Source organism: uncultured Dokdonia sp. (assembly GCF_947496725.1).
Classification (GTDB): Bacteria; Bacteroidota; Bacteroidia; order Flavobacteriales; family Flavobacteriaceae; genus Dokdonia.
Genome location: NZ_CANMDS010000004.1, coordinates 57,672 through 115,342, shown reverse-complemented (window position 1 = coordinate 115,342; position 57,671 = coordinate 57,672). Strand labels below are relative to the sequence as shown.

Below are 57,671 nucleotides of genomic sequence, written 5' to 3'. Positions count from 1 at the left end.
AAAAGGATTACACAACTCACTTTTAAGCGAACTTAACACGCTCATCAAAAAGCACGGTATACAAACATCCTTTGTGCCTATTGAAAAGCTTAACAAGCTTACCCAACTCAATCACCAAGGGGCAGTCGCTACGATATCTCCTGTAAAATATCACGATTTTGAAGAGCTTGTAAACAAAATAGTAGAGAGCGGCGAGACGCCACTTTTTATCTTACTAGACCAATTATCTGATGTACGTAACTTTGGAGCTATAATTCGTACCGCAGAGTGTACAGGAGCGCACGGTGTTATTATACCTAAAAAAGGTGGAGCACCACTTAATGGTGTTGCGGTAAAAACATCTGCCGGAGCTGCTTTTAGTATGCCTATTGCAAAAGTTGATCACATAAAAGATGCCATCTACTATTTACAAGGTTCCGGAATACAAGTTGTAGCTGCTACAGAAAAGACAGACAATACATTATATGATGTAGATTTTAATCAACCTACCGCTATTGTGATGGGACGTGAAGATAGTGGGGTATCTCCTGGAGTTCTCAAAATTGTAGATCAACAAGCAAAACTCCCTCTTAAAGGCTCTATCGCATCTTTAAATGTTTCTGTAGCCTGTGGAGCTTTTCTTTATGAAGTAGTAAGACAGCGCTTATAATTCGTCTTTATAAGCATTATCACCCTTAATCTTCTCGTCATCTTGTGTTATATAATGATAAACGATGGTGTAAGTATCAGCCTCCGTATTTACGGTAGGCTCTGGGGGTAGTTCAAAAAAGTTACCGTCTTCATCAAACTGACGCATAAATAGATCATCTTCTTCTTTGTAATCTGGCTGTTCCCAAGCATATTTTATAGGGTTAGGTACGCTTTCGCGAAAGCGTAAAGCAATAAATGCCCCAGCTATAAAACCTGAAAGATGTCCCTCCCACGATATATTCTCACTGGTAGGCATTGTCCCCCAAATTAGACTGCCATAAAGAAATACAACTACAAGCGACAAAGCAACAAGCCTATAATGCTTCGCTATTATTCCTTTGAAAAATAAAAATGATACGAGCGCATAAATCACACCACTCATCCCGATGTGATACGACGTCCTGCCTATAAGCCAGGTACCCAAACCGCTCAAAATGGTAATCCATAATAAAACCTTCCACGAGATATTTCTATAAAAATAAAACAGTGCAGTACTAAGTACCAGCAATGGGGTGGTATTATGCCATAAGTGTTTTATCCCGCTATGTATAAAGGGTGAGAAAAGCACACCTCGTAAACCCATCCCTGTTCTAGGTCGTACTCCCCAGCGCGTAAAATCTAAACCAAACTTGATCTCTATCCAAAACACAAACCAGATAATGAGCACAAACAGCAAGGGGTACCCCACTACTCCATTATAAAACTTAAAATAAGACGACTCACTCTCCATAAGTGTATGATTTTCTTTATTAAAGCAAATCTTTAACCATTACTATGTGAAATGAAAGATTGTCATATAAGAAACTTCAAAATAGCTATTTTTGTATGATGAATACACCTCTTGCAGAACGTTTACGCCCTAAAAAACTTGAAGATTACCTCAGCCAGCATCACCTAGTAGGTGAGAATGGCTCACTGCAACAAGCACTCAAGGCAGGGATTATACCATCTCTCATACTTTGGGGTCCTCCAGGCATAGGTAAGACCACACTAGCAACAATTATTGCCGAAGAGTCTAAGAGACCATTCTACACACTGAGTGCCATAAACAGCGGTGTAAAAGATATACGTGAGGTAATAGACAAGGCAAAGCAAAGTGGAGGGTTATTTACCCAAAAGAATCCTATTTTATTTATAGATGAGATACACAGATTTTCAAAGTCTCAACAAGACTCTTTACTAGGGGCTGTAGAGCGTGGCTGGGTTACCCTTGTGGGTGCAACGACAGAAAATCCTAGTTTTGAAGTTATACCTGCATTACTGTCGAGATGCCAAGTGTATATTTTAAAACCGTTTGAAAAAAAAGATCTTGTTTTACTCCTTAATCGAGCCATTGAGAAAGATGAAATCTTAAAGAAGAAAGACATCACACTTTCTGAAACTGAAGCATTACTACGGCTAAGTGGTGGAGATGCAAGGAAACTACTCAACATATTTGAGCTCATTGTTACAACAGAAAAAGAAAAGGAGGTAGATGTTACAAATGATATGGTGCTCTCTAAAGTGCAACAAAATATTGTGCGCTATGATAAAACTGGGGAGCAACACTATGACATCATATCTGCTTTTATAAAATCCATACGTGGTAGCGACCCTAACGCAGCCGTTTACTGGCTCGCTAGAATGATAGAAGGTGGAGAAGATGTGAAATTTATCGCCAGAAGACTCATTATTGCTGCTTCTGAGGATATAGGCAATGCAAACCCTACTGCTCTTGTCATAGCAAATAACTGCTTTCAAGCGGTTACGACTATAGGTTACCCAGAGTCGCGCATTATACTTAGCCAGTGCGTTACTTATCTTGCTAGCTCGCCAAAAAGTAATGCTGCATATCTTGCAATAGGGAAGGCTCAACAGCTTGTTAAGCAAACTGGAGACTTATCTGTACCATTACCCTTGCGCAATGCACCTACAAAGCTTATGAAAGAAATAGGCTACGGTGATGATTACAAGTATTCTCACGACTACCCTGGAAACTTTATACCACAAGAGTTTTTACCAAAAGAAATAAGCGGAACCACTTTTTACGAGCCTACAGATAACACAAGAGAAAAAGCCATCAAGGAAAACCTAAAAGCAAAGTGGGGTACTAAGTATAATTACTAATCTAGATTTACAACTTGAGCTTGCCCATTATTTACTGCAGATATAAGTAGTTTTTTTGACAATCCTTTGTGAGTAATAGATGCCACATCTTTTACATTTCCATCTAAGAAAAGTAAGGTCTCTACGGTTGAAAGTCCTTCATAACCATCTTTCTTATTAGACATAAGTACAACACCTACTCCCGCATCATATCTAGGAGTCTCTACTTCTGTTTCATAAATGGCACCTGCTAGTATTAAATCTTGATAACCATCATCATTTACATCTACTGTTTCTATAGATAAACCTGGACCACTTTGTGCAATTGCAGGTAACATAGAGGTGGTAAACCCTCCATCTTTATGGCCTATAAGTAGTATGGAAGAAAATGTATTTACTTCTTTTGTGTAGGCTTCTTTTAATGCATCTCCATATATATCATCTAGTGTTGCATTTGCAAAATCTGAGTAGGTAGCAAACTTATCTAAAATAAAAGGCATTTGCTGTGAGCTACACTCTCTACCTCTTGCGGGCACATAACTACCGTTATATTCATTACTGAGTACAAGATCAAAGGTGCCATTATTATCAAAATCATTTGCAAAGACCTTAAATGGTTTTTTCTTTGAGGCCTTATACTTAGTGTTCTCTCCTATATTTCCTATCACATAATCTTTTATTCCATCATTATTTACATCTGTCTCCACAGCAGTAAACCATAAACCTAGATTTTCGTCAAGTTCCGGAAGACTTTGACGTACAAAATGCCCTCCTATATTTTTAAGTAATCCTATAGGTGACCACTCTCCTACTATAAGTAAATCTTCTTTTCCATCATTATCATAATCTGTAGTAAGCACATCGTTTATTATACCAAAATCTAATAAATCTGGCGCCACATCTACAGTTACATCTGTAAACACACCTCTATCGTTACGATAAAGCACAGAAGAGGCACTAACAGGAAACTGCCCCTGCTCAATACGATTACCTATTACAATATCTTGATCACCATCTTGGTCAAAATCTATTGCAGCAATACTTTTACTATAAACAAAACGGTTATTCCCGGTCTGATCAAAAGCTGCCTTATCATAATTACCAGCACCATCATTTAGATACAGCCTATTTTCTAATAGCGCATCTTGTTTGGCAAATTCATTACCTCCACTTACTACGATAAGATCTTGGTCTCCATCACCATCTACATCTACAAATAATGATTCCATATCTTCATAAGCCTTGTCTTTATCTAATGCAGGCTGTGATATCTTATTAAATCCAGTTGTTGATTGTATGTATAACGCTCCCGCTTGTCCTGAAGCACCTCCTATAAACAAGTCTTCAAGACCATCATTATTTGCATCTCCTTTTGATATAAAAGGGCCTAGTTGTGATTGCTTATAAGGCAATAATACTTCCTTTGTAAAATCGTTAAAGGTATTTTCCTTGTGACTAAAATCTATGCCTAAGTCATTTTTTGCTTTCGCGAAAGCGTACATAGGCTCTTTTGTATCGATAACAGGAAGCCCAGTAAGTGTTGCTTCGTTTTCTTTTACAACAAGTGTCTGGTTTGCTTTTATATCTGTAAACTCACTACGTTTTCCAGAGAGCCACTGTACAATCACTTTATCTACATTCTCTACAGTGCCTAAACCAAAGTGAGCACCCTCCTCTACTGCCGAAAGGTATCCTCTTGTCCTTTTATTCTCGGCTACTTGTGTACCATTTTTTGTAATAACAGTCACCTTTGCAAAGTCTTCTGAAAGCGTTCCTTTTGTTTTAATTTTTATGAAATTACCTAGCTTATTTTCTACAGAGGTATTCTTAAAGAGAAAAGCGGTATCATCTATATTATTAGTTATAAGTTCAAGGTCACCATCATTATCAAGATCTGCATAAGCACCACCGTTAGAATAAGAAGCCACAGCTAGACCCCACTGGTAGGAGTTATTTTTAAAGTCTAAATCTCCATTGTTTACAAAGGCAATATTACTAAGCTTTTCTGTAGGCATTGCATCATATAACTTTTGCTTTACATCAAGAGGCACAGTACCATTAAAAGCGCGCTGCGTGTCTCTTACCTGATTTTGTAAATCATTATCAAGGGCATATCTTCTATATCCATTTGTAACATAAACATCACGATCTGCATCGTTATCAAGATCTGCTATAAGTCCCGCCCAGCTCCAGTCTGTCTTAGCCATATGTGCTTGATGCACTACGTTATCAAACCTACCATTACCACGGTTAAGCTGTAGTGAGTTAAACATATACTGATGCTGGAAACCCATATCTTCTGTAAGCATATTAAAACGCTGCTCATTCATACTTGCCATAAGCGTTTTAGAGCGCACGTGATCACTGGCCGCCATATCTAGTACAAATATATCTTGCAGCATATCATTGTTAATATCTGCAATGTCTACCCCCATTCCATAAAATGAGACTTGTGCGGTCTGTTCTTTTATTTTATCTGTAAAAGTGCCGTCTTGGTTATTTATGTACATCGCATCTGGCACATAATAATCATTTGCAATATAGAGGTCTAGCCAGCCATCGTTATTTATATCACTTACTACGAGGCCTAGTCCAAATGCCGGTTTGAGCAATCCAGCACTTTCTGTTACATTCTTAAACGTGTTGCCCGTATTTTCGTAAAGTTGTACACTGCTTTTTTCAAGATTTTTACGAATCTTCATACTTGCAAAAAATCGTTGCGGGTCTAGTCCATAAAGTTCGTTTTCATTTGACACAACAAGATCAAGATCTCCATCCTTATCAAAGTCAAAAAACGAAGATTGCGTGCTTATGCCCGTATCTGAAATGTTGTATTGTTTTGCGCTTTCGCGAAAGCGGTTTTCACCCTCATTTATATATAACAAGTTACCACGCTCTTGTGCTTGCTTAGGTCCTCCCTGTGATACGTAAATATCTATGAGGCCGTCATTATTTACATCTGCAAATGTGACACCGTTTGCCCATTGTTTACCTACATTAATACCTGCGGCATCTGAAATATCTTCAAACTGTAAATTACCTTTGTTGAGATACAATTTGTTAGGCACCTGGTTACCTGTAAAAAATAAATCTTGAAGTCCGTCATTATTAACATCTGCTACTCCTACGCCTGCTCCATTATAGAAATAGTCAAAATCAAATAGGTTTGCTAGAGAACCTACATCTTCTTTAAGAGTGTTTGAAAAAGTGATACCACTGGAGTCACTAGAGATTTGTTCAAAAATCTTTACATCCTTAGTCTTTATGACTTTTGAAGGACTAGTTTCTTTTAATATAGTTTGTTCTGTCTTATCCCCACAAGACAGTATAAGTATACTTATAAGTAGTGTGTATAATTGCTTCATTATTCTTTTGTAAATATCATTTCAACCACGCCTGCTATACCTTTTATTTTTCGCTGTACCACAAGCCTACCTTCTAAGAAAAAAGCTGTTCCGCTAAAGTCTGTTGTAGTAACATCAAATGCTTCTCCATTACCCATCTCTGCAAGGCCTATCTTTTTTGAGTCATCATAAAATGTGATTGTAGTTCCTGTTTGCTTTGCTTTATAAAAACCATCTTCGCTGGCAAAAATAATAGCAGCTGGCATACTAGAAGTTTTAGATACTATCTGCTTTTTTTCGTCTAGATCTGGTGATTTATCTTTTGCTATACTAGACTCTGGTATTTTCGTAGTTTTACGCTCAACTGCTGTTGCAGAGGGGTTATAACTATATTGTAAGGCCTCTATATCTAGAAAAGCTTCTCGCAATGCACCGTGGTATGCCTTTTTATAATCTTTATTCTTACTCCTCCCCTCTGAGGTTTTAAAGATCACTTGATCATTGCAGTCTTTTAAAATAACGGTGAGTTTTGCTTGTATAAAAGTAGACTCACTGGTTACTTGTGCATAAAGTGCTTCACAAGGGTCAATAGGGTTTTTAAGTATTTCCTTATCTTTTTCTTTATATGCCTCAAAACCATATTTATTAAATAAGAATTTTGTGAGACTGTTTACTTGATATTGATCTGGTGACTTTAAAAAATCATACTTCTCTGGGACAATTACATACTTATAATCATTAACAGATTGTGCATATAAATTACTACTTAAGCTGGCAATCATAAGTAGTGTAAAAAGATATTTCATAAGGTTCTTATTTATTTTCAAATACGAGCTGCATCCCGAGCCGTAGGCTCGCACCTCTAGCTTTTGCAATGTTTGTAGACTGCACAAGATTATCGGCAGCAAGATAAAGATTAAATTTATTAATTTTTGTACTAACTAAGAACCCAAGATTAGTAGCAGAACGCTTGTCATAGGTATATGTAACTCTGGTAAGCAACCCACTATTCCATTTTCTATCATAATAAGCTGTTATGGCTGTTTGCAACCCTCTAGGTCTCTTAATACTGTTTATATGAAGTCCTACATTATTTATATACTTTCTACCACCTCCAGACTTACAATTACACTCGCCACTGCGATCTTCACCAAACGCATACTGTAAAGAAGTATTAAACTTTACCGGTCGCCAAGAGGTGTAATCATTAGATAAACTATCACTTAAATTAATTGAGTCCTCAAACTCATCTTCTATATTTTGCCAGTAGTCTGTAAACTCATCTCCCTCAATAAGCGCAGGAAATGTAAGCTCAATACCATTAGTCTCATAATTACCTGCTGCAGTAAAATTTCGCACATCTTCCCTATGATTTATAAAACCTAGATCAATAATACTGGCTGATAAAGACCACTGCTCATTTATAAAATGAGTTAAGCCTATGTCTAATCCAAAACCATAGTTTTTACTCAAAAAGGCATTACTCACTAGCTCTGTAACGCCTGTATCTATCTCGTCATCATAAAAAGACTCCACACCAGAAGTATTTGCCACGAGACTAACGTTGCGCAGGGTGTGAGTATAAAAATTAGGCCCATTAGGTGTTGTTCTAGTGGTAAAATCTCCTCTATTATTTATACTATTTACGTTTGCAACGCTCATATACACTTTTGCTCTTGCACCTAGTTGCCAGGAGTTGTTTACCTTCTTATTAATCCCAAAATGGTAAACCGAAAGGGACTCTGCAGTAAAAGCCAACTCAGAAAACTCAAAAGGCACATCTATATAATCTGCATTACCGTTGTATGCAAGTGTTGCTAAATCTTTAGGGAAATATGAGAAAGCATCTATCTCGTGGTATACTCCTCCAGAATAATATATATCTGAACTTGAGGAACGCCAGCCAAAAGACAATAACTCTAGTTGCACATTCATATTAAAGTAATCTGTACTACTCAAATCCAAAAGCGCCTCATTTATTGCAGCATTTATAGGAATATCATCCCTGAAAATATCATAAACACTTACTCCTGACGAGCCTACTTGAAATGAAAAACCAGAAAGGAGCGGGACTCCTATATGTTTATCAAAACTTATGGCTGCGCCTGGATTACTCAATAACGTTTGTGGTAGCTCATCTTGATTATACAATTGTGGCTTGTTTTGTGCCGAAGCATAAAACAGACTAAAAAAACAGGTAGCAAATAAGATATATCGCATCTTATAAATCTGTAAATTCTAGTGAATAAATAGCTTTGCTTTGCAAATTCAAGTCTCCAGATTGCGGTAAAGTCCCAGCAGAAATAATAACCTCATTTGCTAGTTGTATAGAATTACGAATGTTTTCTAAATCTTGTGTCTCAACAACCTCAGTAAATTCTGTGACAACAGGTGTTCCATCACTAGAACGAGATACTGGAAAGGTAATCTCATACTGAACATCTCCATTTTGATTTAAAAATGCAGCTTTGTTTGTAATAGAATGGTTAAATGTATTCGTAGCTCTATAACTAATTGCAATCTCAACAAGATTTTCTTGTGTAACCTCGTCGTCTAAAAAATTGAGCTGTGTGGTATCTCTTAAAATTATCTGACTATTTACAATCTCCTCGTTGCTAAGACTTGTATAGTTAACTGAAAAAAACAGCAGGCCTATATCAAAACGTGGCGCAAGTATTACCTGATCTAAGCGGTCAAAATCTACATCATCTACACAAGAGGTGAAACAAAGTGGTAACAGTAGTACATATCTCAAGCATAGTCTTACAGATAATTGTTTCATAATTGGGGCTCTTTATGGTTTATAAACGTTTTTTACCCATATGTTATTGCTGTTATAAAAAGCTCTTAAGATGTTTAATATCATCCACCACCTTAATTTCTTGAGGTAGCACGAGCTTATGATAGTTAAAACATATAGCATCCATACCTACCTTTAAAGCCCCTACTATATCTGCCTCGTAAGTATCGCCTATCATTATACTTTGAGATGGATTTGCACCCGCTTTATCCATAGCAAAATGAAATATCTTCTCATTAGGCTTTTTTACTCCTACAGACTCGCTGGTAGTCATTGTTTCAAAATATGGTGCGAGCCCTGATTTGTTCATTTTTGTAGTCTGTACTTCTTGAAACCCATTTGTGATAATATGCATCTTGTAGCGTGGTGACAAGTAATCTAGCAGCTCTATGGTGCCCTCAAAGAGATGATTGTTTTCTGGTAGACAATCTATATAATCTTCAGAGAGTTTGTCTATAATATCATCTGTAACAGAGATACCCATCTTGTCAAATGTTTTTTTAAACCTACCGTAACGTAGCTGAGCTTTTGTGATGCGCTCTTCTCTATACCATTTCCATTGTTTAAAATTAATGGGACTGTATACTTCTAGAAACTCATCATAATTGACACTGAGATTATTTTTTTCAAAAATCTTTATAAACGCAAGACCGCTGTTGCGATCAAAATCCCATAGTGTATGGTCTAAGTCAAAAAAAACATCTGTAATGTTACTCATCTGTTATAAGGTGTCTAAAAAGTTTTTTACTATAAATATCGTCAAAGGAATGATTTGAAAATGAAATTCTAAACACACCGTTTACGGTTTTAATTCGGTCACTTAGTTCTTTGAGGTTTACAAAATCTATAGTGTGATTTTTGTAATTAATCACATTATCAGATTGCATACATACAGGATGTATGAGTAATGGCGTTTGTATCTCGTAGTCCAGATCATAAAACAAGAATGACAGAGAGGTTCCCGCTCTAAAACCAGTGGTATTTGCATAGCCCATTGTATAGTCACTTTGTATCTCTTGGTCTAGTGCATCTCTATACACATACGGTAAATTGAGTTTAAAATCTGAGACGTGCATACTTCTCATAGGTCTATGTATGATTTCTTGAAGACGTTTACGCTCTACTGCAAGTACTTGCCTATCTGTTGCAGCTTGTGGCGATAGTAAGAGCCCCACACTGCAATAGTCACCTATCATCTTTATGGTGCTTTGAAAACTACGCTTTGAGTGTTTGATATTTTTTGCTGTCTGACCGTAATCACCTATTTGAAAAAAAATTTGAAACGGAATAGCACTTTGTTTTTGCACGTTTGCAAGCCAGCCAAAGCTGTCGTAAGGATCTTTTCTCGTCCCGAGAAGGACTTGAGTGCGTTTTAAAATTTCGCGAAAGCGTAATTTCCCAAAATCCTTAAAGTACCCACCCACAGCACGCAATACTCCAAGCTTTTTATATTTAAATGCCTGCGGAACTGTCACAAGCATATGTGCTTTATAGGTAGTAGATTGTATAGCTAGGTTAGGAAATTGCATAGCGAGCACCTCTGCAAATCTTTGTATCCAGATATCTACAACTGGCTGTTCTAGAAAATCGTGTACACCAGCAATACTCTCGCTTGCTGGAAAGCGACCTAGACTATCTTTTACGTGTGGCAAATACTCTTCATACCTACTAAGCAAATAAAAAGTTGCAGCAAAAATATCATAAGGCACTTGTGCTGTGGCATCTTTAATTTGAAAAAAGCAAGGCACACCATCCCAGTCTTGTACGGCAATATCCATAGCTAGTATACCTTGCTCAAAAAGCAAGTCTACACTACGTATATGTAATTCATTACCTAGCTTTTTTGAGGTGTAAGACAGTTTTGCTCCCTCGTGTGCAATAAACTCTTCTAGTTTGCTAGTAAACTTTACAGGAATCCCAAGGACACGGGTACAAATATGCTTGAAAACATAAGAGACTCGCGGGGTAATTTTATGGGTGTAAACGAGTAACATATGGGGTGCTGCTGTTATAGAATACCATCATCGGCAAAGCTAAAATACTGCTTTTCGGTCACAATAATATGGTCTAATACTTGTATATCTAAGCTTTGAGCAGCGGTTTTTAACTTTGTAGTGAGCATCTTATCTGCCTGAGAGGGCTTAAGCGTTCCAGATGGGTGATTATGCCCTAGTATCATCCCTACAGCACTGAGCTCTATGGCGGTTTTCATTACCATACGCACATCTACTAGCGTGCCTGTAAGACCTCCTTTACTTACTTGCTCCTTGCGTAAAACTTTATTAGAATTATTAAGAAACAACACCCAGAATTCTTCGTGAGGCAACTCACCTATAATGGGTTGTAAGATGGTATATGCATCTTTTGAGGAAGTAATACGCTTTCGCGAAAGCGTCTCTCCACCGCTACGTCTTCTACCCAGCTCTAGTGCCGCTGCGATAGTGACTGCCTTTGCCTCGCCTATTCCTTTAAACTTCATTAAATCCTTAACCGAAAGCTTACCTAGTTCAGACAAGTTATTTTCGGCTTGTGCAAGAATGCGTTTACTAAGGGATACGGCACTCTCTTCTCGGGAGCCAGAGCCTATAAGTATCGCTATAAGCTCTGCATCTGAAAGGACAGAGCGACCTTTAATCATTAATTTCTCTCGAGGTCGGTCATCTTCAGACCAATTTTTTATTGATATATATGAAGATATATCTGCGGCACTTTTTTCTTGCATAAGGCTTAAATATAGCACTTTACAGCCTTACATTTTATTTCATTTCTAAAGAATATTATACTTATAATCACTGTAACCATATTTTTTTTGAGAATTGTAATTGTTGTACATTAATAGTCTAATATTGACGTAAGAAATACTAATCACAAAGAATAGGCTATGAAATCACTTTTTGACCCAACTACATACAAAGAGACCAAAACTAGAATACAAGCACTACAACCAGATAGTGCAGCTAGCTGGGGTAAGATGAATGTAGGGCAAATGGTAACGCACTGTCAATTTCCTTTAAAGGTTGCGCTTAGTGATAAACCAAGAAAGGCAAAGTGGAATCCTATTATGCGGTTATTTAAAAAATCGTTATATAATGATAAGCCCTGGCGTAAAAACCTGCCTACGGCTCCAGAGGCAAAAATAACAGATAACCGTGATCTAGATTTTGAACGTGAGAAACTTCTATCTATGGTTGATGCTTTTTATAACAAACGTGAGCAACAAGAGTGGCAACCGCACCCTATGTTTGGCCACTTTACTCACGAGCAATGGGGGCAACTTGAGTATAAGCACCTTGATTATCACTTAGGCCAGTTTGGCGTATAATTTACACCTATGACAGAAATACTAACATCTATATTTTTCATATTTGCCGTTATTGATCCCATAGGGACCATACCTGTTTACCTTGAGGCGACTAAAGAGTTTGACTTAAGGTATAAAAAGAAAATTGCCATAAGAGCCTCTGTTATGGCCTTTATGATTTTACTCTTTTTTATTGTTATAGGCCAGCTTATACTAGAGGGAATGTCTGTCTCGCTAGACGCATTTCAGATTTCTGGAGGTGTGATTTTATTTCTCTTTGCCCTTACTATGATTTTTGGTGATGGTAAGCCAGATCAAGAAAAAAATGGCATTACAGATTATAAACACGTTACTATATTTCCTATTGCGATACCCTCTATAGCTTCTCCGGGGGCTATAATGGCAGTTGTTTTACTCACAGATAATCATTTATATTCCATACAAGAACAACTTATAACCACCGTGCTCGTACTTGTAGTTATAGGTCTCACTTGCTTGATCTTACTAGGCGCAAATAATTTACAAAAACGCATAGGCAATTATGGAATAACTGTCATAAGTAAGATTATGGGACTCATACTGGCAGCTTATGCGGTACAGAGTATCCTATCTGGGATAAGCCACTATTTTAGCAAGATTTAAACTAGTTGCAATACGTATCAAATAAATATTACCCTATATGAAAGCACATTTTATATACTTTCTCATTATCATAAACGCAATCACTCTAGCTGCGCAAGACAGTAAGCCAACACATCAAAAAGAACCACTATCCATAGGAGAAAAAGTTACTTTGCGCTCAAATATTCTCAAAGAGAATAGAGTTCTCAACATCTACCTTCCTCACGGTTATAATGCTAGTGGTAATACATCTTATCCAGTCATTTATCTTCTAGACGGGTCTATAGATGAAGATTTTATACACATCTCTGGTCTTGTTCAATTTGGATCCTTTTCTTGGATTAACATACTTCCCCAATCTATAGTTGTAGGAATCTCTAATGTAGATCGAAAAAAAGATTTTACCTGGCCCTCAAAAAGCAAATTAGATCAAGATGAGTTTCCTACATCTGGGCACTCTGCATCATTTATAAACTTTATTGATAAGGAAGTGCAACCTTATATAGATAATAACTACAATACAAATAAAACAAAAACATTAATAGGTCAATCTCTTGGAGGACTTCTTGCTTCTGAGATTTTATTTAAAAACCCAGATATGTTTGACAACTACGTGATTATAAGCCCTAGTTTATGGTGGGATGATCAATCGCTATATAACGACACACCAAAATTATACACCAACCAAAAGTCTATTTATATAGGCGTAGGTAATGAGGGTGCACGAGCCAAAGACGCTATGCAGAGGTTTTATGATAAACTAGTAGCCCTTAATACTGGAAACACTAAACTATATTTTAAGTTTTTTGAAAAACAAGACCACGGCGATGTGTTACATCTAGCTACTTACGATGCATTTGAAAAAATTTTCAAAAAAGAAGACCAAAAAAAATAATGTCTCAACAGTGTATTATTACGCTTTCGCGAAAGCATAATCACCGCATACCACATCACTTAGTAACTCCCGATAATAGTTGACTTTACTTGTATAGTCATTTTAAAAGTTGATTTGTAAATTGTAATTATTAATCAAAAATCAAACTATTATGAAATTAAAAGCAATTTACATTCTTATACTACTCGCGGCATTTACAAGCTGTGATGACGACAACAATAATTTAAGTAACATCACAGAAGAGGCTTCAAGTGGAGCTGTAATAGAACTAGTAAGCACAACAAACAACACCATTTCTCAAGAAGATGCTCAGGGCTCACTTGAAGCGAGACTTGAATACAGGGATGATGAAAATGGCACATTGCTAGAAGAAATGAGAGTGTATGTAACTTACTACGATCTATCTGAGATGAGTGGTGACAGCACAGAAGCGCTTGTAGAACAAGAAATTCTTTTTGAGACAATCGCGGCTAGTAGCTTCATTGCTGGCGAAAACAGCTTCCCTGTTTATGACCTAGCAATTACAGCAGATCAATTTTTAAGTAACACAAATAATACATCTACCAGTATTGCTGCTGGTGATATCTTTACTACAAGATTTGAATTACTTCTTACAGATGGTCGTATTTTTTCTTCTACAAACACGGCTGTTAATGGAGGTCTTAACATAGACTTTATAATTAACACAGAGGTTAACTAGTAGTACTCTTCTTGTAAAAACCAAGTTCTATTTTAATTAACTACTTATCAAAGTAACTGTATACATAGTAGTATAAGCACCGTTTCCGATAAAAAGTTACATTGTGACGCAACCTTTCTACATCTTCAAGTCTATAATATGAAGAACAGAAAAAGATTGTTATGAATTTGAGAAACTCCTATTAGTATATTGATAGTTTAAGGTCTAAATATTGCCCCAAATGACCTTAAACTTTTAATATACACACACGTCAAACATCAAATCTCTTGGAACTAGAGAAGCTTTTAAAAAAATGTAAAAAGGGTGACCGTAAGGCACAACAATCTTTGTATAATTTATACAAAGACAGACTTTTTGCGCTTAGTATGAAGTACTGCAAAAACAGAGATGAGGCACAAGATAATCTTCAAGATTCATTTGTAACCATATTTACAAAAATAGACTCATTTAAGAACGCAGGTTCTTTTGAAGGCTGGATGAAACGCATTGTAATAAATAAAGCAATAGATAGGTACAAAAGGAAACCATATTTAGAGTCTATAGATGACCACCAGATTAAAGAAGATGATATTACCATAGATGAAGATAATATAACCGTACCATTACAAACCTTACTCACATTTGTACAAGAATTACCAGATCGCTATAGACTCGTATTTAACTTATACCAACTAGATAACTACACCCATAAGGAAATAGCAGCATCATTAAATATAAGCCAGGGCACGTCTAAATCTAATTTACACAGGGCCAAAATGATATTAAAAGAAAGAATAATAGCCTTAATGGCTGCTCAAAAAAATTCCATAGTTAATGGGAACTAGAAAAGACATAGGCAAACTCTTTAAGGAGCGTCTAGGTGGTATAGAGCAATCACCAGATGCTGGACTATGGGACAACATTGCCGCAGAACTTGACCAGACTAAAGGCCGTCGTATTGCCCCGTTCTGGTACTTTTTTGGAGGTGCTCTGGTCATAGGAGCTCTAAGCTTGCTCTGGTTTGCTCAACCAGAAGTAACTATTCAAAAGAAAAAGCCAGTACTGGTAAACAATACTATTATAAAACTTGACTCAGTAAGCAGTGCCTCTATTATAGACTCAAATACAGTAATAGCAAAAAGTGACAAAACAATTACTTCTAGTGATGCAATAAAGCCTTACAATTCACAACGAGCACAATCTAAAGAACAACTACAAAATTATTTACACGGCACAAACACAAAGCCGAAAGCTAATAAACAAATAGTGACATCTAGCATTTCTAAGGAAAACACAAACTACTCCCTAAAAGAGATTGAAGCGCTTAAAGTTAATAACAACAATCCTCAAACAAGTAATATAGCTTTAAACAAAACTAACAGCTCTTCACCATCTTTATCAAGCAAAGAAAACAAAGAGGCGCTTCTTAAATATCAAGAAAGAAGTAAGCAAGCTACAGCCCTAGAAATTGCAGAACAAAGGAGACAAGCTGCGGCAGATATAGCAGCTTTGATAAAGAAAAAGGAAGATAGTCTTGACAATGCAGCAAAAATAATGCTAGCAAAAAACACTACAGAAACGAAAAAATTAAACCTTCCTAAAACACAAGAAGAACGCACTCAAGATCGCAAACGTGCTACAGAGTATGAGATAGCAATATCTCCTTACACCAGTGTTTTAAACTATGGATCTGTGACCAAAGGATCCTCCATAGATGATAGACTGGTAAATAATCCACGTGACGCAATATCTACCGTAGGGTATGGCGTGCGCGTAGACTATACTTTAAACGAAAGAACTAGCCTTAGGCTAGGTGTGGGTTATGCACCTCTAAAATACCAAACAGAAAACTTTCAAGTATCTGTAACCGATGGAAACATTAATATATATGAACTTTCGGCTATTAATCTAGCGACGCTCAACGGAGGCAGTACTACAGAAACTTCACCAGAAGCTCAAAGTTTCTTTAATACAAATGATGTAGTATCTATAGAGCAAAATATCTCTTATATAGAAGTCCCTTTAGATTTTCAGTATAGGTTACTAAACAAGCGCTTAGCCTTAAGCGTAAGTCCTGGTGTAAGTCTCTTCGTTCTAAGCAACAATGAGATTTATGCAACTGCGACATCTGGAGAATCTGTCTTTGTAGGAAGAGAGACTAATCTTAATGGCTTAAGCCTTGCCTTTAACTTTGGTCTAGGAGGTCACTACAATATAAACGAGAAATGGCGCCTTAATGTTGAGCCCGTATTTAGATACCAACTCAACCCTTATTCTAATAACTTAAGCAATTTTAGACCTTACTACATAGGTGCTCAATTTGGGATGTCTTACAAGTTTTAAGACTCACATCATTACCGCAATGCTCTAGAAAAAAGGGTGACAAAAGGTCTTTTTTACGCTTTCGCGAAAGCGTAAACCCGCACATCTATATTCTTAACCGTTACTTAAGAAAGGTTCTATCTATTACAATTGCATACAAGAGGTATATACTTCATAGAACTCAAGAAGGCTTATACAAGCTTACAAAAGTGTTATGAATACAAGATGTTAATAAAGAAAGCCGCCTCTCGATTGAGAGGCGGCTTTATTAATGTATTACAAAAGTGTAACTAGTACTAGTTACCTTTTGCATTGTTTTTAAACTTATCAAACTTACCTAGTTTCTTTGCTTTAGGCCAGCTGTTATTATCTGTATCGATATCTGCTGTTTCAAGATCTGGATCTACCGTTACTTTTACGATTTCCTTATCTGAAGCAATAGCTTTACTTACCTCTGCATCATTCTTTCTCCACACTTGTGCAGGATATGTTACCTTCTTTTTTGATCCATCTGCATACTCGTATTCTACGATAATAGGCATTGGGATTCCTCCTGGTTTTTCAAAAACCACTTTGTATAAATACTTAGGCGTTTTGATCTTTGCGCGCTGCTCTGGCGTAAAGTTATCCATAAGGTATTCTTTAAGGGTAGGTGATGCTTCTAGCATATCTTTACCTCTCATATCTTCTGTAAACTCTGGGCTATCTTCATCTACCACATAGATAGCTTCTATCTGGCTTGGGTCTGTAACGCCATAACGTGCTAGTAATGCTCTACCAGACTCTGTTACATTATCTGTAATGTAATATTGCTTTACTTCTTTAAGACCTATATCTACTGCTTCTGTACTGTAAAACCATCCTCTCCAGAACCAATCAAGATCTACTGCAGATGCATCTTCCATAGTACGGAAGAAATCTTCTGGTGAAGGGTGTTTAAACATCCAGCGTTGTGCATATGTCTTAAATGCGTGATCAAATAACTCGTGACCCATTACTGTCTCACGTAAGATGTTAAGTGCAGTTGCAGGCTTACCATATGCGTTTGCCCCTAAGTTAAAAGCATTTTCTGGGTTAGACATAATAGGAGCGATATACTCTTGGTTTCCTTTCATATATCCTACTATTTTAGAAGGTGCTCCTCTTCTTGATGGGTATGCATCATTTCCTTTTATAGCCTCTGGGAAGTTCTGACCAAACTCTTGCTCTGTAAGATATTGCATAAAGGTATCTAGACCTTCATCCATCCATCCCCACTGGCGCTCGTCACTGTTTACAATCATAGGGAAGTAGTTGTGACCTACCTCGTGTATAATTACTGAGATCATTCCAAACTTTGTTCTGTCACTGTACGTTCCATCTTCATTAGGACGACCGTAGTTCCAGCATATCATAGGGTACTCCATACCTTGACCTTTTGCGTGTACAGATATCGCTTTAGGGTAAGGGTAGTTAAAAGTATACTTTGAGTAGGTGTCTAATGTTTGTACAATTGCTTTTGTAGAGTACTCCTCCCATAATGGGTTACCTTCTGGTGGGTAAATAGAGATTGCCATTACATCACGCTCTGGAAACTTTACTGCCTGTGCATCCATTATGTAACGACGTGATGATGTAAATGCAAAGTCACGTACATTTTTTGCTCTAAGCTTCCACGTTTGTGTTGCTTTCATTTTTCCAGCGGCCATTTTTTCTGCCTCTGCTTGAGTACGGATGATTACTGGCTTATCGTAAGATTTTTTTGCCTTTTCCCATCTCTTCATTTCTTCTTTGCTGTAAACGTCTTTTAGGTTTACAATCTCACCCGTACCATCAAGTAAGTGATCTTTAGGAACTGTGATATCTACTTCATAGTCTCCAAATGGTAGTGCAAACTCTCCGTTACCCCAGAACTGGTAGTTCTGCCATCCTTCTACATCATTATAAACTGCCATTCTTGGGAAGAACTGTGCGATGATATATCCTTTATTACCATCTTTATAAGTCTCATATCCAGATCTTGAACGATCTACGGTGTGCTCTGGTATAAGGTAACTCCACTTTATAGAAAATGTATAAGACTCGCCAGCTTTAAGAGACTGTGGCATATCTATGCGCATCATCGTCCAGTTAATCGTGTGGTTAAGGTTACGACCGTTAGCTTTTACTTCTTGTATTTTAAAACCTCCGTCAAAAGGCTCACTCTTCATATATGACCCTACAAAAGAACCTGGCTGTGATACAGCACCTACTCCTCCACCATTTTTCTCTTTGGCTGGTGAGTCTTTCTCTCTTACGTTTTGATCAAGTTGTACCCATAGGTACTCAAGATCATCTGGTGAGTTGTTTTTATAAGTTATTGTTTCAAACCCATTGATGATGTGTGTATCATCGTTAAGTTCAATGGTCATTTTGTAATCTGCATTATTCTGGTAGTATGCGTGACCTGGCGCTCCAGAGGCTGTTCTGTACTGGTTAGGCGTAGACATTTCATTATAAAGTTGTCTAAACCTGTTTGTGTTTTCGTGCCCCATTGCACGCTCTTCTGTTTGTTCTTCTTGAGCAAAGGCGCTTGTGCCAAGAAGTAAAAATGCTGCGAGCAGCATATACGAGTAACGAATCATAAGTGTGTTGAATTAGTTTTAGCTCTAAAAATAGCCATCCTTAAGAGGCTTTAGGAATTATTTTTAAAATTTTAACAACCCTTTAGCATTTCCCATCGTGAGCAGGAAACTTTTCTTGTTATTTCCTATAGTAGTATGTACCATATTTTTTTGGTCTGGAAACAAATCCATAAGTAGTTGATTATCTATCAAAAATGCGTCAACACTCTCAACATCTGTTATTTCCATATAACAAACCACATAATCATCTTCATACTCTTTACCTAAAAACTGAAACTTTCTCTCTTCTCCATTTATGGTAATTACCAGTTTCTTTTGCAGGTATTTATTTAAGTATACATCTAGCTTTTCTTGATCTGCCGTTGCGTCTACTAGAATAGTTTCATCATAGCGTTCTTGGAGCACTGCTTCAAGATCATCATAAAAAAGTCTGGTAATCATTTGTACAGACTTCTCATCTTGGTCATATGCAAGATCTGTTACGCTTAAATAGTATTTATGTAAGGAAGCTGCCATAAGTAATGGAGCGATTATAAATAATAAAAGGACTTTTTTCATAATGATTATAAATGGTGGGTTTACGCTTTCGCGAAAGCGTAATAAAAATTTTCAATAAACGTGCCAGTAGTTAATCTTGTGGGTTGAGTTTTTTATAATCTGCAGACTTTTTCATCATAAACTCAAGCAGTCCCAAGACGTTATCTGTATCTACGAGCTCTTTTGCTTTTGGATCTTCAAAGGTAAAATACACAAAATCTTCTATAGATTCTTTATTTATAGCTAGCTCATTCATATAAACACTGTCTGAGAAGCTGTGCCTACTTTCTTGTACAAGTTTTTCGAATCTAGATATTTCAATATGTTTTTTGAGCATTTTTAATCTTCCTGTTATAGAGTTTATGAGTCCATCTAGCGGGATGCCTCCCCCACTGGTTATAGCAGTATAATAACGACGCTCTTCTACCGTACGTGGCGGGGCTGTATTTTCTGGTATACCGAGATCTGTAGGTGTAATTTTTATCTCATACTCTGTAGTACCCACATCTTTTGATATATCACCAGTAAGGTCTATATTACTTATGGTTACTTGATCCAGCTCTGTTATTTTAGGAATTAAATATAATGTAATTCTCTCTCTATTAAATATGGTGCTATTTACCACAAACTGCCTAGGCTCATACTGTACAGCACTCACATTTATGGTGTCATTGAGACGTGCTTTAATTGTAAATTTTCCATTTTTGGATGTGATCGTTCCCGTTCTTAATGTCATATTTACTACGGTAAGGTTTGCCTTATCTATAGTATCATTAAGCACTTGTCCCTCTAGCATAATGGCATCTTGAGAATACAATACTACGGATATAAAAAAAAGCAAACAGAAGCTTATATACTTACTCATCATTAGGAGGTTTATTTAATAAGACGCCTTCGTCCTCTTTTAGTTTCAAATATCCAGAAGATTTTAATAACATAAGGTCTAAAATTGCCATAGCATCTCCTTGATTTGATAGATGTACGGCTTTTTTATCTTCAAAAATATAGTATACAAAGTCTTCTATAAGGTCTTCTGGTATATTAAGAGACTTGATATAAGTACTGTCAGAAAATGTCTCGCGATTGCGTTCAACCATCATCTTAAACTTTGAAATTTTTAAGTGTTTTTTTAGCATTTTAGTACGCCCGCTTATTGCGTTTATGAGGGATCCCAGTGGCCCAGCCCCTGCGGTAGCTACATATACTCTGCGTTCTTCTATAGTCATCGTAGGCTTTGCATTTTCTGGTATACCTAAAGACGTGGGAGAGATAAACTTTTTAAGCGGCACCGCCTTGAGATCCTTAGTCATATCACCTGTAAGGTCTATATTACTTATCACCACTTCATCTAGCTCATTAAGCTTAGGCACAAGATACAAAGAGAGCTTCTTACGTTTATATATAACTGGAGTAATAATTATGCGCTTACTCTCATACTGCACAGCACTTATATTAAGCGTATCATTTACTCGTACTGGTATTTCAAAAATCCCATCTAGATTAGTAACAGTGCCCGTACGCATATTAATATTTACCACTGTTATGGAAGCTATCTCAACACTATCATTAAGAACTCTACCTTCTAACATTGTACTATTTTGAGCAGTGAGTAAACTGCTCATAGATAATAGTATGGAAATTATATAGATGTAATGTCTTGCGATATTATTCTGTTTTATGTGTGTTGTAAAAATAGGCCAGCTCTTTAATCTGTAGGTTTAATGTTTTGTTAATTCACATATCCCTCATCAAGTTTGTATTTTTGAGTAAAGATTATTTATGTCAAAAAACATTATTGCCGCAAGTACTTCTACAATCTATGGAGGCACCTACCTGGAGTATTTACTACCAGAACTTAAAAAGTTATTTCATAACGTAACTGAGATTATATTCATACCGTATGCTAGACCTGGTGGTATTACCCACGACGACTATACAACGATTGCTCAAAAAGCCTTTGCAAAAATTAATATCTCTGTAAAAGGTCTCCATACTTATAAAGACGCAACAGAAGCGCTAAAGGTTGCCCAAGGCATATTTACTGGCGGAGGAAATACGTTTGTTCTAGTTAACCAGCTATACAAAATAGATGTAATGCATACGCTTAGAGATGTAATCTTAAACGGAACTCCCTATCTTGGCACAAGCGCTGGAAGTAATCTTTGTGGTCTCACTATGCAAACTACAAATGATATGCCCATTGCCTACCCTCCAAGTTTTAAAACATTGGGAGTATTACCTTTTAATGTAAACCCGCACTACCTAGACCCAGATACAGACTCTACGCATATGGGTGAGACCCGAGAGACACGTATTAAAGAATACCACATTTACAACACAGTCACAGTATTAGGAATACGAGAAGGAAGCTGGATACGAGTTAAGGATAAAGAAATCACATTACAGGGTGACCATACAGCTCGAGTATTTAAACAAGATAAAGAGCCTTATGAGATTGAGTCTTTGTCTACAATTGAACTATAAATTACGCTTTCGCGAAATAAAATAAAAAAAGCCCTGTGTGACTACAGGGCTTTTTCTTTGAGCGGGAGACCAGGTTCGAACTGGCGACATTCAGCTTGGAAGGCTGACGCTCTACCAACTGAGCTACTCCCGCATTTATTGAAGAACACTCTTCAAAAGGTAATTAGTAAATGGCTCAATAAACAAGCTCAAATACTAAAGCGAGGCAAAAATAAATCTTTTTAAGCGATACACAAGAAAAAAATTAAAAAATATTATTATACAACATTTTCAAAAATAACGCATTTCATCGACACAAATACGCACTTCGTCTGAAACCGTCTGATTTACAGAGTCCTTATTTTAACTTTGAGCCTAGAATAAATTTTATTCTAAATTAGAACTAATAAGCTATGTACTACGTATGTATTTTTAACAAAAAATGTACAAGTAAATGCGTAAATTTCGCGACAATGAAATATAATAAAATTATGTTCCCTCAAATGAAAAAACTACTTACCCTTACAAGTTTTCTCATACTATCAATATCTGCAATAGGTCAGGTTAAGGTAGGTGATAATCCAAACACAATTAACGCGTCATCACTCCTAGAGCTCGAGAGCACAAACAAGGTTCTTGTGGCAACAAGAGTTAGCACTTCTCAGATGAACAGTATCTCTCCTCTTGCTGGAGGGCTTGTTTTTAATACAGATGAGAGCTGTTTTTATCAATATGATGGATCTAACTGGCTAAGTTTATGCCAGATGGCCTCTATGATAGTTGATAACGGCGATGGCACATACACTTATACAGATGCAAATGGCAATTCTCAAATCATAAACACTCAGGCATCTTCAAATCCTTATGATAACACAATATCAGGACTTGTTGCGACAAATGTGCAAGACGCTATAGACGAAATTAATGCCGCAGCAGGAACAGTAGCTCTTGTTGATAACGGCGACGGTACTTACATTTTTACAGACGCAAGTGGAACAGCCACAACTATCGCAGATACTTCTATCTCCACTTTAGTAGATAACGGAGACGGAACGTACACATATACAGACGAAACAGGAGCAACACAAATTATAGACATCTCAGCTGAGGGTAATAGTTTTGACAATACAGGGACAGGTTTACTTTCTACAAATGTTCAAGATGCTATCGAAGAGATAAATGCTGCTATAGGAACAGTAGGCTTAATAGATAATGGCGATGGGACTTATCAATTTACAGATGCAAGTGGCACTACTATAACTATTTCTGACACCTCAATATCTACACTAGTAGACAATGGAGATGGAACATATACATATACAGATGAAACAGGAGCAACACAAATAATCGACACAAACGCTTCTGCAAATCCGTATGACAATTCAACATCTGGTTTAGTATCTACAAATGTTCAAGATGCTATAGATGAAATCTTAAACCAAATAAACTCCGTAAACGTAACACTTATAGATAATAATGATGGCACATATACTTTCACAGATGTTTTAGGAAATACAACAACTATCTCAGACACTTCTATCTCTACACTCGTTGACAACGCAGACGGAACATACACCTATACAGATGAAATGGGAGCTACACAAGTAATCGACACAAACGCTTCTGCAAATCCTTATGACAATTCAACGTCTGGATTAGCAGCAACAAACGTGCAAGACGCTATCGATGAAATCAACGCAGCGGCAGGAACAGTAGCGCTCGTAGATAACGGTGATGGGACATATGACTTCACAGACGCAAACGGAACTACAACGACTATTGCAGATACTTCTATCTCGACACTCGTTGATAACGCAGACGGAACATACACCTATACAGATGAGACAGGAGCAACGCAGGTAATTGACACAAATGCTTCTGCGAATCCATATGACAACACAACTTCAGGGCTAGCAGCAACAAACGTTCAAGACGCAATTGATGAAATCAACGCAGCGGCTGGAACAGTAGCACTTGTAGATAATGGTGATGGAACATATGATTTCACAGACGCAAGCGGAACTACAACGACCATCGCAGATACTTCTATCTCGACACTCGTTGACAACGCAGACGGAACATACACCTACACAGATGAAACAGGAGCAACACAAGTGATCGATACAAACGCTTCTGCAAATCCTTATGATAATACAACTTCAGGGCTAGTAGCGACAAACGTTCAAGACGCAATTGATGAAATTAACGTAGCAGCTGGAACAGTAGCGCTAGTAGATAACGGTGACGGAACATACGACTTCACAGACGCAAGCGGAACTACAACGACCATCGCAGATACTTCTATCTCGACACTTGTTGACAACGCAGACGGAACATACACATACACAGATGAAACGGGGGCTACACAAGTAATCGACACAAACGCTTCTGCAAATCCTTATGACAATTCAACTTCCGGATTAGTAGCAACTAATGTACAAGACGCTATAGATGAAATCAACGCAGCAGCTGGAACAGTAGCGCTAGTAGATAATGGAGACGGAACATATGATTTCACAGACGCAAGCGGAACTACAACGACCATAGCAGATACGTCTATCTCGACACTCGTAGACAACGCAGATGGCACATATACCTACACAGATGAAACGGGAGCTACGCAAGTAATTGACACAAACGCTTCTGCAAATCCATATGACAACACGACTTCAGGACTCGTAGCGACAAACGTGCAAGATGCTATAGATGAAATCAACGCAGCTGCAGGAACAGTAGCTCTTGTAGACAATGGTGATGGAACATATGATTTCACAGACGCAAGCGGAACTACAACGACTATCGCAGATACGTCTATCTCGACACTCGTTGACAACGCAGACGGAACATACACCTATACAGATGAGACAGGAGCAACACAAGTAATTGACACAAACGCTTCTGCAAATCCTTATGACAATACAACTTCTGGGTTAGCAGCAACAAACGTGCAAGACGCTATTGATGAAATCAACGCAGCAGCTGGAACAGTAGCGCTCGTAGATAACGGCGATGGAACATACGATTTTACAGACGCAAGCGGAACTACAACGACTATCGCAGATACGTCTATCTCGACACTTGTTGACAACGCAGACGGAACATACACCTACACAGATGAAACGGGAGCAACACAAATAATCGATACAAACGCTTCTGCAAATCCTTATGACAATTCAACATCTGGATTAGCAGCAACAAACGTTCAAGACGCCATCGACGAAATCAACGCAGCAGCAGGAACAGTAGCGCTCGTAGATAACGGTGACGGAACATATGATTTCACAGACGCAAGCGGAACTACAACGACTATCGCAGATACTTCTGTATCAACGCTTGTTGATAATGGCAACGGAACCTATGGTTATACCGATGAAACTGGAATAACCACAGTAATTGATACCAATGGCTTTAATATCACAAATACTGTAGCAGGCAATACAATTGCCACGGTTACTGACGCGGCAGGAAATGCAACAGATATTAATGAAACTGTAACAACATTTGCAGACGCAATGGACGGTTTAATCACATATACTGATGAAAATGGAGATCCACAAACAGTAGCTAAGTCAGATATCACAGATAATGAAAACGGAACTTACACATTTACTAATAATGATGGATCTGATGTAGTCATAAACACAAATGGGATAGTTGTTGCAGATATTAATGATGGAAAGGTTATTGCAACTATCACAGAAGCTGACGGAACACTAACTAATATAGAAGAAACAATAACTGAATTGGCAATCGCTGCAGGTGAACTTACATACGCAAACGAAGATGCTACAAATGCTAATGTGAATCTAATATCAACAGATGCAGATAACAACATCACTGCAGGTGCAGACGGAGCATTATTTGTAGATGTAACGGCTGAGCAAACAGTAACCGATGTTACAGATCTAAATGCTGCAGCAAACACAAACCTGATTGGAACATATAACAATGAGGATGCTACTCCTTTTGCTATAGAAGAAACAGTAACGGAATTAGCAATCGCTGCTGGGGAGCTTACCTTCGCAAACGAAGATGCTACAAATGCTAATGTGAACCTAATATCAGCAGATGCAGATAACAACATCACTGCAGGTGCAGACGGAGCATTGTTTGTAGATGTTTCAGAAGAAGAAACAGTAACGGAACTAGCAATCGCTGCAGGGGAACTTACTTACGCAAACGAAGATGCTACAAATGCTAATGTGAATTTGATATCAGCAGATACAGATAACAACATAACTGCAGGAACAGATGGAGCTTTATTTGTAGATGTAACGGCTGAACAAACAGTAACCGATGTTACAGATCTAAATGCTGCAGCAAACACAAACCTGATTGGAACATATAACAATGAGGATGCTACTCCTTTTGCTATAGAAGAAACAGTAACGGAACTAGCAATCGCTGCAGGTGAACTTACATACGCAAACGAAGATGCTACAAATGCTAATGTGAACCTAATATCAACAGATGTAGATAACAACATCACTGCAGGTGCAGACGGAGCATTGTTTGTAGATGTTTCAGAAGAAGAAACAGTAACTGAATTAGCAATCGCTGCTGGTGAACTTACATACGCAAATGAAGATGCTACAAATGCTAATGTGAACCTAATATCAGCAGATGCAGATAACAACATCACTGCAGGCGCAGACGGAGCATTGTTTGTAGATGTTTCAGAAGAAGAAACAGTAACTGAATTAGCAATCGCTGCTGGTGAACTTACATACGCAAATGAAGATGCTACTAATGCTAATGTAAATCTAATATCAGCAGATGCAGATAACAACATCACTGCAGGAACAGATGGAGCTTTATTTGTAGATGTAACGGCTGAACAAACAGTAACCGATGTTACAGATCTAAATGCTGCAGCAAACACAAACCTGATTGGAACTTATAACAATGAGGATGCTACTCCTTTTGCTATAGAAGAAACAGTAACGGAACTAGCAATCGCTGCAGGGGAGCTTACTTACGCAAACGAAGATGCTACAAACGCTAATGTGAACCTGATATCAGCAGACGCAGATAACAACATCACTGCAGGTGCAGACGGAGCATTATTTGTAGATGTATCAGAAGAAGAAACAGTGACGGAACTAGCAATCGCTGCAGGGGAACTTACTTACGCAAACGAAGATGCTACAAATGCTAATGTGAACCTAATATCAGCAGATGCAGATAACAACATAACTGCAGGTGCAGACGGAGCATTGTTTGTAGATGTAACGGCTGAGCAAACAGTAACCGATGTTACAGATCTAAATGCTGCAGCAAACACAAACCTGATTGGAACATATAACAATGAGGATGCTACTCCTTTTGCTATAGAAGAAACAGTAACGGAATTAGCAATCGCTGCTGGGGAGCTTACCTACGCAAACGAAGATGCTACAAATGCTAATGTGAACCTAATATCAGCAGACGCAGATAACAACATCACTGCAGGTGCAGACGGAGCATTGTTTGTAGATGTTTCAGAAGAAGAAACAGTAACGGAACTAGCAATCGCTGCAGGGGAACTTACTTACGCAAACGAAGATGCTACAAATGCTAATGTGAATTTGATATCAGCAGATACAGATAACAACATAACTGCAGGAACAGATGGAGCTTTATTTGTAGATGTAACGGCTGAACAAACAGTAACCGATGTTACAGATCTAAATGCTGCAGCAAACACAAACCTGATTGGAACATATAACAATGAGGATGCTACTCCTTTTGCTATAGAAGAAACAGTAACGGAACTAGCAATCGCTGCAGGTGAACTTACATACGCAAACGAAGATGCTACAAATGCTAATGTGAATTTGATATCAGCAGATACAGATAACAACATAACTGCAGGTGCAGACGGAGCTTTATTTGTAGATGTAACGGCTGAGCAAACAGTAACCGATGTTACAGATCTAAATGCTGCAGCAAACACAAACCTAATTGGAACATATAACAATGAGGATGCTACTCCTTTTGCTATAGAAGAAACAGTGACGGAACTAGCAATCGCTGCTGGTGAACTTACTTACGCAAACGAAGATGCTACAAATGCTAATGTGAACCTGATATCAGCAGACGCAGATAACAACATCACTGCAGGTGCAGACGGGGCATTGTTTGTAGATGTTTCAGAAGAAGAAACAGTAACGGAACTAGCAATCGCTGCAGGAGAACTTACATACGCAAACGAAGATGCTACAAATGCTAATGTGAACCTAATATCAGCAGATGCAGATAACAACATCACCGCAGGAACGGACGGAGCATTATTTGTAGATGTATCAGAAGAAGAAACAGTGACGGAACTAGCAATCGCTGCAGGGGAACTTACTTACGCAAACGAAGATGCTACAAATGCTAATGTGAACCTAATATCAGCAGATGCAGATAACAACATAACTGCAGGTGCAGACGGAGCATTGTTTGTAGATGTTTCAGAAGAAGAAACAGTAACTGAATTAGCAATCGCTGCTGGTGAACTTACATACGCAAATGAAGATGCTACTAATGCTAATGTAAATCTAATATCAGCAGATGCAGATAACAACATCACTGCAGGTGCAGACGGAGCTTTATTTGTAGATGTAACGGCTGAGCAAACAGTAACCGATGTTACAGATCTAAATGCTGCAGCAAACACAAACCTAATTGGAACATATAACAATGAGGATGCTACTCCTTTTGCTATAGAAGAAACAGTGACGGAACTAGCAATCGCTGCTGGTGAACTTACTTACGCAAACGAAGATGCTACAAATGCTAATGTGAATCTAATATCAGCAGACGCAGATAACAACATCACTGCAGGTGCAGACGGAGCATTGTTTGTAGATGTTTCAGAAGAAGAAACAGTAACTGAATTAGCAATCGCTGCTGGTGAACTTACATACGCAAATGAAGATGCTACTAATGCTAATGTAAACCTAATATCAGCAGACGCAGATAACAACATCACTGCAGGTGCAGACGGAGCTTTATTTGTAGATGTAACGGCTGAGCAAACAGTAACCGATGTTACAGATCTAAATGCTGCAGCAAACACAAACCTAATTGGAACATATAACAATGAGGATGCTACTCCTTTTGCTATAGAAGAAACAGTGACGGAACTAGCAATCGCAGCAGGAGAACTTACTTACGCAAACGAAGATGCTACAAATGCTAATGTAAACCTGATATCAGCAGATGCAGATAACAACATCACTGCAGGCGCAGACGGAGCATTGTTTGTAGATGTTTCAGAAGAAGAAACAGTAACTGAATTAGCAATCGCTGCTGGTGAACTTACATACGCAAATGAAGATGCTACTAATGCTAATGTAAATCTAATATCAGCAGATGCAGATAACAACATCACTGCAGGTGCAGACGGAGCTTTATTTGTAGATGTAACGGCTGAACAAACAGTAACCGATGTTACAGATCTAAATGCTGCAGCAAACACAAACCTGATTGGAACTTATAACAATGAGGATGCTACTCCTTTTGCTATAGAAGAAACAGTAACGGAACTAGCAATCGCTGCAGGGGAGCTTACTTACGCAAACGAAGATGCAACTAATGCTAATGTGAACCTAATATCAGCAGATGCAGATAACAACATCACTGCAGGTGCAGACGGAGCATTGTTTGTAGATGTTTCAGAAGAAGAAACAGTAACTGAATTAGCAATCGCTGCTGGTGAACTTACCTACGCAAATGAAGATGCTACAAATGCTAATGTGAACCTAATATCAACAGATGTAGATAACAACATCACTGCAGGTGCAGACGGAGCATTGTTTGTAGATGTTTCAGAAGAAGAAACAGTAACAGAACTAGCAATCGCAGCAGGAGAACTTACTTACGCAAACGAAGATGCTACAAATGCTAATGTGAACCTGATATCAGCAGACGCAGATAACAACATCACTGCAGGTGCAGACGGAGCATTGTTTGTAGATGTTTCAGAAGAAGAAACAGTAACTGAATTAGCAATCGCAGCAGGAGAACTTACTTACGCAAACGAAGATGCTACAAATGCTAATGTGAATCTAATATCAACAGATGTAGATAACAACATAACTGCAGGTGCAGACGGAGCATTGTTTGTAGATGTTTCAGAAGAAGAAACAGTAACTGAATTAGCAATCGCAGCAGGAGAACTTACTTACGCAAACGAAGATGCTACAAATGCTAATGTAAACCTAATATCAGCAGACGCAGATAACAACATCACTGCAGGCGCAGACGGAGCACTATTTGTAGATGTTTCAGAAGAAGAGACAGTGACGGAACTAGCAATCGCAGCAGGTGAACTTACTTACGCAAACGAAGATGCTACAAATGCTAATGTGAACCTGATATCAGCAGATGCAGATAACAACATTACTGCAGGTGCAGACGGAGCATTATTTGTAGATGTTTCAGAAGAAGAAACAGTAACGGAACTAGCAATCGCAGCAGGAGAACTTACTTACGCAAACGAAGATGCTACAAATGCTAATGTGAACCTAATATCAGCAGATACTGATAACAACATCACCGCAGGAACAGACGGAGCATTATTTGTAGATGTAACAGCAGAGGAAACAGTTACTGATGTAACAGATTTAAACACTGCTACAAATACAAATCTTATTGGAACATATAACAATGAAGGTGCAACTCCTTTTGCTATTGAAGAGACAGTTACTTCACTAACCTTTGACGATACTACAAACGAGTTAGAGTTTATAGATGAAACTGGCACTCCAAACCCAGTAGATTTAAGCTCACTAGAACATACAGGAACTGAAGGTTCTATTTTCTTTGCAGGAGCAGACGAAACTCCTACTGAAGATAATGACCAGTTATTTTGGGATGCTACAAATAATAGATTGGGAGTTGGTACTAATACACCAGATAACAAGCTACAAGTAACGGGAGCTATTCGTTCTGCAGGTTTTTTAAATTCTGATGGTAATGCTGGCGAACCTGCGTATAGATTTACAGATGACACAAATACAGGAATGTACAGTCCAGCAGCAGATGAAATAGGCTTTACAGTAGGAGGATTTGAAGCAATGAAAATCGATGAAGCAACAACCGGAAACACCGTTGTTATAATCAATCAGACCTTAGACCTTGACGGACCTGTACTAGACGAAAATGATTTACCTGGAACAGCAGGGCAAGTACTAACAGCTACTGCAACCGGCACAGAATGGGCAGATGCCGCAGCAGAGACAGTAACAACTTTTGTACAAGACGACACCCCTACTACTACAGATGCTACAGCAACAGGAGAAATTACTTATACTGATGAGGCTGGTAATCCTTTTACCGCTCAGGTTGTAAGTGCAGATGCAGATAATGCACTCTCTGTCGGAACAGATGGTGGAGCATTTATGGCAGTCGCTCCTGCGGTTTATTCAGTAGGAAAAGTGGGAGCTGCTGGTGGAGGAGCACTTTTTAATGCTACCGTAGTAAATACAGGTACAGGTACGTACCAAGTAACATTTACCACTGCACTACCAAATGCAAATTACATCATTCAGTTAAGCCAGCCAGGAAGAGCAGGCGCAGGAAATGATGATCCAGGTATATCATACTCAGGACAATCTGCAACTGGATTTATAGTTAATATTGGAGATAATGATAATGGTGGTTCTGATCGAGCATTCTTCAATTCAGAATTTATGTTTACTGTATTAACCATCCCAGGATTTTAAGAACTCCCCCCTACTATGAAAAAAGCAATTTTTATAATTCTCTTAAGTTTTTACGCTTTCGCGAAAGCGCAAACCACAGACCCTGCATATTTAATAAATGTGCAAAAAGCGTCGCAATCAGAAATTGATGCCTATGACCCGGCAGATCTAGAAATAGGTATGCTAGTATACAATACAGATGTAAATAGAATATTTGAATATACGACATCAGGCTTTTTAGTAATACTAACCGATGTCGATGTATCTGAAACAGTAACTACTTTTGTAGATAATGGTAATGGCACGGCTACGTACACAAATGAAAATAACACCGCTGTCACTGTAGGAATTGTAGGTCCACAAGGACCAGCAGGGGCTGACGGAGCAACAGGTGCAACTGGACCGCAGGGACCAGCAGGTGCAGATGGAGCTACAGGCGCAACTGGACCGCAGGGACCAGCAGGTGCAGATGGTGCAACGGGCGCAACTGGACCGCAAGGACCGGCAGGTGCAGACGGAGCAACGGGTGCAACTGGACCACAAGGACCGGCAGGTGCAGATGGAGCAACTGGAGCAATTGGACCGCAAGGACCGGCAGGTGCAGACGGAGCAACAGGTGCAACTGGACCACAGGGACCTGCAGGTGCAGACGGAGCAACTGGAGCGATTGGACCGGCAGGTGCAGATGGAGCAACAGGTGCAATTGGACCGCAGGGACCACAAGGACCAGCAGGTGCAGACGGAGCAACAGGCGCAACTGGGCCACAAGGACCAATAGGTCCAAAAGGAGCTGACGGTGCGACTGGCGCTACAGGACCGCAAGGGCCAGCTGGTGCAGACGGAGCGACAGGTGCCACTGGCCCGCAAGGAGATGCTGGACCACAGGGATCTACTGGTGCAACCGGAGCAGATGGCGCAACTGGACCTGCTGGACCTACTGGAGCACAAGGCCCTGTAGGACCTCAAGGACCAGCTGGACCCACAGGCGCTCAAGGAGTAGAAGGACCCCAGGGACCCGTAGGACCATCAGGAACATACACCGGATTTTTTATTATAGACAACAGCACATTAACCACCACTGGAACATATAGCCAGAGTATATCAGGCATCCCTTTTGAGCCTTCGCAAGTTACTTTTAAGGCGCATCCTAATATAGGGGCGTTTAACATTAATGATGATAATGCGCTAGGAGCAAATAATACTGGATTGCTTGAAAACACCTTTGGCGCAATGAATGGATTTGCTCGAGCAGGCAGTCCTATTGCACAAGCGGTTATATTTTCTGGCGGAAGTGGTAGCTCTATTAATAACATATCTAGATATGCTAATGATACACAGTGCATAGGCTTAAGGTATACTAATAATAACGGTAACAATCTAGGTGTTATCTCAGCATCTCTAGCGAGCTTTACAGCTACAGGTTTTAATCTTAATGTAACTTATACCATAGGAACAATAGGAGGTACTGCTTTTAGTGATGACATACTTGATGAGTCTGTTATTGTATTATTTACAGCCTACGAATAAAAAACTATGAAAAACAACCCTTTATATTTAACTATACTTCTTGTTTTTGTTTACGCTTTCGCGAAAGCGCAAACCACAGACCCTGCATATTTAGTTAATGTGCAGAAGGCATCACAGTTAGAAATTGACGCATACGATCCGGCAGATTTAGAGATTGGTATGCTGGTTTATAATACAGATGAAAATAGGATTTTCGAATATACAAATAATGGGTTTTTGGAACTTCTTACAGAGAAGAATATATACACTGGATGGTTTATCATCTCTGGAGAGGGTGATGTGACAGTAGACAACATACCTTTTAAACCATCGCAAGTCACATTTTCGGCGTCTGCAAATGTGGAGAGCCGCGATTTAGATTCTGACAATGGTGTGGGTGATAATGATAGAGGGATTGATAACTCCTTTGGCACAATGAAAGGTTTTGCAAGAGAAGATGCTGCTAGTTCTATAACTCAACAGGCAATGTTTTCTGGAGGTCACGGAAATTCTATAAACGATATATCAAGATATGCCAGTAGCAGTAATTGTATAGGTGTGCGCTATAGCGATCAAAACGGAAATAGCCTAGGTAAGATAGAAGCTGCTTTTAAAGAATTTACTACAGATGGCTTTATTGTTACAGTAAATTATACAGATGGTATAGTGACCGCAAATAGTACAAACGTTCTAGTAGATGTTCAACCTGGAGATGTAAATAATGAAGCACTACTCGTATTATACACGGCTTATAAATAATGAAAATCTAAAATATGAAAAGTTACCTATATATTTTCGGTGTTATATTTTCTATCGCTTTCGCGAAAGCGCAAACAGTAGATGCCCAGTTATTACAACAACTTAAGCACGACGATGGTGTAGGAACCTCTAATGTTACTGGAACACCTCTTGAGGGGACTATTATGTACGACGATAATCTAGACTCTATTTACTACAGAAACACTACACAATGGGTACGTCTACTAAGTACAAATGACCTTGGGTCAAATAACAGTAGTACTCCTACTCTTAATGTTACCAAGCAAACCATTGGTTATTCCTTTGCTGCTGCTCAAACAGCTGCAAATGGAACAAATAACTATAATACTAACTGTACTGTGACAAAAATTGCAGGAACAACTGGAAGATATAGTGTCGCATTTACATCTCCACACCCTAATGGAGCATCATACCCAATAACTCTAGGTATACAAGAAGATTTAACTAACAGAGACGGTCGCATCGCACAAGTAGTGACAGGCACACAGACTGCAAACGGGTTTGATGTATATATAGGCACTGGTGATAACGGTGGTACTGCAGATGTTTATGTAGAGGAAGTTTGGTATTTTAATGTCACAGCAGAGATTGAAGTTGTTACAGATGTATCCTTATCTGGAAGTACCTCACCCCCTAGTGGCGTGACCTCATTAACTTCTAGCGGAACTCCTACGGGAGACTTCACAAACATACAGCTCAATGATAACAATGCATTTTACTGGGCATTACAATTTAATGCGCCTAATGCTCCCGGGACATACAATTATGAAATATTACTAGATAATGTACCTTATGATATAGGTACTTTAAACCTAGGCAATCACACAGTAGTAGAGCAGGATAATCTAGATGGAACTTTTGACTATTTATTTACTAGCACTAGCCCTATAAATGGTAATAATGCTTATCGTGAGATATCTGCAAGCTCAGTTAATTTTGTTACAAGCACGGGAACAGGTACTTCTTGCGGTTGTATTACCTTTTACTTATTACCCTAAATTATGAATGATATAAAAACATATGCAATTGTAACATTAGTTCTTCTAGCTACAGCTTTAAGTACTTCTGTCACATATGCTCAAGAATCTTTGCACAACTTTGGTAATATACAGATACATCAAGATGGGGCTATAGGTTTTCACGGTGATTTAATTAATGATGGAGACTTTGACAGTAATCTTGGTCTTGCTGGTTTTTACAATCCAACAGAAGAACTTTTTGTACTAGGTAATAACAAGCCTGTATTCTTCAATATGGAGGTTGACGTACCAAATGATCTTAACTTTGAGGTATCTGTAGGGGTTACTAGCCTACTAGATTTTATAAATGGTAGAATTACCACACCTCGTGAAGACCTTGGTATTAATCTTGACTTCACAAACAACGCTATCTATCTTGGAGAAAGCGATAGCAATCACGTAGATGGTTATGTTACAAATCAAGGTAACCTAGAATTTGACTTTCCTATAGGAGATGATTTTAAAATTCGCCAGCTTAAAGTAATACCTCTCAACCCTGCAATAACTACTTATCAAGCTGCATACTTTTTTGAAGATCCAGACACTCCTAGTACATTACCTGGATCATTTAACACAGATTTATTTGAAAATACACTCTCTATTATAGACCCTAATGAGTATTGGGATTTAAACGGGCCTCTACCAGTACAAGCAAGACTCACTTGGGATGAAGATACTCAGGTACCAGTACTTGCAGATGGCTTGAGCTCACTGCGTGTTGTAGGTTTTTCTAATGTTTTAAATAGATGGGTGAATTTAGGAAATGCTAGTTTTTCTGGTGATGAGACCAATGGCCAAATTACATCTGAGCTTTTTGAGCCTAATGACTTTTCGGCTTATACACTGGGATCTGTTCTTAAGGCAAGTAGCGGTATTAATGTATACACATTTTTCTCCCCAAACGGAGATGGTGTTAACGACACTTTTGTCATAGAAGGACTTGCTACTAGTCCAGACAATGAACTATACCTCTATAATAGATGGGGTGTAGAAGTCTTTAGTATGAAAAACTATGACAACTCTTTTGACGGGACATCGCAAGGCCGCGTTACTATCGCAGAAGATAATAAACTCCCTGTGGGGACTTATTATTATGTGCTTAAATTAAAGGATCAAAAAGATCAAGCAGGAGCCTTCTACCTAAACCGCTAAAATTTTCCTAAAGTCAATCATTACTAAACTTCTTTAATCTATATTTCCGGCTTTAACCACAACAGAGAGATATGGATATCCAGCATAAAGAAAGAGAAGATCGAGGTGTATTTTATATGAAAGGTGATAATGGCATCATCTCAGAACTTACCTACTCTAAAGACAAAGACGCTGTCATAACGATAGACCATACCGAAACAAAAATTCCAGAAGAAGGTAAAGGATTTGCCTCAAGACTTGTGGCTCACACAGTTACTTTTGCTAGAGAGAATGGCCTAAAAATCAACCCTCTTTGCCCCTTTGCCGAAGTTCAATTTGACCGTAATCCAGATTTTAAAGACGTACTTGCCTAATGGTTACGATGGAAACAGAACGTTTGTATCTTAGAGATTTTATACCTCAAGATTCTGAAGATCTTTTCCAGATGAATGCAGACCCAGAGGTGCTTAAATATACGGGGGACAAAGCCTTTACAAATACAGAAGAGGCACAAGCTTTTATAAAAAATTATATTGAAACAGTTTACTACAAACCCCAAACAACAATAAAAACGGGGCTGGGTAGATTTGCTATCGTACGAAAAACTGACAACACCTTTTTAGGCTGGTGCGGGCTCAAGTATAATACTGAAAGTCGAGAGGTTGATCTTGGATATAGGTTACATAAAAAATACTGGAGACAAGGATATGCTACAGAAAGCGCACAAGCTTGTATTACATATGCTTTTGATACTTTAAAGCTACCTTATATAATTGCTCGTACACATCGTGATAATACTGCATCTCAAATCTTGCTAGACAATCAAGGCTTCTCATATATAAAAACTATTATACATCACGATATGCCCTCTAGGTTATATCACCTTAAAAACAAGGCCTATCAACTCAAAGAAATAAGCGCCAAAGAAACCTGGCCCGTGCGACATCCTGTTTTAAGAAAAGGGCGTCCGCTAGAAGATGTCTATATGGAGGCAGACGAGCAGACAAGCACCTTTCACCTAGGTATGTTTCATAATAATGACATTATAGGTGTTGCGAGTTTTATGGATGACAGTCACGACGGCTTTACTGGCGCACAATATAGACTACGAGGAATGGCCGTGTTGCCTGAGTATAGAAGAAAAGGCATTGCAGAACTCCTATTAAAAAAAGGCGAGGCACTACTTAAAGAAAAAGGCAAAACACTACTATGGTTTAATGCCCGAGTTGTTGCTTTACAGTTTTATAAAAATTTAGGTTATCAAGTAGATGGCACCTTGTTTGATATTCCTAAAGTGGGACCTCATTATAGAATGAAAAAGCAGCTCTTATGAATAGAAGATCATTTTCGAAACTCACAGTACTAGGTATACTTGCAGCTTCTCTCCCACTTACGGCTAGGGCAGCAATACTGGGTATGATAGATAGAGACGAGCTACTAGGTAAAGGCTCACCACAACTCACCACAACCTCAACCTATAAACTTAGACCAGAAGCTGCCATCGCTTTTGAAGAGATGAAAACTGCCGCTCTTAAAGATGGTATAAAATTTCAAGTAGTATCAAGCTACAGAGATTATAATCATCAAAACAGAATATGGGAGCGTAAGTATAAACGCTTTCGCGAAAGCGGTCTAAGCCACCTTGCAACCATCAATAAAATTATTGAGTACTCTACCATACCTGGCACCTCAAGGCATCACTGGGGGACAGATATAGATATTGTAGACGCCACACCAGGAGTTACTAGCGGATTACTAGTTCCGTCAAAATTTCACGGAAGTGGTCCCTTCTGTAAGTTTAAAGAATGGATGGATGCACACGCAAATAGTTTTGGCTTTTACCTTGTCTACACTGATACGTATGACAGGAAAGGCTTTAAATATGAGCCCTGGCATTATAGCTATAAAGCACTCTCTCTAGACTACCTCAAAGCATATCAAGCGCTGGATATAAAGTCGCAATTACAAGCTGCAAACTTACTAGGAAGTGAGCACTTTACAGACACTTTTATAGATCGCTATCTTAAAGAAAATGTAGGTGACATAAATCCTGCGCTGCTACCTTAGCATTATAAATTCCTAATAGCTTTGCGCTCTTGTAAGGCCTCTTTAAAATCTGACCTACTAGCAAGTGCCTTATTAATCCATTGCTCTGCTTTTTCTTTATCACCTTTATGCTTGTAGATTTGAGCAAGGCGTAAATATGCCCAATCCTTAGGCACGCCATCTGCCGCAGAGTGGTATTTTATGTAATGATGCAACCCCATAATACCTTGATCAAGCCCTATACCGTACTGCCCGGCCACCTTACCTAGCTGGTACTGTAACCTGTTCTCTTGAGAATGTTTTTGTTGCGCCTCATAAGCCGTTTCAAAGGCTTTTTGTGGTTCATTATTTTTCTCATAATGCTCTCTTAACTTGGTATAACAAGTGACAGAACCACCTACATCTACAGCCTTTCTATAATTGTACTCTGCTACACTAGGCTTGCCATTATACTCTGCAATGTAGCCGTGAGCGAGATATCCATCTACTTTTGAGATATCAAGTAGCTGGTCTGCATATTTTCTTGCCTTTGCCTCGCTACCACCTATTATACCTGGTATTTGAATATAAAATTCTACAAGTGCCCAGCGTGCATCTATATGAGATGGGTCTAGTCGGGCTGCTGTTTCAAATTGCTCTTTTATGTCACCTATCATTGTAGCGGCTCTCAGCTTGTTTACAGCAAGAGCTTTCATACCCAGTACACCTCCATATTTATAATGGTAGTTTGCGTTGTTTGGATACTTTTCTACTAAGCTTTCGTAATAAGGAATTGCTCCATCCCAGTTTTTTGCATAGCCTTCTATATCTCCTAGATATTCTAGAGTTTGAGGGTCATCTGGATGTATTTTCAGGTAGTTTACAAACAGTGGCTGTGCAAGGGTGTACTGAGACTGTTTAAAAAGTTTTTCCGCTTTCGCGAAAGCGTTATCACTCACATTCTGAGCACATAGCGCCACAGGAAACAATAGAATAATAAACCACTTTTTCATCATATTATTTTAGACAAATATATACCATTATGGTGCCAAAGTGCAATTACTGCTCTGGCGGAAATTTGTTAAAAATTTTTTCTACTAACTTTTTAAAATGTGCATCCCGTTTATCAGGTTTTGCGTTTACTTTAATATCACTCTCACTTATAGCCTCCCATACCGTGGGCTGATTACCTAATGCTTTGTAAACAGTAACAACCATCTTGAGGTGTCGCTCTGGACCGCCTATGGGTATGCCGCCACTTACTCCTACCCCTACAGTACCTCCACCACCTCCTACACCTACGCCTACGCCTAAGGTGTTTCTAGAACGTGTCTCATACTCTTCTGAGGTGATTTTTACAAAAAAGTCATTAGTCTCAGTCTTGATGTAGCCGCGAGATTGCAGCATACTATCTGTATATTTCACCACTCTACGCTCGTCAAATTCAAGTAGCCCAGTTGCTTCAGAGAAGTCATAGTTATAAGAGGTAAGCTTTGAGAAATCTACCTTTGTATCATAGTCATAATCTACAAATGTTGTCCCGCAACTCGTGAGTAGCGCACATATAATGAGGCATAAAAAAATCCGCATAAATCTTTGTTTTGCATAAAGATAACAAAGGTTTACACGGATTATTATATTTTGTTAGTTCTTAACGATCTTCTTTGTATAAATACCCTGAGATGTTTTAATGTTTAGAAAATAAATTCCTCTAGATAAGTTAGAAATATCTACATCTGTAGCCTTAGACTTCATAAGTTCTTGACCTTGAACAGACAATACTCTTATATTGTAAACTTCAACATAGGTAGGCAACTCTACTGTAAATAACGTCTGTACTGGGTTAGGGTATATTATAACTTCTATTGGATTAAAATCTTCTAATGCCAATGGTTCTACAACAGTTGTGACAACAGTATTTGTGATAATAGGTTCATTAAAGTCAAAATAAATATTTGCTGTATTCTCTACAGTATCACCTAGTACAAGATCATCTTTTGTTTTAATTTCAAAAGCAATATGGCCATTACTACCTGGAGCATCCACCTCTTCTGGAGGAAGGTTTATGTCTTCAAAAATAAAAGCAATTTCATTCTCATTTGTAATTTCTACACGGTAATCGTGACTTGCATCAAGTATTCTAAATGTGCTCCAGTCTAGATTATTACTTAGCGTATCAGTAACTACTACTTCTAAGGCATCTGCTGTACCAGTATTTTGAAAACGCACAAGATAATCTAAATAATCTCCTACTTGCTCCTCAAAAATTTCTGAACCTTGTATTACCGTTTTATCATTAGGATCGTAAGAGTTTACAACGACTTCCTTTATACCTTGTGTATTGTTTCTTGTATTTATATCACTATCAAGTGGGGTGATCTGTACAAGCGAGTTTAACTCCTCCCCCCCTTGTACTGTAGGCGGTATAAATAACTCAAAATTTACAAGAAATGACCTACTCTCAAAAGGAGCTAGATTATCATAAGTCCATTCAATATTCGTTTCATTTATAGCAGAAGTAGATAATGAAGAATTTAAATAAAACATAATCTCATTATCAAATTCAAATGAGATATTTCCGCTAACGGTTTGTGCTCCTAGATTTTCAAATTGTATAATATACTGGGCTTCGAGTCCAGGCCTAGGATCTTGTAAGGGTAGTAGAGAGATACTCACATCTGTAGTATCATTTTCGGCAACTAAACAAAAACTCACCTCAGCGCTTTCTGTCAACCCCTCAAAAACGGTTTCGATGGTATCTGGCGCTCCCGTAAATCCGACTGGCAATGATGATTGAACAACTGAGGACACGTATACTCCTTCTGGAACAAATAATTCATAATATCCATTCTCATCTGTAATGGAGGTATATATTTCACCCTCACCAGTAGTGGTAACTAAAATATTACTGGCGTCATAATCTGATACATCACAACCATCATTGTTAAAATCAAAAGCTACCGTGCCCGAGATTATATTAAAATAAGCCTCACAAGCCTCTTGAATTTCGACAATACTATTACATCCCTCGCTATTATTAGCTATCACAGCATTACCTCCGTCGTTGAGATAATTACAAATTGCGAGATTACTACAAACTTCTAGAAGCACGTTATCTTCAATTTGCAATGACGTAAGAGAACTTGTCATCACGCCGCCTATGGCACTGATGTCAATTAGCACTGGGTTAAATGTTATAGATATTTCTGATAGTTCTGATGATAAATTATCTAATCCTTGGAGGCTCGTAAGTACTTGGTTAGCACTTATAGTTAAGTTAGACTGAATCGTGGTTAACCCCTCAAAACCTTCTAGATTATCAAGCGATTGATTTAAACCAATGTTTACACTCTCAGCTGTAGATATGTTTGAGAGAGCGGTAATATCATTTAGATTGGTGGTTTCAAAGATATCAATATTTGCTACAGTTGTCTGGCCAGTAGGAAAACCATCCAGCGAGATTAACCCGGTAGCACTGAACAAAACTAAATTCTCAATTTGCATCACATTTTCAAACCCTCCTAAGCTTGTTAAAGAACTATTCCCTAAAACATTAAGACTGTTTACTGTGAGTTGTGATGAGAAAGTAGCAAGAGATGTGAGTTGTTCATTTTCGTTTATTTCAAATACATCTACACTTGTAAGCCCCTCCAAACCTTCTAGACTTTCTAAAAGTGGATTCCCAGCTACTATGAGACCATTTTCAACATTAGTTATTATACTTAGAGGTGTTAAATCTACAATATCCTCACCTTGAATTAGAAGACCATTTACTAGAGAATTGGGACATTCTGCATAAAGTGTTGGAAAATTATTTACATCCTCTTGACTATTTAAAATTACAGGATATTCACACGGCGCGCAGAATTGGTTTATTTCATCTAGTGTATTACAATCTTCATTATTATTTGCAACTGTAAGCACTCCCTCTCCCTCAAGATAAGAACATATGTAATCTATACTACAAGAGCTTAAAGAACTGTTGTCTGTTATTATTATCTCTCCCGTCTCATTACTTAAGTTTATACTATTTAGAGCATCTATATTAGTTAGCAATACATTATCTTCAAGAGATATGCCTACATAAACATTTTGTAGAGAGCTTAGGCCATCGAGATTTTGAAGTGATGGATTATTTGAGATTGTCAAATATTGAATACTTATAAAATTGGGTAAGTCCAAATGTATGAGGCTCGCGTTATTATCTATTAAAATATCCATCCCCTCATTATAATTGTCTAGCCCTATTAATGAAGTTAAACCATCATTATCGCTTATCACTAATGTAAATAGGAAAGTAACATTCTCCAGTCCTAATAGATTAACTAACGCATCATTATTAACAATGTAAGCCTCTATAACATTTGTAAAATCAATACTCCCCAGTCCTTGTAAAGAGGCTAGCATCGCATTATTTTCTACCTTAACAACCAGCTCAGAGTTCTCATTTAAATTTACAAGATTATTTAAGGCTCCTATACTTGTAATCAATGGGTTGTTTACGATACTTAATTCACTGCCAGTAAATGATGAGAGATTATTTAATCCCTCAAGGGTTTGTAACATATTATTATTTTTAATAATGATATTACCAAGTACATTAGAGATATTAGAAAGAGGAGACAAGTCTGTAATATCATCACCGTCTATAACTAGTCCACTTATTATTGAGCATTCTGGATAATCTACACCTACAGCATCAACCTCTGCTTGAGAGTTTAAAATAAGATCGCCAGAAGGACAGGCAACACAGTTTTCTTCTATTTCTATTGTACTATTACAGCCTGGTGCATTATCATAGATATCAAAACTGGTAGAACTACTCTCATCCTGCAAGATGCTACACAAGAGATAAGAACTACACTCTGAAAGGGCCGGATTATTATTAACTGATAAATTTGTTAATGTAAATCTGTCAATCCCATTTAAAGCACTTATATCAATTAAACTACTATTATCAATAATTTCAATAGATAAAAAATCATTATATCCTGTTTCTAATCCCTCTAAGCCATTTAGTGTGGTTAGGGTCGGGTTATTCATAACTATCACCATACCTACTGTGTCTACTCCAGAGAGGGCACTAATACTTTCAAGAGCATCGTTATTATTGATACTAATAATATCTATAAAACCAAAAATCCCTTCTAAACCATCTAGACTAGACAACGTATTATTATTTGCAATTAGAAAATCAAATGCCCCGGTAATCTCTGCATTTGCCAAACCTGTTATCGACACTAAGGCTGGATTATTAGTTATATTAAACATTGAAGCATCTATAATTTCAGAAGTACCTATTAGTCCATCAAAATTTTCTAAAACATTATTATCCATTATAGAGAAGTCTCTAGTTGTTATAGATGCGCTAGCTAGACCATCTAGATTAACTAAAGAGGCGTTAAACGAGATATCAAAAAATTGCACATCCATATTAACTAAACTTGAAAGGCTATCAAGATTTTCAAGCATTGGGTTTTGATTTATAATAAAATTAAAACCTGTTATAGTCTGTATATTTTGTAAACCATATAGAGTGGTTAAATTATTATTATTACTAATCGTAATACCTTCTACAGATTCCAGATTCTGCAAAGGACTTAAATCAGTAATATCAGCTCCGCTTATATCTAATTCTACTTGTAAGCCCGTACAATTTGGATAGTCAATAATAAAAGCATCCACATCTGCCTGTGAAGAAAGTGTAATACTGGAAGTGGGACACTGAGCAATTAATGGGAATACTACAAAGAGTAGAAAAGAAGTGAGTAATAGTCGTTTCATAAATATAAAAATGGTTTCTTCCGCCGAAAATAGTTAATAAACTAATATCTACGAAAGAAACCACTTACATTTAATGTCTAAAAGTTTCATTATCACGCTTTCGCGAGAGCGTAAAACTACTCATTCATCATTTTCCACAAGGCGTCTTTAAGTTCTATAAGACCTTGTTGTGCAACTGCAGAGATAAATAAATAAGGAATAGGAAGTTCTCTATCTAGCTCTTCAGAAAGCTCTGCTTTAAGCTCATCATCCAGCATATCACTTTTTGTAATAGCAATCATTCTGCTCTTGTCGAGCATTTCTGGATTATACTTTTTAAGCTCATTGAGCAAAATCTCATATTGCTCTGAGATACTATCTGCATCTGCCGGAATCATAAAGAGCAATGTAGAGTTACGCTCTATGTGGCGTAAAAATCGGTGGCCTATCCCTCTACCCTCTGAGGCTCCTTCTATAATACCTGGTATATCTGCCATTACAAATGACCTGTAATCGCGGTACTCTACAATACCTAAATTAGGCTTAAGAGTGGTAAACTCATAATTTGCGATTTTTGGTTTGGCCGCTGTGATAGATGCTAGTAATGTAGACTTCCCTACATTAGGAAAACCTACCAGACCTACGTCTGCCAGAACTTTAAGCTCTAAGGTAAGTGAGACTTCATAACCATCTATACCTGGTTGTGCATATCTAGGTGTCTGGTTAGTGCTACTTTTAAAGTGCCAGTTACCACGACCTCCCATACCACCTTCGGCAGCGATAAACTCTTGACCATCCTCTGTGATTTCAAACAAGACTTTATCTGTCTCTGTATCTTTTATTGTAGTACCTAGAGGCACGTCTATATAGGTATCTTCTCCATCTAGGCCAGTAGATCTTGACTTTGCACCATTACCTCCGTGACCAGCTCTCAAGTGACGTTTAAATTTAAGGTGTATAAGTGTCCATAAGTTTGAGTTACCTCGCACTATAATATGTCCACCACGACCACCATCACCACCGTCTGGGCCTCCTTTTTCTATAAACTTTTCGCGGTGTAAGTGCGCAGATCCAGATCCCCCATTACCAGAGGTTGTGTGAATCTTTACATAGTCTACAAAATTTCCTTCAGTCATCTTTCAGCTAGCCTTTATATTTAATTGTAATGATTAGTTCTTCACTAATCTATAACGTGTCAATCACGTCACTTAATCTTGCAGTAATCTCTTCTATACTACCTACCCCATCTACTCCGTGGTACTTGTCTTGCTTCTCGTAGTATCCTTTTAAGATTGCCGTCTCTGCATAATATACTTTTATACGGTTACGTATCACATCCTCATCTGCATCATCTGCACGACCAGAAGTTTTACCACGCTCAAGTAATCGCTGTACAAGCACCTCATCATCTACCTCTAATGCAACCATACCTGCAACCTCTGTATTTTTTGAAGCTAGTAATGTTGCAAGAGCATCTGCCTGAGCTTCTGTACGAGGAAAGCCGTCAAAAATAAATCCTTTTGCATCTGCGTTTTTCTCTACCTCTGCACTAAGCATATCTATCGTAACAGTATCTGGCACTAACTGTCCTTTGTCTATATAAGACTTTGCCAGTGTTCCAAGTTCTGTAGCGTTTTTTATGTTGTATCTAAAAACATCACCAGTACTTATATGTACTAGGTCATACTTCTCTTTTAAAACTTCGGCTTGTGTTCCTTTACCGGCACCTGGAGGGCCAAATAAAACCAGATTGGTCATATGAGTTTTTTTAAGTTTATATATTGATGTGAGGTTACGCCCTAGACCATTATAATCTAGACCAAACCCTACCACAAAATCATTTGAAATTTCCAGGCCTATATAATCTACCTTATACGGTTTCTTATAGGCTTCTGGTTTATATAAAAGTGAGGCTATACGATATGACGCCACCTCTTCTTGTTCAAGTATTTTTATAATAGTCTCTATAGTATTACCAGAGTCTACTATATCTTCTACTACAATTACATCTCGTCCTTTTAGTGACGGCTCTGCCCCCATTACTGTATGAATCTCATCGCTTTGTTGAGTTCCATCATAACTAGCCACCTTGATAAAGCTCATCTCGCACTCGTAGTCAAACTTTTTTATGAGCTCTGCACTAAATAAAAAAGCACCATTAAGCACTGTAAGAAACACCGGTCGTTTACCTCTATAATCTTCATTAAGACGCACAGCCACACCGTTTACAGCGTGTTGCACATCTGTTTTTGAAATAGATTTTTCAAACGTTAGGTCGTGAAGTGTAATTGTATTTTTCATAAATAATAAAGGGCAAAGATAGTATTTGAAAATCAGTCCTTATAGCTATCTCGATATGAATACATAATTATGAGTTACTCTCAGACGATTTTGTATTTTTGAACCACTATTTTTCGCTTTCGCGAAAACTTATATGCTATGAAAAATTACTTCTCTTCTCAATTTAAATTAGGCATCTTAGGTGGTGGTCAACTAGGTAAAATGATGCTTTACGACACCCGCAAGTATGATATACAGACCTACGTACTTGACCCAAGCAATGAGGCTCCCTGCAAGATTGCCTGCAACCATTTTACACAAGGTAGTCTTATGGACTATGATACTGTAGTAAAATTTGGCCGTAAGGTAGATGTACTCACCTTTGAGATAGAGAGTGTAAACATCGATGCCCTAGAGACGTTAGAAAAGGAAGGCATACAAGTGTATCCTCAACCATCAGTTTTACGCAACATACAAGATAAAGGTGTACAAAAGGACTTTTATAAAAAGCACAACATCCCGACGGCAAGTTATGAGAAGTACGCTTTCGCGAAAGCGGTAAAAGGATCTCCACAATGGCTAGACAACCTACCATTTATTTGGAAATCTTGTACAGGAGGCTATGATGGCAAAGGAGTATCTGTAGTGCGCACCGCAAGTGACCTTGACACTTTACCAGAAGTACCTTGCATAGCCGAAAAGATGATCCCATTTAAAAATGAGCTGGCCGTAATAGTAGCTCGCAATGTATCTGGAGAGGTTAAAACCTACCCTGTGGTAGAGATGGAGTTTCATCCAGAGGCAAACCAAGTAGAGTATGTTATATGCCCAGCTCGTATAGATGAGACCGTAGCTCAAAAAGCACGAGATATTGCAGAGAGAGTTTCTAACGCTTTTGGTCACGTGGGATTACTTGCGGTAGAAATGTTTCAGACAGAAAATGATGAGATTCTTGTAAATGAAGTAGCTCCAAGACCACACAATAGTGGTCACTACAGTATAGAAGGAAGTTTTACAAACCAGTTTGAGCAGCACCTCAGAGCCATTTTAGATCTACCACTAGGCAATACAGATAGTAAAGTTGCTTCTGTAATGGTAAATCTAGTAGGAGATGAAGGCTATACTGGCCAAGTAAAATATGAGAACATAGAGCATATAATGGGTATGGACGGGGTAACCCCTCATATTTATGGTAAAAAAGAGACGCGCCCTTTTAGAAAAATGGGTCACGTAACTATTGTAGATCACAATATAGAAAAAGCAAGAACTGTAGCCGAAAAGGTAAAAGGAAGCATAAAAGTAATCGCACAATAAATCAAACACGATGAAAGTAGGAATCATAATGGGAAGCACGAGTGACCTCCCAGTAATGCAAGAAGCTATAGACTTCTTAAAAGAGATGGATATCGATATAGAGGTAGACATCGTAAGTGCACACCGCACACCAGATAAACTTTTTGATTATAGTAAAAATGCACATACGCGTGGCATAAATGTAATTATAGCTGGTGCTGGTGGCGCTGCTCACCTTCCAGGTATGGTTGCTTCCTTATCACCCTTACCAGTGATAGGCGTACCAGTTAAGTCTCGCAACTCTATAGATGGGTGGGACTCTGTACTCTCTATATTACAAATGCCAGGCGGAGTACCTGTCGCAACAGTAGCCCTAGATGGCGCAAAAAATGCTGGAATCCTTGCAGCACAAATTCTAGGCGCAAGAGATAGCGCACTGCAAGATAAAATGCTTGCCTATAAAGAAGGGCTTAAGCAAAAAGTAATAGAAGGCGCAAAAAGCATTAAATAAAAAAAAGACCGCTCTTACGAGCGGTCTTTATCAATGCAGTTGTTGGGGGATTGATACTGTATTTATTAACCATTCTAAATATTAATCAAACCTTTAGTAATATCTACATCGATTGGGGGAAATCAATTTCATATTTTCTCAAATATATGCCTATTTCAAATAGACATAGCGAACATAAAAAAAATATCGCATATATCGACAAAATGCGTGTTTTTTTCGACAAAACACTCTTTTTAAACAATTTATAATTTCAAAAGCACTTATGTCACTTACATCTAATCCACTTTTACAAGACTTTAATGAAGCTCCATTTAATACTATTAAGGACGAGCACTTTAAGCCAGCCTTTATAGAAGCGATACAAATTAATCGTAATGAGATAGATGCTATTACAAATAATACTGAGGCGCCTACCTTTCAAAACACGATTGCTGCTCTTGACTATTCTGGACAACAACTAGATCGTATTTCTAGTGTGTTTTTTAACCTTAATAGCGCAGAGACCTCTGAGGCTATTCAAAAAATAGCACAAGAAGTATCGCCACTTCTTACCGCTTTTAGCAATGATGTTACTCTTAACGAGACACTGTTTGAGCGTATTAAAAGTATATACGCCCAGAAAGATGATTTGGATCTTTCTGTAGAAGAAAAAACGTTATTAGAAAAAAAATATAAAAGTTTTGCTCGTAATGGGGCAAACCTACCTGAAGATAAAAAATCACGCTTACGCGAAATTGATACAGCTCTCGCAAAATTAAAACTCAGTTTTGGCGAAAATATCTTGGCAGAAACAAACAGCTACGAGCTTCACCTCACAAATGAAGAAGATCTTGATGGAGTCCCTGCAAGTGCAAAAGAAGCCTTTGCAGCAGATGCAGCTTCTAGAGATAAAGAAGGCTGGGTAGTAACACTTGACTACCCTAGTTACATTCCCTTTATGAAATATGCAGATAATCGCGAGCTACGCAAAGAGCTTTCTCTTGCCTTTGGCAGTAAAGCCTTTAAAGGTAATGAGTACGATAATCAAAAAAACGTCATTGAGATTGTTAACCTTCGTCACGAGCGTGCACAGCTACTAGGTTATGATACGCACGCCCATTTTGTACTTGAAGAACGTATGGCACAAACGCCAGCTAAGGTTAAAGATTTTCTAAACGAACTCTTAGAAAAAGCAAAACCTGCAGCAGAGAGAGAGTTTGCACAATTAGAAAATTTTGCAAAAACACAAGACGGTATAGACGCACTTCAAAAATGGGATGGTTCTTACTATTCTGAAAAACTAAAAAAAGAACTCTTTAACCTAGATGACGAGCAACTCAAACCTTACTTCAAATTAGAAAATGTAATAAATGGTGTGTTTGAAGTAGCAACACGTCTCTTTGGGTTGCAGTTTGAGCAGGTAACAGATGTAGATGTATATCATAAGGATGTAAAAACATATAGAGTTACAGATGTAGATGGTAATTACATCTCTCTTTTTTATGCAGATTTTCACCCAAGAAAGGGAAAACGTGGTGGTGCCTGGATGACCTCTTTTAAAGGTCAAAAAATTGAGAATGGAGTAAATGAGCGACCACACATATCTAACGTATGTAACTTCACTCCATCTACACCTAGCAAGCCATCCCTACTTACTTTTAATGAAGTTACAACACTCTTTCACGAGTTTGGTCACGGGTTACACGGTATGCTAGCAAATACTACCTACCCTAGCCTATCTGGAACTTCTGTATACTGGGACTTTGTAGAGTTACCTAGCCAAGTGCTAGAAAACTGGTGCTATGAAAAAGAAGCTCTAGAGCTCTTTGCTACTCATTATGAAACTGGCGAAGTAATCCCTATGGAGCTTGTTCAAAAAATAAAAGATGCAGCAACGTTTCAAGAAGGAATGCAAACATTGAGACAACTTAGCTTTGGGTTGCTAGATATGTCTTGGCACGGGCAAGACCCAAGCAATATAACAGATGTAAAAGCTTTTGAAAAAGAAGCCTTTGGCAACACTGCTTTATATCCAGACACTCCAGAGACCTGTATGAGTACAGCCTTTGCTCACATTTTTCAAGGAGGTTACTCATCTGGATATTATAGTTATAAATGGGCAGAAGTACTAGATGCAGATGCTTTTGAATATTTTAAAGAACAAGGGATATTTAATAAAGACGTAGCAACTAAGTTTAAGGACCACGTACTCTCAAAAGGAGGAACTGAGGACCCTATGACACTCTATAAACGTTTTAGAGGTCAAGAACCTAAACCAGAAGCACTACTCAAAAGAGCAGGACTTATAGATTAATTTATTAAGTCGATTAAAAACAAAAAGGAGTAAGCGTGGCTTACTCCTTTTTGTTTTTTTCTGCTATCCATTTTGACATAAATAGTGTGCTACGCATTGTGTGATGTTGTAACATCTGGCCTGTAAAGTTTGCAGCACGATGCATAATCAAATTATCCATCAGGTGCTGTAATGTATCTGTAAGCAGGCTGGCATAATTGTCTTTTTGAAAATTGGTATTAATTATCCTTACGCCATTTTCTTGGGCTTTTTGCCATTTTGACTCATTACTATATAAGGAGACTGCAGCTTTTATAAATGCATCATAATCATCATTTACACTACCGGGCCAGTCTAAGTGCTGGCTCATTCCCTCTGCTCCTATCTCTGTTGTTACAGATGGAGTGCCACATTGCATCGCATCTATAAATTTACCTTTAAGGCCAGCCCCATACCTAAGCGGTGCTAGTAAAACTCTGGCATTTCTTATCACCTGATGAGCGCTCTCTGCTCTTCCTTTTACCAAAAACCCCTCTTTGGGATTATGCAGCTGTAATGCCTTCTCTGGCACATAAGCGCCATAAATATGCATCTCTGCTTGCGGCAGTTGCTGGCGTATGTGTGGCCAAATATGTTTTTTTAGTTCTAGGGTGGCATCCCAGTTAGGTGGGTGTATAAAATTGCCTATGGCTATAAAATGCGCTCGCTCTTTAAAAGGAACAAAATCACTCTCAAGTGCAGAAACTAGAAATGGTACATAGTGCAATAATGAAGCAGGAACTTTAAAAAAAGTTTGTAGCAAATCCATCTCTACTGTTGAGATCATCAAGGTGAGATCACATCTGTAAATGGAGGCTATCTCCCTTTTGGCGATATCAGAAATTAAGTCCTTGGGTTCAAAAACTCGCTCTTCTTTTACGGCTTGCGCTCTTGCTTTTCTTAGACAGTGCAGATCTTCGGTGTCTAGTATTTTTAGAGCATTGGGGCACGCTTCGTCTATTCGCCAGCCAAATTGCTCCTCTGCCATAAATCTATCAAAGAGTACGATGGTGGGGTTGTACGCTTTCGCGAAAGCGTTAAAAGAATCATCGTTAAGCTGTATCGTTGCGGTCTCAATATCAAAATCACTTAGCGAGATTGCATTTTGAGAAGTTCCGGCTGTACTTGCATAGGTGACATTCCAGCCTTTTTCTTTAAAAATAGTAAGCAGCTGTAACATCCTACTTCCTGCTGCCGAAGAAGTGGGCTCTACCCAAACTGTTGAGATTACAAGTACATTCATAATCCAAAAATAGGAATAACAAAACTGACAGTGAAAATTTAACTTTCATTTATTTTTGAAATTACAATAACATCCTTATATTTGACGTATGGAATTTGATCAAGCAAAAAATAAGTTTATACAAACTTGGGGAGCGCTAGGTACGCAATGGGGTATTAATAAGACAATGGCTCAAATACACGCCTTACTTATGGTGTCTCCAGAGGCGTTAAGTATGGAAGATATTATGGGCGAGCTTTATATCTCTAGAGGAAATGCGAGTATGAACCTACGAGCACTTATAGACTGGGGAATTATCTTTAAAGAGTATAAAACGGGTGAACGCCGAGAGTATTTTGTAGCCGAAAGTAATATAGATGAGCTTGCCAGAAAAATAGCCAAAGAAAGAAGCAAGAGAGAGATAAAACCTACGCTACGTGTCTTGCAAGAAGTAAGTAGTATAGAAGAAACAGGCTCTACAGAGGCTGCCCACTTCAAGACCAAAACGGCAGAGCTTTATGAGTTTGTATCTAGAGCAGATAGTATGCTAGAAAAAATTACAGATTATAAAGAAAGCTGGATTACAAAAACAATTATGAAGTTAATGAAGTAACAATTGTTAACCTCAACATTTAAGGAGCACTGTGAAAGTGCTTTTTATTTCACTAAAAGTTTCAATAATTTCTGAAATATAAATATTATGAAAACGCTATTCCTTATAAACAAGACTCTAATTATTACTAATGCGATTTTATTTATAACAGTCTATGGCGGTCTACTTTTTCTGCCCATAACTGGAGCCATACAAGTATGTTGCTTTGTGTACCTCTTATTTCGCTGGTCTGACGTAGCGCCCCATCTTAAGAAGTACTTTATAATATATGGAGTTGTAACGGTCTTGAGCCTTTCGCTTCTTTTATGTTTAAACTATTTCTCATCGTTTGACTTCTTGTTTTGGCTTCCTATCACACTAGGCATTGCTCTAAGTATCTACTTTTTAATACTCACATACAAGCAGAGTGAGTATACACTTACCTCGCAAGAAAAAGACATATCAATCGTATCAAATAAAACAATTTAGGCAATGATGAAAAAATTAATAATCGCTGGCGGTAGTGGCTTTTTAGGCAGTATACTTATTAACCACTTTCAAAATCAATTTGAGGAAATAGTTTTGCTTTCGCGAAAGCAAAAAGCACCTTCTAACAATGTTCGTACAGTACTGTGGGATGCAAAAAATGTAGCAGGATGGAAAAACGAATTTGAAGATACAGATGTAGTCATAAATATGGCTGGTAGATCTGTAGACTGTCGTTATCACAAAAAGAACAGAGACGCAATTTTAAATTCACGAGTAGACACGACAACCATTATAGGTAAGGCTATCTCTCAGTGCAGCAATCCGCCGCAGGTGTGGCTTAACTCATCTACAGCTACTATATACAGACACTCGCTAGAGACACCTATGACAGAGGTAAATGGTGAGGTAGGCACTGGCTTTTCTGTCGAAGTTGCAAAGGCGTGGGAGCAAGCTTTTTTTGACAGCGATACTCCACTTACTCGCAAAGTTGCGCTACGTACTTCTATCGTTTTAGGAAAGGATGGAGGAGCACTACAACCTATCAAAAAAATAACTCAATTAGGCCTAGGTGGCAAACAAGGCGATGGCAAACAAAAATTCAGCTGGGTACATCAAGATGACTTTGTGCGAAGCTTAGACTTTTTAATTAAAAACGATACTTTAAAAGGGGCATTTAATATAGTCTCCCCTATGGCCACAACTAATAGCGAACTTATGAAGTATATGAGATCTGTTTTGAAAGTTTCCTTTGGTCTTCCTGCGTCAAAACCACTTTTAGAGATAGGAGCTTTTATCATTAGAACAGAAACCGAATTACTTCTTAAAAGCAGGTATGTGATACCAGAACGGTTAATAAAAGCTGGATTTACTTTTACACACCCAGAATTAAAGAAAGCACTATATAACTTAATAGCTTAATAACTATGAGCACCATACAACTTGAAACTATAATTAATGCTCCGGTAGCGGCTGTTTTTAAACTATCGCTCAACATAGACTTTCATATGCAGTCTATGGATCAATCGCAAGAAAAAGCGATAGCTGGTGTAACTTCTGGTTGCATTAAAAAGGGTGAAACGGTTACCTGGCGAGGAAAACATTTCGGCCTCTGGTTAACGCACACGAGTCTTATTACAGAGTACGAACCCTATACGAGCTTTGTAGATGAAATGATTAAAGGTAGGTTTAAGTCTTTCCACCACAAGCACATTTTCATAGACCAGAATGATAGCACTAAAATGCAGGATATCATTACATATAAAACTCCATATGGTCTTGCTGGAGACTTTTTTGATAAAACAGTCCTCTATAATTATTTAACTCGTCTCATAAAAAAAAGGAACGCGCATCTGAAATACACACTCGAAAACGGTGGAGATTCGGCTTTCGCGAAAGCGTAAAAAAGCACGGCAATAAGAAAAACTTTATATTTGGCTGTTATTTAAATCCCACAAATGCGACCTTTATTATATGGCAACTAATCAAATTGACCCCACAAAGTGGGTAGATCAATATTCTGACTACCTCTTTAACTATACGATTGCCCGTGTAAATGATCGCGAAGTGGCACAAGATCTTATTTCCGAAACATTTCTTGCGGGATTAAAATCTATGAAGAATTTTAAGGGTGAGGCGACAGAGCGCACCTGGCTCATCTCGATCTTAAAACGTAAAATTATAGATCATTATCGTAAGAGCAACTCTAAAAAGGGTAAGGCAGAAGTACGTATAAATTATAAGGATGAAGAAAGTGAAGGTGACTGGCTAGAAGAACGCGTAGCAGACCCCTTTGATAAAACTGCTGAGGATAGCATACAAAATGTAGAGCTAGGCGAAGCAATTTTTAATTGCTTAGGTAAACTGCCAGAAAAACAAGCCCGCATTTTTAAGATGAAAACTATAGATGACTTTGATACTGAAGCCATTTGTAATGAATTTGATATTACTCCGTCTAATTTTTGGGTGATCATACACAGAGCCCGAACGGCTATGGCTAGTTGTATGGAAAAAGACTGGCTATAACCCCAAGCTGAATAAAAAAATCGTAATCAATATGATTACATAGTTAAAAAGAAACCCTCTCAAGGGTCTAAATTTTAAGAAATGAAATTAAAAACAGAATGTCACGAGGCTAACCACATTTGCGACAAGAACCAGTATAAAGAGGCTACTTTTATGGAAAAGGTGCGTCTTAATATACACCTTATTTACTGCCGTGCTTGTAGAAAATACTCTATGAGAAATTCTAAACTCACTAAGGCTGTAAATAATCCTACCGTGCAAACGGTGAGTACCTCTGAAAAAGAGGTAATGAAACAACGCCTTCAAGAACAGCTTAATAGCTCAAATAGTTAATCACAAGTACAAGCCACAGCCATAACAATGGTATTCCTTCTACCCAAAAGGAAGAAAAGTACATAGTAGCTGCAGAGCGTTTTTGTGATAGGTAGATACAACTACTAGTTACCATCATAATAAACAGCTGACTTAAAAAGGTATCAAGATTAAATTCATCTTTAAAGAATTCTAATACACAGCATAATAAAAGCCAAATCACTCCAATGATTTTGGCTTTTTTTATGCCCACTATTTGAGGCAAAGTTTTAAGAGCTGGATTATCAAAAACCATATCTCGTATTTCAAAAGGGATCATAAGCGCTAGCACAAACAATATGCGCTGTATACATATAACACCTACATCCCAAGTAATAGTTCCATCTTGCAAGACCGGCAAGATTACCGTAACCCCACTCCACACGACACCTATTATAAAAATCTTGAGACCAGCTACACTACGCAAATTTCCTTTTACGAGTGAAGCTGTGTTTTTTGGCATAAAAAAAGGGATAGCATACAGCAGCGTGACAAGCCCCAGTATGCCACAAGCAACCCACACCTCTAGTGACATAAATAAGGAAGTCACCAGCATACCTACTCCACATATAACCGAATATATTTGGATTGTTTTTAGGGATTGTGCTAGACTACGGTGATGTAAACCAGCTATTTCGGCATATTTAACAAAATTATATCCCGTCACAGTGCTAAAAAACAAAAAACTTAGCACCACAAAATTAACGTTTATGTCTAATGATAAATAGGTAATCCACCCTAGTGCTACAACAGATAAACTCACGTGAGTGCTACTATTTATATAAAAATCAAAAAGACGTTTTATGCTCTGCATTAGACAAAAGTACTACAACTGTTAATAAGCCACCTATATGGTTGAAAACATTAGTACTCCCATTGTGAATTATGTACTAAAAATCGGTTTCATTGCATTATTTTTGTGCATCCTTAAATAAATCAATACGATGAATACAGATTCGTTTGCATTACGCCACATAGGCCCACGTAGAAGTGATCTCCCAGAGATGCTTAAAACCGTAGGAGTTGAGACTATGGAACAACTCATTTTTGAGACCATTCCAGATAACATCAGACTCGACAATCCATTATCATTAGATCCAGCCATAAGTGAGCACGAGTTTGCTGCTCACATTACTGCACTTTCTAACAAAAACAAAGTATACAGATCATTTATAGGTCTAGGGTATAATCAAGCAATTACACCTGCAGTCATACAGCGTAATATTTTAGAAAATCCAGGATGGTATACGGCATATACACCGTACCAAGCAGAGATTGCACAAGGAAGACTTGAAGCTTTGCTCAACTACCAGACTATGATTACAGACCTTACGGGTATGGAGCTTGCAAATGCTTCCCTACTTGATGAGGCAACAGCCGCTGCAGAGGCTATGGCACTCTTATTTTCTGTACGTAGTCGTGCACAAAAGAAGGAAGGTGTACACAAGTTTTTTGTATCTGAAGAGATATTACCACAAACGCTGTCATTACTACAAACACGCTCTACTCCTATAGGAATAGAACTTGTAGTAGGTAAGCACGAAGACTTTGACTTTTCTAGTGAATACTTTGGGGCTATTTTACAATACCCAGGAGTATCTGGAAAAGTATATGATTATGCTGCCTTTGTAGAAAAAGCAAATGCCGCCGAAATTAAAGTAGCCGTTGCTGCAGATATATTAAGTCTTGTAAAACTACGTGCTCCAGGAGAGTTTGGAGTAGACGTAGTGGTAGGTACCACACAACGTTTTGGTATTCCGCTAGGGTACGGAGGTCCTCACGCCGCATACTTTGCAACTAAGGAAGCTTACAAGAGAAGTATCCCGGGTCGTATCATCGGTGTGACAAAAGACACAGATGGTAAGCGTGCTCTACGTATGGCACTTCAAACACGCGAGCAACACATCAAACGTGATAAAGCAACGTCAAACATTTGTACCGCACAAGTACTACTTGCAGTTATGGCAGGTATGTACGGTGTCTATCACGGTCCAGAAGGATTAAAAAATATAGCAAATAAAGTACACAATACTGCGGCAACTGTAGCAGATGCACTTGAAAAATTAGGATTATATCAAGTAAACGAGAGTTACTTTGACACTATCCAGATTAAGGCAGATGCTGCAAAGGTAGCTGCAGTTGCACAAGAGATGGAGATTAACTTCCACTATCCAGATGCAGAGACAGTGGCCATATCAATACACGAGGCAACAACACTTCAAGATGTAAATGATATTATTTCCGCTTTCGCGAAAGCGTACTCAAAAGAAACAATCACAGTAACAGAAATAGCCGAAGGAAATGCGATACCTGAAACAGTAGCACGTGAGACATCATTTTTAACGCTTCCAGTTTTTAACAC

At 38.2% G+C, this 57,671-nt stretch carries 46 protein-coding genes and 1 tRNA gene (2 of these 47 cut by a window edge); 27 read left to right on the top strand and 20 right to left on the bottom strand.

Features of this window, described 5'->3' with window-relative positions:
• Positions 1-649: the 3' portion of a 23S rRNA (guanosine(2251)-2'-O)-methyltransferase RlmB gene (gene rlmB / locus Q0948_RS09840; protein WP_298351706.1), read on the top strand. 86 nt of this gene lie to the left of the window's left edge; the window shows 649 of its 735 coding nt (coding positions 87-735); the start codon falls outside the window, past its left edge; its stop codon occupies positions 647-649.
• Here rlmB and Q0948_RS09835 read toward each other — a convergent pair.
• Positions 644-1,420: a rhomboid family intramembrane serine protease gene (locus Q0948_RS09835; RefSeq protein ID WP_298351703.1), complete on the bottom strand. Its 777-nt coding sequence runs from the start codon at positions 1,418-1,420 to the stop codon at positions 644-646. The two genes, rlmB and Q0948_RS09835, sit on opposite strands and share 6 nt — an antisense overlap.
• A 98-nt stretch (positions 1,421-1,518) precedes the next feature.
• Between Q0948_RS09835 and Q0948_RS09830 the strand changes: the two genes are divergently transcribed.
• Entirely contained in the window at positions 1,519-2,796 is a 1,278-nt protein-coding gene (locus Q0948_RS09830; RefSeq protein ID WP_298352536.1) for a replication-associated recombination protein A, read from the top strand.
• Here Q0948_RS09830 and Q0948_RS09825 read toward each other — a convergent pair.
• Genes Q0948_RS09825 through radC form a run of 7 tightly spaced genes read right to left on the bottom strand, consistent with a single transcriptional unit; the run spans position 2,793 to position 11,641 of the window.
• Positions 2,793-6,140, bottom strand: a complete 3,348-nt coding sequence (locus Q0948_RS09825; protein WP_298351699.1) for a VCBS repeat-containing protein — start codon at positions 6,138-6,140, stop codon at positions 2,793-2,795. The two genes, Q0948_RS09830 and Q0948_RS09825, sit on opposite strands and share 4 nt — an antisense overlap.
• Positions 6,140-6,925 (bottom strand): hypothetical protein, encoded by a 786-nt coding sequence (locus Q0948_RS09820; protein WP_298351696.1) that lies wholly within the window; start codon positions 6,923-6,925, stop codon positions 6,140-6,142. Before Q0948_RS09820 ends, Q0948_RS09825 begins: the two co-directional genes overlap by 1 nt.
• 7 nt (positions 6,926-6,932) lie before the next feature.
• Positions 6,933-8,339, bottom strand: a complete 1,407-nt coding sequence (locus Q0948_RS09815) for a DUF5723 family protein (RefSeq protein WP_298351693.1) — start codon at positions 8,337-8,339, stop codon at positions 6,933-6,935.
• A 1-nt stretch (position 8,340) separates the two neighbouring features.
• Positions 8,341-8,901: a hypothetical protein gene (locus Q0948_RS09810; RefSeq protein WP_298351690.1), complete on the bottom strand. Its 561-nt coding sequence runs from the start codon at positions 8,899-8,901 to the stop codon at positions 8,341-8,343.
• Between the two features lie 52 nt (positions 8,902-8,953).
• Positions 8,954-9,637: a YjjG family noncanonical pyrimidine nucleotidase gene (locus tag Q0948_RS09805; RefSeq protein WP_298351687.1), complete on the bottom strand. Its 684-nt coding sequence runs from the start codon at positions 9,635-9,637 to the stop codon at positions 8,954-8,956.
• The gene (locus Q0948_RS09800) at positions 9,630-10,913 is read right to left on the bottom strand and encodes a polysaccharide deacetylase family protein (protein WP_298351684.1); all 1,284 of its coding nucleotides are present in this window, start codon (positions 10,911-10,913) and stop codon (positions 9,630-9,632) included. Before Q0948_RS09800 ends, Q0948_RS09805 begins: the two co-directional genes overlap by 8 nt.
• Positions 10,914-10,927: 14 nt before the next feature.
• A complete protein-coding gene (gene radC / locus Q0948_RS09795; protein WP_298351681.1) occupies positions 10,928-11,641 on the bottom strand; it encodes a DNA repair protein RadC in 714 nt (237 codons plus the stop codon).
• A 159-nt stretch (positions 11,642-11,800) separates the two neighbouring features.
• Here radC and Q0948_RS09790 point away from each other — a divergent pair, with 159 nt between their 5' ends.
• From Q0948_RS09790 to Q0948_RS09765, 6 genes are all read left to right on the top strand, one after another.
• Entirely contained in the window at positions 11,801-12,241 is a 441-nt protein-coding gene (locus Q0948_RS09790) for a DUF1569 domain-containing protein (RefSeq protein WP_298351678.1), read from the top strand.
• A gap of 9 nt (positions 12,242-12,250) precedes the next feature.
• The gene (locus tag Q0948_RS09785; protein ID WP_035327511.1) at positions 12,251-12,862 is read left to right on the top strand and encodes a MarC family protein; all 612 of its coding nucleotides are present in this window, start codon (positions 12,251-12,253) and stop codon (positions 12,860-12,862) included.
• Positions 12,863-12,899: 37 nt separating this feature from the next.
• On the top strand, positions 12,900-13,736 hold the full coding sequence (locus tag Q0948_RS09780; protein WP_298351671.1) for an alpha/beta hydrolase-fold protein: 837 nt from the start codon (positions 12,900-12,902) through the stop codon (positions 13,734-13,736).
• A 151-nt stretch (positions 13,737-13,887) separates the two neighbouring features.
• Positions 13,888-14,436: a hypothetical protein gene (locus tag Q0948_RS09775; protein ID WP_298351668.1), complete on the top strand. Its 549-nt coding sequence runs from the start codon at positions 13,888-13,890 to the stop codon at positions 14,434-14,436.
• Positions 14,437-14,702: 266 nt separating this feature from the next.
• Positions 14,703-15,260 carry a sigma-70 family RNA polymerase sigma factor gene (locus Q0948_RS09770; RefSeq protein ID WP_298351664.1) on the top strand — a complete coding sequence of 186 codons (558 nt, stop codon included), beginning with the start codon at positions 14,703-14,705 and terminating at the stop codon, positions 15,258-15,260.
• A complete protein-coding gene (locus Q0948_RS09765) occupies positions 15,250-16,758 on the top strand; it encodes a hypothetical protein (protein ID WP_298351661.1) in 1,509 nt (502 codons plus the stop codon). Before Q0948_RS09770 ends, Q0948_RS09765 begins: the two co-directional genes overlap by 11 nt.
• Before the next feature lie 275 nt (positions 16,759-17,033).
• On the opposite strand, the gene Q0948_RS09760 is transcribed toward Q0948_RS09765, so the two are convergent.
• From Q0948_RS09760 to Q0948_RS09745, 4 genes are all read right to left on the bottom strand, one after another.
• On the bottom strand, positions 17,034-19,340 hold the full coding sequence (locus tag Q0948_RS09760) for a M1 family metallopeptidase (RefSeq protein WP_298351658.1): 2,307 nt from the start codon (positions 19,338-19,340) through the stop codon (positions 17,034-17,036).
• A gap of 63 nt (positions 19,341-19,403) precedes the next feature.
• Positions 19,404-19,898 carry a DUF6702 family protein gene (locus Q0948_RS09755; RefSeq protein WP_298351654.1) on the bottom strand — a complete coding sequence of 165 codons (495 nt, stop codon included), beginning with the start codon at positions 19,896-19,898 and terminating at the stop codon, positions 19,404-19,406.
• A 70-nt stretch (positions 19,899-19,968) separates the two neighbouring features.
• Positions 19,969-20,742 carry a carboxypeptidase-like regulatory domain-containing protein gene (locus tag Q0948_RS09750; RefSeq protein WP_298351650.1) on the bottom strand — a complete coding sequence of 258 codons (774 nt, stop codon included), beginning with the start codon at positions 20,740-20,742 and terminating at the stop codon, positions 19,969-19,971.
• Positions 20,735-21,499, bottom strand: coding sequence for a carboxypeptidase-like regulatory domain-containing protein (locus tag Q0948_RS09745; RefSeq protein WP_298351647.1), 765 nt, complete (start codon positions 21,497-21,499; stop codon positions 20,735-20,737). Before Q0948_RS09745 ends, Q0948_RS09750 begins: the two co-directional genes overlap by 8 nt.
• Before the next feature lie 157 nt (positions 21,500-21,656).
• Between Q0948_RS09745 and pepE the strand changes: the two genes are divergently transcribed.
• Positions 21,657-22,361 carry a dipeptidase PepE gene (gene pepE, locus Q0948_RS09740; RefSeq protein WP_298351644.1) on the top strand — a complete coding sequence of 235 codons (705 nt, stop codon included), beginning with the start codon at positions 21,657-21,659 and terminating at the stop codon, positions 22,359-22,361.
• 60 nt (positions 22,362-22,421) lie between these two features.
• Here the strand turns inward: pepE and Q0948_RS09735 are convergent.
• Positions 22,422-22,494, bottom strand: a tRNA-Gly gene (locus tag Q0948_RS09735).
• A gap of 349 nt (positions 22,495-22,843) precedes the next feature.
• Between Q0948_RS09735 and Q0948_RS09730 the strand changes: the two genes are divergently transcribed.
• The 8 genes from Q0948_RS09730 to Q0948_RS09695 all read left to right on the top strand — a co-directional run bounded on the left by Q0948_RS09730 (position 22,844) and on the right by Q0948_RS09695 (position 38,517).
• Positions 22,844-32,035, top strand: a complete 9,192-nt coding sequence (locus Q0948_RS09730) for a hypothetical protein (RefSeq protein ID WP_298351641.1) — start codon at positions 22,844-22,846, stop codon at positions 32,033-32,035.
• Positions 32,036-32,050: 15 nt separating this feature from the next.
• Positions 32,051-33,541 carry a hypothetical protein gene (locus tag Q0948_RS09725; RefSeq protein WP_298351638.1) on the top strand — a complete coding sequence of 497 codons (1,491 nt, stop codon included), beginning with the start codon at positions 32,051-32,053 and terminating at the stop codon, positions 33,539-33,541.
• Between the two features lie 6 nt (positions 33,542-33,547).
• The gene (locus tag Q0948_RS09720; protein WP_298351635.1) at positions 33,548-34,279 is read left to right on the top strand and encodes a hypothetical protein; all 732 of its coding nucleotides are present in this window, start codon (positions 33,548-33,550) and stop codon (positions 34,277-34,279) included.
• Positions 34,280-34,293: 14 nt separating this feature from the next.
• Positions 34,294-35,298, top strand: a complete 1,005-nt coding sequence (locus Q0948_RS09715) for a hypothetical protein (RefSeq protein ID WP_298351632.1) — start codon at positions 34,294-34,296, stop codon at positions 35,296-35,298.
• Positions 35,299-35,301: 3 nt separating this feature from the next.
• Positions 35,302-36,471: a gliding motility-associated C-terminal domain-containing protein gene (locus Q0948_RS09710; RefSeq protein WP_298351629.1), complete on the top strand. Its 1,170-nt coding sequence runs from the start codon at positions 35,302-35,304 to the stop codon at positions 36,469-36,471.
• A 71-nt stretch (positions 36,472-36,542) separates the two neighbouring features.
• Positions 36,543-36,824, top strand: a complete 282-nt coding sequence (locus Q0948_RS09705; RefSeq protein ID WP_298351626.1) for a GNAT family N-acetyltransferase — start codon at positions 36,543-36,545, stop codon at positions 36,822-36,824.
• A gap of 8 nt (positions 36,825-36,832) precedes the next feature.
• Complete coding sequence (locus Q0948_RS09700; RefSeq protein ID WP_298351623.1) at positions 36,833-37,783, top strand: GNAT family N-acetyltransferase; 951 nt, start codon at positions 36,833-36,835, stop codon at positions 37,781-37,783.
• Entirely contained in the window at positions 37,780-38,517 is a 738-nt protein-coding gene (locus Q0948_RS09695) for a M15 family metallopeptidase (protein WP_298351620.1), read from the top strand. The genes Q0948_RS09700 and Q0948_RS09695 overlap by 4 nt, the downstream gene beginning before the upstream one ends.
• A gap of 2 nt (positions 38,518-38,519) precedes the next feature.
• Here Q0948_RS09695 and Q0948_RS09690 read toward each other — a convergent pair whose 3' ends face one another.
• The 5 genes from Q0948_RS09690 to Q0948_RS09670 all read right to left on the bottom strand — a co-directional run bounded on the left by Q0948_RS09690 (position 38,520) and on the right by Q0948_RS09670 (position 46,539).
• A complete protein-coding gene (locus Q0948_RS09690) occupies positions 38,520-39,491 on the bottom strand; it encodes a tetratricopeptide repeat protein (protein WP_363317826.1) in 972 nt (323 codons plus the stop codon).
• A gap of 43 nt (positions 39,492-39,534) precedes the next feature.
• Positions 39,535-40,065 (bottom strand): DUF4136 domain-containing protein, encoded by a 531-nt coding sequence (locus Q0948_RS09685; RefSeq protein ID WP_298351618.1) that lies wholly within the window; start codon positions 40,063-40,065, stop codon positions 39,535-39,537.
• Positions 40,066-40,119: 54 nt separating this feature from the next.
• On the bottom strand, positions 40,120-44,259 hold the full coding sequence (locus Q0948_RS09680; RefSeq protein WP_298351615.1) for a T9SS type A sorting domain-containing protein: 4,140 nt from the start codon (positions 44,257-44,259) through the stop codon (positions 40,120-40,122).
• Positions 44,260-44,375: 116 nt separating this feature from the next.
• Positions 44,376-45,374: a GTPase ObgE gene (gene obgE, locus Q0948_RS09675; RefSeq protein ID WP_298351613.1), complete on the bottom strand. Its 999-nt coding sequence runs from the start codon at positions 45,372-45,374 to the stop codon at positions 44,376-44,378.
• A 49-nt stretch (positions 45,375-45,423) separates the two neighbouring features.
• Complete coding sequence (locus tag Q0948_RS09670) at positions 45,424-46,539, bottom strand: adenylate kinase (RefSeq protein ID WP_298351610.1); 1,116 nt, start codon at positions 46,537-46,539, stop codon at positions 45,424-45,426.
• Between the two features lie 138 nt (positions 46,540-46,677).
• On the opposite strand from Q0948_RS09670, the gene Q0948_RS09665 reads away from it, so the two are divergent.
• From Q0948_RS09665 to Q0948_RS09655, 3 genes are all read left to right on the top strand, one after another.
• Positions 46,678-47,832 carry a 5-(carboxyamino)imidazole ribonucleotide synthase gene (locus tag Q0948_RS09665; RefSeq protein ID WP_298351607.1) on the top strand — a complete coding sequence of 385 codons (1,155 nt, stop codon included), beginning with the start codon at positions 46,678-46,680 and terminating at the stop codon, positions 47,830-47,832.
• A gap of 10 nt (positions 47,833-47,842) precedes the next feature.
• A complete protein-coding gene (purE, locus tag Q0948_RS09660) occupies positions 47,843-48,322 on the top strand; it encodes a 5-(carboxyamino)imidazole ribonucleotide mutase (protein WP_298351604.1) in 480 nt (159 codons plus the stop codon).
• A gap of 262 nt (positions 48,323-48,584) precedes the next feature.
• Positions 48,585-50,615, top strand: coding sequence for a M3 family metallopeptidase (locus Q0948_RS09655; protein WP_298351600.1), 2,031 nt, complete (start codon positions 48,585-48,587; stop codon positions 50,613-50,615).
• Positions 50,616-50,655: 40 nt separating this feature from the next.
• Here Q0948_RS09655 and Q0948_RS09650 read toward each other — a convergent pair whose 3' ends face one another.
• The gene (locus Q0948_RS09650) at positions 50,656-51,876 is read right to left on the bottom strand and encodes a glycosyltransferase family 4 protein (RefSeq protein ID WP_298351596.1); all 1,221 of its coding nucleotides are present in this window, start codon (positions 51,874-51,876) and stop codon (positions 50,656-50,658) included.
• Between the two features lie 88 nt (positions 51,877-51,964).
• Between Q0948_RS09650 and Q0948_RS09645 the strand changes: the two genes are divergently transcribed.
• The 6 genes from Q0948_RS09645 (at position 51,965) to Q0948_RS09620 (ending at position 55,291) form a co-directional block, all read left to right on the top strand.
• On the top strand, positions 51,965-52,468 hold the full coding sequence (locus Q0948_RS09645) for a transcriptional regulator (RefSeq protein WP_298351593.1): 504 nt from the start codon (positions 51,965-51,967) through the stop codon (positions 52,466-52,468).
• 87 nt (positions 52,469-52,555) lie between these two features.
• Complete coding sequence (locus tag Q0948_RS09640; RefSeq protein ID WP_298351590.1) at positions 52,556-52,936, top strand: hypothetical protein; 381 nt, start codon at positions 52,556-52,558, stop codon at positions 52,934-52,936.
• Between the two features lie 3 nt (positions 52,937-52,939).
• Positions 52,940-53,854: a TIGR01777 family oxidoreductase gene (locus Q0948_RS09635; protein WP_363317825.1), complete on the top strand. Its 915-nt coding sequence runs from the start codon at positions 52,940-52,942 to the stop codon at positions 53,852-53,854.
• Between the two features lie 5 nt (positions 53,855-53,859).
• On the top strand, positions 53,860-54,336 hold the full coding sequence (locus Q0948_RS09630; protein ID WP_298351587.1) for an SRPBCC family protein: 477 nt from the start codon (positions 53,860-53,862) through the stop codon (positions 54,334-54,336).
• Between the two features lie 70 nt (positions 54,337-54,406).
• Positions 54,407-54,958, top strand: coding sequence for a sigma-70 family RNA polymerase sigma factor (locus Q0948_RS09625; protein WP_298351584.1), 552 nt, complete (start codon positions 54,407-54,409; stop codon positions 54,956-54,958).
• An 81-nt stretch (positions 54,959-55,039) separates the two neighbouring features.
• Complete coding sequence (locus Q0948_RS09620; RefSeq protein WP_298351581.1) at positions 55,040-55,291, top strand: hypothetical protein; 252 nt, start codon at positions 55,040-55,042, stop codon at positions 55,289-55,291.
• On the opposite strand, the gene Q0948_RS09615 is transcribed toward Q0948_RS09620, so the two are convergent.
• Complete coding sequence (locus Q0948_RS09615) at positions 55,272-56,123, bottom strand: hypothetical protein (RefSeq protein WP_298351578.1); 852 nt, start codon at positions 56,121-56,123, stop codon at positions 55,272-55,274. The genes Q0948_RS09620 and Q0948_RS09615 overlap by 20 nt on opposite strands.
• A 130-nt stretch (positions 56,124-56,253) precedes the next feature.
• Between Q0948_RS09615 and gcvP the strand changes: the two genes are divergently transcribed.
• A protein-coding gene (gcvP, locus tag Q0948_RS09610) for an aminomethyl-transferring glycine dehydrogenase (RefSeq protein ID WP_298351573.1) crosses the window boundary here: on the top strand, positions 56,254-57,671 show its beginning. The gene runs 1,432 nt beyond the window's last position; 1,418 of the gene's 2,850 nt are visible here — the first part of the coding sequence; its start codon is at positions 56,254-56,256; its stop codon lies off the right edge, out of view.

Coding starts and splice junctions, on each gene's coding strand:
- Q0948_RS09835 (WP_298351703.1), bottom strand. CDS start 1,420: ATGGAGAGTGAGTCGTCTTATTTTAAGTTTTATAATGGAGTAGTGGGG.
- Q0948_RS09830 (WP_298352536.1), top strand. CDS start 1,519: ATGAATACACCTCTTGCAGAACGTTTACGCCCTAAAAAACTTGAAGAT.
- Q0948_RS09825 (WP_298351699.1), bottom strand. CDS start 6,140: ATGAAGCAATTATACACACTACTTATAAGTATACTTATACTGTCTTGT.
- Q0948_RS09820 (WP_298351696.1), bottom strand. CDS start 6,925: ATGAAATATCTTTTTACACTACTTATGATTGCCAGCTTAAGTAGTAAT.
- Q0948_RS09815 (WP_298351693.1), bottom strand. CDS start 8,339: ATGCGATATATCTTATTTGCTACCTGTTTTTTTAGTCTGTTTTATGCT.
- Q0948_RS09810 (WP_298351690.1), bottom strand. CDS start 8,901: ATGAAACAATTATCTGTAAGACTATGCTTGAGATATGTACTACTGTTA.
- Q0948_RS09805 (WP_298351687.1), bottom strand. CDS start 9,637: ATGAGTAACATTACAGATGTTTTTTTTGACTTAGACCATACACTATGG.
- Q0948_RS09800 (WP_298351684.1), bottom strand. CDS start 10,913: ATGTTACTCGTTTACACCCATAAAATTACCCCGCGAGTCTCTTATGTT.
- radC (WP_298351681.1), bottom strand. CDS start 11,641: ATGCAAGAAAAAAGTGCCGCAGATATATCTTCATATATATCAATAAAA.
- Q0948_RS09790 (WP_298351678.1), top strand. CDS start 11,801: ATGAAATCACTTTTTGACCCAACTACATACAAAGAGACCAAAACTAGA.
- Q0948_RS09785 (WP_035327511.1), top strand. CDS start 12,251: ATGACAGAAATACTAACATCTATATTTTTCATATTTGCCGTTATTGAT.
- Q0948_RS09780 (WP_298351671.1), top strand. CDS start 12,900: ATGAAAGCACATTTTATATACTTTCTCATTATCATAAACGCAATCACT.
- Q0948_RS09775 (WP_298351668.1), top strand. CDS start 13,888: ATGAAATTAAAAGCAATTTACATTCTTATACTACTCGCGGCATTTACA.
- Q0948_RS09765 (WP_298351661.1), top strand. CDS start 15,250: ATGGGAACTAGAAAAGACATAGGCAAACTCTTTAAGGAGCGTCTAGGT.
- Q0948_RS09760 (WP_298351658.1), bottom strand. CDS start 19,340: ATGATTCGTTACTCGTATATGCTGCTCGCAGCATTTTTACTTCTTGGC.
- Q0948_RS09755 (WP_298351654.1), bottom strand. CDS start 19,898: ATGAAAAAAGTCCTTTTATTATTTATAATCGCTCCATTACTTATGGCA.
- Q0948_RS09750 (WP_298351650.1), bottom strand. CDS start 20,742: ATGAGTAAGTATATAAGCTTCTGTTTGCTTTTTTTTATATCCGTAGTA.
- Q0948_RS09745 (WP_298351647.1), bottom strand. CDS start 21,499: ATGAGCAGTTTACTCACTGCTCAAAATAGTACAATGTTAGAAGGTAGA.
- pepE (WP_298351644.1), top strand. CDS start 21,657: ATGTCAAAAAACATTATTGCCGCAAGTACTTCTACAATCTATGGAGGC.
- Q0948_RS09730 (WP_298351641.1), top strand. CDS start 22,844: ATGAAAAAACTACTTACCCTTACAAGTTTTCTCATACTATCAATATCT.
- Q0948_RS09725 (WP_298351638.1), top strand. CDS start 32,051: ATGAAAAAAGCAATTTTTATAATTCTCTTAAGTTTTTACGCTTTCGCG.
- Q0948_RS09720 (WP_298351635.1), top strand. CDS start 33,548: ATGAAAAACAACCCTTTATATTTAACTATACTTCTTGTTTTTGTTTAC.
- Q0948_RS09715 (WP_298351632.1), top strand. CDS start 34,294: ATGAAAAGTTACCTATATATTTTCGGTGTTATATTTTCTATCGCTTTC.
- Q0948_RS09710 (WP_298351629.1), top strand. CDS start 35,302: ATGAATGATATAAAAACATATGCAATTGTAACATTAGTTCTTCTAGCT.
- Q0948_RS09705 (WP_298351626.1), top strand. CDS start 36,543: ATGGATATCCAGCATAAAGAAAGAGAAGATCGAGGTGTATTTTATATG.
- Q0948_RS09700 (WP_298351623.1), top strand. CDS start 36,833: ATGGAAACAGAACGTTTGTATCTTAGAGATTTTATACCTCAAGATTCT.
- Q0948_RS09695 (WP_298351620.1), top strand. CDS start 37,780: ATGAATAGAAGATCATTTTCGAAACTCACAGTACTAGGTATACTTGCA.
- Q0948_RS09690 (WP_363317826.1), bottom strand. CDS start 39,491: ATGATGAAAAAGTGGTTTATTATTCTATTGTTTCCTGTGGCGCTATGT.
- Q0948_RS09685 (WP_298351618.1), bottom strand. CDS start 40,065: ATGCGGATTTTTTTATGCCTCATTATATGTGCGCTACTCACGAGTTGC.
- Q0948_RS09680 (WP_298351615.1), bottom strand. CDS start 44,259: ATGAAACGACTATTACTCACTTCTTTTCTACTCTTTGTAGTATTCCCA.
- obgE (WP_298351613.1), bottom strand. CDS start 45,374: ATGACTGAAGGAAATTTTGTAGACTATGTAAAGATTCACACAACCTCT.
- Q0948_RS09670 (WP_298351610.1), bottom strand. CDS start 46,539: ATGAAAAATACAATTACACTTCACGACCTAACGTTTGAAAAATCTATT.
- Q0948_RS09665 (WP_298351607.1), top strand. CDS start 46,678: ATGAAAAATTACTTCTCTTCTCAATTTAAATTAGGCATCTTAGGTGGT.
- purE (WP_298351604.1), top strand. CDS start 47,843: ATGAAAGTAGGAATCATAATGGGAAGCACGAGTGACCTCCCAGTAATG.
- Q0948_RS09655 (WP_298351600.1), top strand. CDS start 48,585: ATGTCACTTACATCTAATCCACTTTTACAAGACTTTAATGAAGCTCCA.
- Q0948_RS09650 (WP_298351596.1), bottom strand. CDS start 51,876: ATGAATGTACTTGTAATCTCAACAGTTTGGGTAGAGCCCACTTCTTCG.
- Q0948_RS09645 (WP_298351593.1), top strand. CDS start 51,965: ATGGAATTTGATCAAGCAAAAAATAAGTTTATACAAACTTGGGGAGCG.
- Q0948_RS09640 (WP_298351590.1), top strand. CDS start 52,556: ATGAAAACGCTATTCCTTATAAACAAGACTCTAATTATTACTAATGCG.
- Q0948_RS09635 (WP_363317825.1), top strand. CDS start 52,940: ATGATGAAAAAATTAATAATCGCTGGCGGTAGTGGCTTTTTAGGCAGT.
- Q0948_RS09630 (WP_298351587.1), top strand. CDS start 53,860: ATGAGCACCATACAACTTGAAACTATAATTAATGCTCCGGTAGCGGCT.
- Q0948_RS09625 (WP_298351584.1), top strand. CDS start 54,407: ATGGCAACTAATCAAATTGACCCCACAAAGTGGGTAGATCAATATTCT.
- Q0948_RS09620 (WP_298351581.1), top strand. CDS start 55,040: ATGAAATTAAAAACAGAATGTCACGAGGCTAACCACATTTGCGACAAG.
- Q0948_RS09615 (WP_298351578.1), bottom strand. CDS start 56,123: ATGCAGAGCATAAAACGTCTTTTTGATTTTTATATAAATAGTAGCACT.